Origin of the sequence: Pseudomonas sp. NFIX28 (assembly GCF_900107395.1) — a bacterium.
In the GTDB taxonomy this organism is placed as follows: domain Bacteria; phylum Pseudomonadota; class Gammaproteobacteria; order Pseudomonadales; family Pseudomonadaceae; genus Aquipseudomonas.
On record NZ_FNPW01000021.1, the window covers coordinates 1 to 57,671 of the forward strand.

Sequence of the window (57,671 nt, forward strand, 5' to 3'; positions counted from 1 at the left end):
GACTGATCGTAGAGGCTGCTCGCCCTAGCAGCGCGGCCATGGAACGGATCGAGTTACCTGCCACCACTGCACGCGAAATCTCTTCGCGCTCAGCCAACGTCAGCGCCAATCTGGACCTGCGGCGTACAGCGGGTCTGATACCGCCTGTTTCCGCCAAGATGCGCTGTATCGATGAATGGTTTCGATCAAATAGTTGGGCTATGTGCTGGAGAGAGTCGCCTTTCTGCCAGTGATCCCACATCAGTTTTTTCTGGCTTTCGGTGTAATAGATCCGAGGTCTCTGCTTCATCTGCAACACTCCTTCTGCTTACACAGAATTTAGTTGTGTTGCATCGACCGGTTGAATCCACAGCCAATAGCGGTCAGTCGCAGCTGAGAGCGTTCGATCAATAGCTACCGGTAGTAATCGACGGAAATCGACCCACTGCTGGCAGTGGCGACGGGCTAAAGCCGGTCAAAAGCATCTATGTGGACCAGCTTAGCCGAGAATTTTTAGCAATCTAACGCCCCACTTTTAGGTTCTTTACTAGAAGATGTTTTGCAGCAGCATCGGCTGGCTTTGATCGTAGAGGAGCTTATTTCAGTCAGCCGGTATGCGGCAGACACACTTGCTTTGAATGACTACACCACGCCTAGCGGAATCTGTCGACTCTGTATCACGACTTCTCTATGATCGTGGTAATTGGACTCACTCGATGGTTAACTTAGTCCACTAAGACCTGCAATTGCCATTAGAAGCGTCAACGTGCATTGCCCATTAAAAATTACCTCAGGGGTGATTAGAATGTCGGACGCTAAAGACAGCGAAAAAAAGATAAAAAATCAATTTGAAGTTCTTAAGCGAATCGATAGCTATATAGGCACCACAAATACTAAGTGCACTATTATTATGTCATATTGTGCAGCGGCCACTGCATTCATATTTACACTTTTGGCCAGGCTTGAACCAGCTAAGGCCAGCATGCAACTTATGGTCGAGATAGGCGTTTTTTCTTGCTTAGCTCTGGGTCTCGCTCTCGTGTGTATGGTATTAGCTACGCTCACCATATTCCCCATTACATTCAGCAAGCCGGGTTCTCCTAAGGGGCAATCGCTTATATTTTACGGTGACATTGCCTCTTTTGGCGAAGGCGTGAACTATTCGAGAAAAGTATTAAAGACCTCTGAAGAAGAGTTCTTAGATGATTTAAATGGTCAGGTATATACGCTTGCATCCATTGCCTCGAATAAATTTGATCGTATAAAATTAGTGGCATTAATTCTGATGATTCACTTCGGATGCATGGCTGCTGTTTTGATTGGTGCAGTCATCTACTATCTTTCCTTTTAACTCGGTAGGTGTGGCTATGTCTTCGCTAAAGGACGTGTACAAGTCTTTTGATCGTGTCTTCGATCGCTCTATTCAGAAAAGTATGGGGGCGCCGGGTTACGGACTGAAGTCACTCAGCGGGAATGTGCAGCGGCGCGCAATGGATAGCAGTGAGATGCTTGCCAGTTCAAATGTCGCCGAGGCGGAATTCGGAATCCAAGAAGCCATTCGTGGACTATTTGGCAAAAAGCGAACAAACGCTCATAGCATCGGAGGGCATCCAGACTTCCAGCATCTAGATACTCCGGGAATGACTGACTACGGCTTCAATGTGTCCCTGTTTCTGGATATCAAAGGTTCGACTAAATTAGGATTAGTTTATAGCCCTGAAGAAGTTTTCTTTATTAAGAATACAATTATACGCTGTGCTATCGAAACTATTCGAGCTTTCGATGGTCACGTTCACCGTATCATGGGAGATGCTATTCTGGCTTTCTTTCGATCCGATGGTATATCCGCTCGCGATGCTGCTATTGATGCAATAAACTGCGGCTGCTATCTCGTCGAATTCATGCGGCAGCTCGTAGCGCCAAAACTGCGAGATAATAACGTCGCTGAGGATGTTGGGATTCGAGTTGGCGTAGACTATGGGCAACATAATGACGTCCTTTGGGGGATGTATGGTTTTCAGGGATCCTCGGAGGTCACAGCGACCTCGTATTTCGTTGATGTTGCAGCAAAGCTACAGCAGAGCGCTCCTCGTAATCGGGTCATGATCGGCGAGTCTATTCGGTCGCTCTTAGATATCCACGATGGGATGACCGAGCTGAAGCGAATCAATAGCGGTGAAGCAGTTGAGCAGTACGTCATGCCAAACTATACCGGCGCCGATGGCAAACCTGTAAACTATAAGAAATATGTTCTAAAGCAGGAGAAGTACTTCGCATTGCTACCGAAGCCCGAATGGAATGATGCACCAATCAAAGTTACAGCATTGCTCAAGGCTAAAAACAATGTGATCTATCAAGATCCAGAAGTTTACCATGCATGCTCTCGTGCGTTATCTAAAGGTGTTGGGATAGATTTTAAAGCTAAGTTTTTCCTTCCTTACACAACTGAAAAAGTGCAAGTGCGTTTTAGAGTAAAGAACCATGGGCAAGAGGCCGGTGACGATCTCGGGTATGAGGTGGACGTCGATGCTCAATATAATCGTGAGCGCGGAGAATATTGGGCGAGTTACTGGAGGAATACAGCTTATACTGGCCTCCATTACATGGTCGTATCTGTATTAGTCAATGGGCGAACTGAGTATAAGGGGCAAGAGTTCGGCGTTTATGTAGGCGCACCGTCCTAACTACCTTGGCCTCTCCCCGTGGACACGATCGAAACTGCGTTGCGTCGCTTGGCAGTTCGGTCGTTCCTGCGCTTGTGTCGCCGTATTTCGGCCTAAAATTCATGGGGGTAGGAAGCGAATTTGAATCCTTACGCTCAACTCGACTAGATAGGGGAGGAGTAACGATACACTCCTCCCATAACCCAATAGTTAGCTTTCCTCTAACGGTGGAGTACTTTCATCTTCGGATGAAAGTTTGTTCGCTTGAGCAGTCAGCTTATTAACGATTTTTCCTGTGTCAGGGTGGGAAAACAGCTCTCGAAGGGCCTCCTCCAAACCCAGCTTGTCATAGCACGTGATCGACTTTCCAGAAAATGAAAGCGATATAGGATATCCTGTTTTAGAAATCTCATAGAATGAAATGTCGTGTAGCGTTTCTTCACCGTCCAATTTTATACATAGGCAATCCTTTTTTATTTTTTTTCTTAAAGCCTTGAAGGTGCTACCTATAATGCTGCTAAAAGGATCATATGTCGAATCATCATCCAGCACTAAATCTTTAGTGCCACGAATCAGCGTTAACTTTCCTCCGCTAAAACTTTCTAGTTGCGCTCCCAGCTCTGAGAAAACCCCATAGATTTCACTTGTGTTGGCTGCCGCATCATTTGCAGCTTTGACACCCGACTCAAAAGCTTTAAAAAAATCGCTCATGGCTAGATTGCTCTCTCAATGGTTGCGTAGATTGGCATATGGTCGAACTTGCTCTTGGCACTTCGAATTAGTTTGCGCAGATCGTGCATGTCCGGCACCATGTGGCTTTGATGCGATAGTTTCCATGAGTCTCCTTTGAGTAACGAGGATGTTACAAAGATTTGATCGAATGCCAACCATTTTGCGAAGACGCCTCCAGAGTAGTAGTAGGTTCCTTTAAGCCCCCTAGGGTCTTCAACTAATAAACTCCATGTAGGGTTGTAGAACATATTTTCTCTTTTGGTTGCGAGTTCGCGGTGCCTGCTTGTAAAGAGATGTTCCTGCATATGCTTATCATAGGGCTCAGCGTTGTAATCACCCATCATTATAGATTTTATTAAGTTTTCAGAGCCGTCTTTCGTTTTCAAAACCCAGTCCCGGAGAGTGCTCGCGAGGTGGTGGCGACGGTAGTCATCCGGCGCAACATTAAGAAGGCTAGGCCAATGAGAAGCAAAAATACAAATCGGTTCGCCAGTTATTTTTTCAATGAAGGTTAATCTTTGAGCTACCTTTGCCGAACCAATGTAATCATTGCTGGTTATATCGAAAGCATCCAGTAGCTCGAAGACTTCAGATTTGAATAAGTAGCATAAGTCGAAAATTGGTCCGCCGACATCACTCTGATTGGCGAAAAATATCCATCCATCAAGAGCTAGCTCTTTTCTGATATGCTCGAACTCATTAACAGTGATTTCGCACAGGGCTATAAAGTCCGCCTTGATATCGGTTATTAAAGATCTAATTACGCTTGCTATAGTCTTCCTATGTTCAGTCATGTCGATGCCACGACCTTTTCCTGCGGGAACTAAAGCTGTATTCCACCATGCAAAAGTTAGCGCAATGGTAGTGATTTGCTCTGCAGTAGGATTGTTCATGCACACCGTCTCAGACCATCATTAACTTGGGTAGGGAGAGTTTTATTTCCCTATGCTATAGCTATAAGCCCGCTTTTTTTAGTTTTTATATAGGTTGGAAATTTTAGCTTATATTGAGACGGGGAAGCTAATTTCGCATGCAGCTAAACAGTATTTGATCAACCTAGGTTCATTGATCGCGATCAGTCACTCTGGCAAGCGGACACCTGCGGTCAGCTTAAACAAACTGGAATGGAGAGCAACTCTAGCCCGGCGAGGTCGCTTAAAAACGTCCGCTTATGGCCGGAATATGCCTCTCTCAAACGTCCGCTTTTGGCCGTAAGCTGCCCATCTTGAACGACCGCTATGGGTTGAAAACCGTTACTCACGTGCGTCCGCTTCTGGCCGATAGCAGCCTGTCTCAAAGGACTGCAATGCCCCAAAGAGACTGGATTAGCTCTCAGCGGAAGTGATTGGTTCCTGAACACCTTCAGCAGCCAGCTTCAACCGCTCGGCTTTACTAATGTATTTAGGTTTTTTCGGTGCCAGTTTGGCACTGGCCTTTTTGGCTTTGGCCTTGAACAACTGCTGCAGCTTTTTTTGGCGATTCATATTTTCTACTCGATTTGTAAATTCTTGATTGATGCGGAGAGTTGCGCTCATGGCCTAGGGGTGATTCACCAGGGCAGTGCCTAGGTTGATGAGTTCGCGATACCAACGAAGCCTGCTTCTGGCCGAAAACTGTCTCATCACACGTTTAAAAAACGTCGCTGATCGTCCAAGGATAAGCGACGTTTTACAGGGGACACATCATAAAGCTTTAACTCAAAATCAACTCGCTTCCCCCAACCCCAAACAAACATCATCAATCACCGCCTTCCCCATCTCCGCCAAAAAGTGCGAAGCCCAGGCGTAGCGCTCGCCCTGCTCTTCCATGGCCGCATCCAGAGCAAGCTTCTTGGCGTAGTACAGCAAGGTCGAGGCTTGTTCCAATGCTTGCTGCAAGGGCACATCGGCGTTGACGCGGAACAGGGTCTGCTCGGGATCGGCGCAACTGCCGAAGGTGACGAAGCCCAGTGTTTTGACAGAGGTTGGAGTGCTCATAGGTCACCTCCTGCGACAGCCAGGAAGCGGGTGTTATCGAGCAGAGAAACACGAGATGAAAAACAGCGAAGTCCAGACAGATTACGGGCGTGCATGATTGGAACTCCCATATCGAAGTGAGAGCTGCCGTATTCGTTCTCAGGCGAATGGGTGGCAGCTGTGCGCAGGCTGAGAAACCGGAGATACGGGAGTCCGGCAGACCCGAAGGTCTCCCACGCACAGCCGCCATGACACGAGTTGGCGGGCACAAAAAATGCGCCTGCAATCGTGGGCGGGCGCTTGTGCGCCTGCATCTTACCGGGTTCTCAGGCCCGGCCGCTGATTGTGCAGCGACAGGCAGAGACTAGATTTGCAGCCGCATAGGAACAACCGCCAAACCGTCGCCGTTTATGTCCATGCCCTTCCCTTCAAACGCCCTCGCTCTTCTCCTGCCAACATCGGTACGCCCTCTAAGCCCGCATCCGCTGCACCGTGCCCTTTTCACCCAGGCAAAAAAACGCCTCCCCGCAGGAAGGCGTTTCAGCTTTTGCAGAAACATCGAGTGGCAACTTGCTTGTTATTTGTCGTCCTTCTTCGTTGACGACTGCGCGCCATAATCCCTGTCCTCTTCGGCATTGGGCGCTTCGGGCAGGCTGCCTGGAGTGAACATATGGGTCAGCAGGTCGCTGGCATCGATGTCGACAACGCCCTGCACTCCACGGGTCACATGGACGGCCTCCTCACACTGTTTATGGGTGTTGAGCCGACCGCTCAAGGCGACCCTGCCCGCATGGGTCTTGACGCCGATATTCAGGCCGCGGGTCGGCTCGGCAAAAGCCAGGGCCGATTTCACCTTGGTGGTAATCCACGCGTCGTGCATGGCCATTTCCAACCCATGGGAATAATGCTGGAAGGAACGAAATTTCATAACGGACCCTCTCGCGTAAGCAGTTGGACATTGCGTCCCTGGAGGCGTCGGCAGGTGCGGCGCTATTCGCCGGGCAAACAGGAGGCACCCAATAATTATAGTTCGGCCATGGCCCGCCCCCTGTTTTTTCAGCCAGCAATGCCCCCGCCCCCCGGCCTGAACAATCAGGTCGAGGGGTGGGTGCCGCAGGACTTCAGCGCAGATCGAACCGATCCAGATTCATCACCTTGACCCAGGCCGCGACAAAGTCCTTCACGAACTGCTCTTGCGCATCCGCGCTGGCATAGAACTCGGCCAGGGCCCGCAGTTGCGCGTTGGAGCCGAAGACCAGGTCGACGCGGGTGCCGGTCCATTTGACTTGGCCAGTCTTGCGGTCGCGGGCTTCGAACTCTTGTTGGGCGTCGGAGACAGGTTTCCATTCCACGCCCATGTCCAGCAGGTTGACGAAGAAGTCGTTGGTCAGCGCGCCCGGCCGTGTGGTGAAGACGCCGTGCGGGGTGTGGCCGACGTTGATGTCGAGCACGCGCAGGCCGCCGATCAGCACCGTCATTTGGGGGGCGGTGAGGGTCAGCAGTTGCGCCTTGTCGATCAGCAGCGCTTCGGCCGGTACCGCGTAGCGGGTCTTGAGGTAGTTGCGAAAGCCATCGGCGATGGGCTCGAGGTAGCCGAACGACTCGACGTCCGTCTGCTCCTGGCTGGCGTCCATGCGCCCAGGGGAGAACGGCACGCTGATATTGAGGCCGGCGTTTTTCGCGGCCTGTTCGATGCCGGCGCTACCGCCGAGCACGATCAGGTCGGCCAGGGAGATTCTCTTGCCGCCGGTTTGCGTGTCGTTGAACGCTTGCTGGACGCCTTCGAGGGTCGAAAGCACCTTGGCCAGTTGCTCCGGCTGGTTGACTGGCCAGTCTTTTTGCGGGGCCAGGCGCAGGCGCCCGCCGTTGGCGCCGCCGCGTTTGTCGGAGCCACGGAAGCTGAACGCCGCCGCCCAGGCGGTGGACACCAGTTGCGACACCGACAGGCCCGAATCCAGCAATTTGGCCTTGAGCGCGGCGATGTCGCTGTCGTTGACCAGGGCATGGTCCACCGGCGGGATCGGGTCTTGCCACAGCAGTTCTTCGTGGGGCAGTTCCGGGCCGAGGTAGCGCGAGAGCGGCCCCATGTCGCGGTGGATCAGCTTGAACCAGGCGCGGGCGAAGGCGTCGGCCAGCTGGTCGGGGTTCTCCAGGAAGCGCCGCGAGATCGGCTCGTAGATTGGGTCGAAACGCAGCGCCAGGTCGGTGGTGAGCATGGTCGGGTTGCGCCGCTTGGACGGGTCGTGGGCGTCCGGGATGATGCCGGCGCCGGCGCCACCCTTCGGCGTCCACTGGTGCGCGCCTGCCGGGCTCTTGGTCAGTTCCCACTCGAAGCCGAACAGGTTTTCCAGGTAGTTGTTGCTCCAGCGGGTGGGCGTGGTGGTCCAGGTCACTTCCAGGCCGCTGGTGATGGTGTCGGCGCCCATGCCGGTGCCGAAGGTGCTCTTCCAGCCCAGGCCCTGCTGCTCCAGGCCGGCGGCTTCGGGCTCGGCGCCGACATTGTCGGCGGGGCCGGCGCCGTGGGTCTTGCCGAAGGCGTGGCCGCCGGCGATCAGGGCCACGGTTTCTTCGTCGTTCATCGCCATGCGGCCGAAGGTTTCACGGATATCCACCCCGGCCGCCAGGGGGTCCGGGTTGCCCTCGGGGCCCTCGGGGTTCACATAGATCAGGCCCATCTGCACCGCGGCCAGGGGGTTTTCCAGGTTGCGTCCCTGGTCGGTGCGGCTTTCTTCATTGCCAGGCTCGGCCACCAGCTGGCCTTCGCCGGGTTCCTGCATGGCGGCTTTATCCGGTTTGCTGTAGCGGGTGTCGCCGCCCAGCCATTTGTTTTCCGAGCCCCAATAGACGTCTTCGTCCGGCTCCCAGGCGTCCGGGCGACCGCCGGAAAAACCGAAGGTCTTGAAGCCCATGGACTCCAGCGCGACGTTGCCGGTGAGCACGATCAGGTCGGCCCAGGAGATGTTGCGACCGTACTTCTGCTTGATCGGCCACAGCAGCCGGCGCGCCTTGTCCAGGCTGACGTTGTCCGGCCAGCTGTTGAGCGGGGCGAAACGCTGCTGGCCGGAACCGGCGCCGCCGCGGCCGTCACCGACGCGGTAGGTGCCGGCGCTGTGCCAGGCCATGCGGATAAACAGTGGCCCGTAGTGACCGAAGTCGGCGGGCCACCAGTCCTGCGAATCAGTCATCAACGCCTGCAGGTCTTGTTTCAGGGCCTGGAAGTCCAGGCTCTTGAAGGCTTCGGCGTAGTTGAAGCCCTCGCCCATGGGGTTGGACAGGGGCGAATGCTGGTGCAGGATCTTCAGGTTCAGTTGGTTTGGCCACCAGTCGCGGTTGGTCGTGCCACCGCCAGCGGCGTGGTTGAACGGGCACTTCGATTCATTTGCCATGAGGAGCTACCTTTGGTCGTATTCATCCAGCTATCCGCCCCGGTTGGGCGCGAAATAGCGACAGGCGAAAGCAATGACATAGGTTGCGGGGCTCACAGTTCGCTCAACTGATGGGTGTGGCCACAGGGCATGCTGCAGAGCGGCAAGCGAGTTGCCAGGACGGTGGCCCACGGTAAGCCCAGTACGCTTCTGACTCGTTGTTCGTTATCTCTCGATCAGGTCTCATCCGGCCGGCTCGCGCCAGCGCTGAATTAAGGCTAGACCCTCTGTGGCGGATCGCTAATAGCCGGACTATTGGTTGTTGATAGGGACAAACTTTTATCCGGCTCCAGGGCCCGGGCCGATGCTAGAAACAGCGCCCGCGGGGGGCGCCACAGGCAGTTCCACTCACGCCCCGCACCCCGCCCCAGGCCTGCAGGGCACGGGAGAAGACCATGACCCAGCGTCGGCGTTGCACGGCCATCCACGAAGCCGGCCATGCCCTGGCCTTTTGGTGGAACGGCCAACCGATCACCCGGGTCACGGTGCGCACCCAGGCTGAAGCCGGCGCCGGCCCGATGCTCGATCTGCACGGTAACCCGCACTATGTAGAAGGCCTGGTGGAGGCCGATTACCTGGTCCCGCGCCCCGCCTTCGATGCCCCGGGCATTGCCGAATACCTGCCGTCGATGGTCGAGTCCATCGAGCGCGACCTGCTGCATTGCTTCGCCGGCTCGGTGGCCGAAGCGATCTACCGCCACGGCCGGTCCGCCAGGCTGATACAAGGCAGCGGCCGCGGCGACCTGAGCCGGGGGCATGAGCTGATCAGTCTGTTGCCACCGCGCAAGCTGCTCGATGCCGAAGCCCGCGCCATGGCCCGCGCCAGTTGCCTGGTGCATCGCTATTGGCTGGCGCTCGTCGCGGTGGCCGATTTGCTGCAGGAGCACGGCACGGTCGAGGGGCAAACCATCACCGCGCTGCTGTGCTCCATCAGCGGCGAGTCGCCGACGCCGCTCGGTAACGATCTGGCGAGCCTCGACCCGTAACGGCCGCACCGTCAGATTGCCGGGCCGTCGGCGGCTTGCGCGCGCCCTGAAGTCAGCCAGACTTCTTCAACCGCCCGCCTGGCCCGGGCTGTTGTTACTCTGCATGTCCTTTGTACTGACCCCACGAGACCGCCATGTCGCACCACCCAGGCGTCGATGCCGAAGGTTTTATCCAGTCCCTGCCCGGGCAGCCGTTGCAGCCTGCCTTCAGCCATCTGGTGGATGAGTTGTGCGCGCTGCTCGCCCGGCGCTTTGCCACGCTGCTCGATGGCCTGTACCTGTACGGCAGCGTGGCCCGTGGCGATGCGCGGCCTGGCACCTCCGACCTGGATGTGACCCTGGTCCTGGCCCGGGCGCCGAGCCCCGAGGAGCGGCAGCGGCTGGAGCAGACTCGACGGGAGCTGGAGGCACGGCACCCGGAGGTGTCGAAGATCGATTTCGACATCGGCGTGCTCAGCGAGGTGCTGGCGCCGGAGCATCGCAACCGCTGGGGGTTCTGGCTCAAGCATCAGTGCCGCTGCATCTGGGGCAACGATTTGGGGCTGCGTTTCGAGCCCTTCCGCCCGAGCCGGAGCATTGCCCTGGCACTGAATGGCGATTTCGCGCAGGTGCTCGAAGGCTACGCGCAGCAACTGGAACAAACCCGCGCCCCGTTGCAGCACCAACGCCTGCAACGGGCCGCGGCGCGCAAGGCGCTACGCTCGGCCAACATCCTGCGCGGCGAACAGGAACGCGGCTGGCCGTGCAGCCTGGAGGAGCATGCGCAGCTGCTATCGGCCGCCGAACCGGGCATGGCCGAATACGCCGCGTTCTTCCTCAAACAGGCCTATGTGCCCCAAGGCCCGGTGACTGAATTTGTGCTGCGGCTGCGGACCTACAGTGCGTTGCTGGCGGGAGAAAGCGCGGAGTGATTGGTGGCGACGCCCTTGCCTGCGTCGAACCTTGCCCGCGATGGGGCCATTACCGACAACCCACCTTCTGCGTCGAGCCTGAATACGCTTTCGCTGTAGGAGCGAGGCTTGCCCGCGATGAGGCCATTACCGACAACCCACCTCCTGCGTCGAGCCTGAATACGCTTTCGCGGGCAAGCCTCGCTCCTACGGGGATGTTCGGCTTGGTTGTTGCGCCCGCCATCGATTCTGCTGGCTGAACAACGCCACCAACAGCGCCATGACCACCAGGCCCGAGGCCAGGGCAAAGGTGTAGCCCATGCCGCTGGCCACGGCCTCGGCGCTTGCCGTGGCGGGGTCGCCGGCGGCCGTGGCGAACACCGCGCCCATCAGCGAGGCGCCGGTAATCAGCCCGAGGTTGCGCGACAGGTTGAGCAAACCGGAGATCACCCCGCGCTGTGGCGCGTCCACCTCGCTCATCACCGCGGTGTTGTTGGCGGTCTGAAAGGTCGCGTAACCCAGGGTGATGACGACCATGGCCGCCAGATAACCGCCAATGCCCAGGCTCGCTGGCAGCCACGCCAGCAGCAGGCAACCGAGCGCCAGGGTGCCGAGGCCGGCGAGAATCATTGGCCGCGCGCCAAGCCGATCGGCGATGCGCCCGGCCGGCACGCCGCTCAACGCGGTGGCACAGGGTCCGAGCGACATCGCCAGGCCCACCCCGAGCGCGTCCAGCCCAAGCCCGTGGGCCAGGTAAAAAGGCCCGACCACCAGCGTCGCCATCATCACCGTCGAGACCAGCGCGCTCATGGCCAGGCTGCCGCTCAAGGCCAGATCGCGAAACAATGCCAGGCGCAGCAGCGGCGCGGCCACCCGCGCCTGCGCCCAGACAAACAGCCCGGCCGTCAGCAGCGCCGCCAACAACAGCGCGCCGTTGAGCAAGCCGAAATGGCCGCGCCCCAGGGTCATGGCCAGCCCATAGGCCAGCAGCGTGAGGGCCAGCAACAGGCTGCCCAGCGGATCGAACGCGCCTCGGCCAAGGGCCCGCCCCGGGGCCGCGGCCGGCAGGCAGCGATACGCCAGCGCCCAAGTCAGCCCGCCCAACGGCACACAAGCCAGGAACAGCGCCTGCCAGCCGAAGCCGGCGAGCAGCACCCCGCCCAGCGACGGGCCAAGAGCAGTGCCGATCGCCGACATGCTGCCCAGCAGGCCCATGGCGCTGCCGGTGCGGGCCTGGCTGACGGTCTCGCCGACCAGGGCCAGGGTCAGCGCCATCATGATTGCCGCGCCAAGGCCCTGCAGCGCCCGGGCGGCGATCAGCGCGCCCAGGGTCGGGGCGATGGCGCACAGCAAGGAGGCCAGGGTGAACAGCAGGATGCCGGCCAGCAGCAGGCGCCGCCGCCCCAGCAGGTCGCCGAGCCGGCCGGCGCTGACGCTCAGCGCGGTCAGCGCCAGCAGGTAGGCCAGGACCACCCATTGCACCTGCTGGAAACTTGCCCCGAACGCCTGCACCAGGGTCGGCAGGCCCACATTGGCGATGCTGGTGCCCAGCGCCGCCAGCAGCATCGACAGCGACAGGCTGGCCAATGCCCAGCCGCTGGAGACAACGTGGGGTTCTGTCGTGGCCCTGACTGGTTTCAATCTGCTGCACCTCCCTTGACCGCGCGAAATGGCGCTGTCGCCAATCTAGCCCGCGGTCTAACATGGCGGAAGACGCAGCCTTTGCAGGTTATTCGTGCATCTGACGCCATTCCAAATTTGTGCCAGACGGGGCCCGCTCCATGTCCACACCCGATCTCAATCTGCTGATTACCCTCGACGTGCTGCTCGCCGAAGGCAGCGTGGCGCGTGCCGCCCAACGTCTGCGGCTGAGCCCCTCGGCAATGAGCCGGGCCCTGGCGCGCCTGCGCGAAACCACGGGCGACCCGCTGCTGGTACGCGCCGGCCGCGGCCTGGTACCGACACCGCGCGCCCTGGAACTGCGCGAGCGGGTCGGCCTCCTGGTGCAGGACGCCGAAGCCATGCTGCGCCCCGCCGAACGGCTCGACCTGCAGCGCCTGGCGCGCACTTTCACCCTGCGCAGCAGCGACGGTTTCGTCGAGAACTTCGGCCCGGCCCTGCTCGCCCGCCTGCGTGCCGAGGCCCCGGGGGTGCGCCTGCATTTCATGCAAAAGACCAGCAAGGACAGCGCGCCCCTGCGCGACGGCACGGTCGACCTCGACACCGGCGTGGTAGACGCCAGCGCCAGCCCGGAGATCCACACCCGCGCGCTGTTCCGCGACCGTTTTATCGGCGTGGTGCGCACTGGCCATCCGCTGAGCAGTGGCCCGCTCAGCGCCGCCCGTTATGCCGCTGGCGAACATGTGTTGGTGTCGCGCCAGGGCCTTGACCGCGGGCTGGTGGACGATGCGTTGCAAGCCGTCGGCCTGGCACGCGACATCGCCGCCGTCGTGGGCGGTTTCTCCGCCGCGCTGGCGCTGGTCCGCGCTTCGGACCTGATCGCCGCCGTCCCCGAGCGCCACACCCACAACCTGCGCCATGGCCTGCACAGCTTCGCCCTGCCGGTGAGCACGCCGGAAATCACCGTGTCCATGCTCTGGCACCCGCGCCTGAACAGCGACCCGGCGCATCGCTGGTTGCGTGGATGTGTGCGGGAGGTGTGCGCGGGGTGATCGGGACAACCCCGGGCAGTCACATGCCGCCACTCCCCTTGCCCGGCACGGGAAGTGGCCGCTGCTCGCCGAACCGCCCTGTCACGCCTCGGGCATAACTGCCGGCGCAGGCTGCTGGCGCAGCGCACGCAAGCTGGCGCGCAGCTCGGCCGGGCGGACCGGCTTGGACAGGATAGCGATATTGCGGTCATGCAACGCCGCCTGGATCTTCTCCACCTCATGCCCGGTGAGGATCAGCGCCGGCACCGCCCAGCCCCGTTGCTGGCGCAGGCGGTCGATGCACTCGATGCCGGTGGTGTGGTTGCCCAGGTCATAGTCGGCGACGATGATGTCGCAGTCGCTGTCCAGGTCCCTGCCGCAAAGCTCGGCCTGGACCACGCAACCCCAGCGCTCCAGCAAGGCCGAAGTGGCCAGCAACACGTTGCGGTCATCCTCCACCAGGCACACCTTCAAGCCGGTCAGCAGGCCGGCCTGGCGCGCCTCGTCGCGGCTGTCCGCTTGCAACTGCGGCGCCGCCAGCGGCAGCCCGTACAGACTCACGGCGGTGCCATGCTCGAGCCGCGAGCGGATCGCCACCTCGAGCCCCATCAATAGCCCCAGGCGCTTGACGATCGACAAGCCCAGGCCCACGCCTTCGACGTCCTTGTCCCGTAGCTGGCGCACCCGATAGAACTCTTCGAACAGGTTCGGCAGGTGTTCCTCGGCGATGCCCCGGCCCTGGTCATAAATGACGATGGCCAACCCCGCGCCGCGCTTGCGCACGCCGATCAGCACCGGGCGCTGCGCCGCGTATTTGAAGCAGTTGGACAATACGTTCTGCACCATGGTCGCAAGCAGCGCCGGGTCCGCCCGAACCCAATGGGGACAGGGCCGCAGGCGCAGCTCGACCCCGGCCCAGCGCGCGGCTTCGGCATTCTGCCGTATCTGCTCGGCAAGGAATTCGCCCAGGTGCAGGGTCTGGAAGCTGGGTTGCACCCGCCCGTTGTCGAGGGTGTAGAGGTCGAGAATCGAGCGGAACAGCTGCGAGACGTTGAGCAGCGAACGGTCGATATTGTCCACCAGGCGCCGCTCCACATCGCCCAGGTGCGCCTCGCGCAGGCAGGCGGTGAACAGGCCGATGGAATGGATCGGCTGGCGCAGATCATGGCTGGCCTGGGCGAGAAAACGCGACTTTTCCAGGTTGGCGGCAATCGCCTCTTCCGAGGCCTTGCGCGTGCGCTCCAGCAAAATGTGGGCGTAGACCGGGATCACCGTGCTGGTGATCAACAGCATCAGCACCATGAAGGGTTGCGCCTGCCACAGCGGCGTCAGCCGATAGACCGCCAGCAGCGCCACCAAGGCCAGGGCCGTGGCAATCGCCAGGTAACGCGAGCCGTAGCGCATGCCGTTGCCCAGGTTGACCCAGACCATCACCGCGTACAGCGGCAAGGCCGCCTCCCCGCCGACCACCAGGCCGAACGAGGTGCCGGTGTAGTCGTGGACCATGCTCAGGATCCGTCGCGCCGGATAGTGGCCGGGCCAATGCACGATGGCCTGGCGCAGGACGATCGACAGCAGCAGGAACAGCACGATATAGATCACGATCGGCAGGTAGGTATCGACCCGCTGCCCGGGCAGGAAGCCGAGCACGCCGATATAGGCCACGGCGCAGGAACCGACAATAATGCGCAGGTTGGCCTGGTCGAGCTCGGTGTTTTTCTCGAATTTCATGGGGAACATCCTTGTGCGGCCGTCGTCATACCCAGCACGAATCACAGGCAGTTACCTGGCCCGATGCTAAAGTGGCATGCCTCAAGGAAAGCTTGGCCCAAGGAGGGTCATCCCATGGCATGCCGGATCATCATAGCCGACGATCACCCGCTGTTTCGCGAGGGGATGTTGCGCACCGTCCAGCGCCTGTTGCCGGATGCGCTGATCGAACAGGCCGGCGACCTGGAAACGGTGCTCGCCCTGACCCAGGCCGGCGACGAGCTGGACACGCTGATCCTCGACTTGCGTTTTCCAGGCCTGACCTGCGTCAGCCAACTGGCCGGACTGCGCCAGCAATTGCCGCGCACCACGCTGATCGTGGTGTCGATGGTCGATGACCAGGCGCTGATCGGCGAGGTCATGGCCGTAGGCATCGACGGGTTTATCGGCAAGAACATCGCCCCGGACGAAATCGGCCAGGCGGTCCTGGCCATCCGCGAGGGCGAAGTGCTGGTCAAGTTCGCGCCTTCCGGGCTGCTGCCGCTGGGCACCGGCGCCACCCTGACCGCACGCCAGCGCGACGTGCTGCGGCTGATCGCCCAGGGCAAGACCAACAAGGAAATCGCCCGCGAGCTGGATATCTCGCCCTTCACCGTGCGCATCCATGTGTCGTCGCTGCTGCGCATCCTCAACGTGCCTTCGCGGGCGGCGGCAGCGGTGAAGTACTCGGCGGGCCTGTAGCCGGCTCGTCGCCTGCCTGCGCAAGGTCGCCCGGGCCGGCCGATAATGCCTGGGCGGGGCGGTTTGCACGCCCAGCTTGCGCGAGGAACGGAGCATGCCGCTGACCCTGTATTTCCATCCCCTGTCGTCGTTCTGCCACAAGGTGCTGATCGCCTTGTACGAACAGGGTGTCGCGTTTGAAAAAAGGATCATCGACCTGGCCAACGACGCCGACCGGGCCGAGCTGCAAAGCCTGTGGCCGCTGGGCAAGTTCCCGGTCATCCGCGATCACGCCCGGCAGCGCGATGTGCCGGAATCGAGTGTGATCATCGAATACCTGGAGCGCTTTTATGGCGGCGCGCCGCCGTTGATCCCCCAGGATTGGGACAGCGCGCTGGAGGTGCGGCTGTGGGACCGTTTTTTCGACAACTACGTCCAGGGGCCGATGCAGCAGATCGTCGCCGACCGCCTGTACGGCACCAACGGCGACCTGAGCCAGCAGCGCAGCAACCTGCTGACCGCCTACGCCATGCTCGAACGGCGCATGGCCTCGAGGATCTGGGCCGCCAGCCCGGACTTCAGCCTGGCCGATTGCGCCGCCGCGCCGGCATTGTTCTATGCCCGCACGCTCGTGGCGTTCCCCGAAGACCATCGCCACCTGAGCGCCTATTTCGAACGGCTGGTACAACGACCGTCGTTCCGGCGGGTCATCGACGAAGCCAGGCCCTATTTTGTCTATTACCCCTTTGCCGAGGCCATCGAGCAGCGCTTTCGCTGATCGCCAGGTGCTTGAACAGGCGCACGGAGCCGCGACCCTGTCTTGGGGAAGGCGCTGGATAAAGAAAACGAGAAAGCTGCTTGTTACAGCAGAGGATGGAGCGGATGTTCCGGGAGAACCGCATCCTCGCCTCGCGCCTGGTGGCTGAGACATACCGGGATGGGTAGGAAAATGGCAGGGGCGGCTGGATTCGAACCAACGCATGGCAGGATCAAAACCTGCTGCCTTACCGCTTGGCGACGCCCCTATAAAACGAATGTTGCTTGCTTTCGTTGCAAGCCCCGAGGGGGCCTTGGCAAGAACGCGCGGAAATTTATCAACTTTTTTGCCATCTGTGAAGCCAAAGATGCATAAATTTGTTTTTAAAACAGCTACTTACTTTTTAGCCCGGGACTGAGGTAAAAACGCCCGACCCGGCCAGTACCCCACAGGGGCGCTGGCTGCCGTTCAACAGCCGGCCGCCAGCCATCCACCATGACGGCGCAACGTTTAGCGATTCCCGCGCCGGCAACTTGATGCAAAATACCCCGTTCAGGTTGTAGCCCAGCCCAGTCGCGTCGTGCCGCGCAACGAGAACCGATATGAACAGCCATTTTGAGATAAGCGATGTGCCCCAGCCGTCCCACCCCCAGCGCCAGCGTGATGGCCACTTTCATTCCATCTCCCACCTGCAGCGGGCGGTAACAGCATGATCGAAGTCACCGAGGTTTCCATCGCCGAACTGCGCGCCGCGCTCGAATCTGGCCGGACCACGGCGGTCGAGCTGGTCCAGGCCTACCTCGCCCGGATCGATGCCTACGACGGCCCCGACACCCCCACCGCGCTCAACGCCGTGGTGGTGCGCAACCCCAACGCCCTCGAGGAAGCCCGGGCCGCCGATGCCCGCCGGGCCAGGGGCGAAACCCTGGGCCCGCTCGATGGCATTCCCTACACCGCCAAGGACAGCTACCTGGTCAAGGGCCTCACCGCGGCCTCCGGCAGCCCGGCCTTCGCCAAGCTGATCGCCTATCGCGATGCGTTCACCATCGAGCGGCTGCGCGCCGCCGGGGCGATCTGCCTGGGCAAGACCAATATGCCGCCCATGGCCAACGGCGGCATGCAACGCGGGGTCTATGGCCGCGCCGAAAGCCCGTACAACGCCGCCTACCTCACCGCGCCCTTCGCCTCGGGCTCGTCGAACGGTGCCGGTACCGCCACCGCCGCCAGCTTCGCCGCCTTCGGCCTGGCGGAAGAAACCTGGTCCAGCGGCCGCGGCCCGGCCTCGAACAATGGCTTGTGTGCCTACACCCCGTCGCGCGGGGTGATTTCGGTGCGCGGCAACTGGCCGCTGACCCCGACCATGGACGTGGTGGTGCCCTATGCCCGGACCATGGCCGACCTGCTCGAAGTGCTCGATGTAGTGGTCGCCGAAGACCCGGACACCCGCGGCGACCTGTGGCGCCTGCAACCCTGGGTGCCGATCCCCCGCGTAGCCTCGGTGCGCCCGGCCTCCTACCAGGAACTGGCCGTCACCAGCAGCGCCCTGGCCGGCAAGCGTTTCGGCGTGCCGCGCATGTACATCAACGCCGACCCGCAAGCCGGCACCAGCGAAGCGCCGGGGATCGGTGGCCCGACCGGGCAACGCATCAACACCCGCCCTTCGGTGATCGGCCTCTGGCAACAGGCGCGCCAGGCGCTCGAAGCCGCCGGCGCCGAAGTGCTCGAAGTGGATTTCCCCCTGGTGTCCAATTGCGAAGGCGACCGCCCCGGCGCGCCGACGGTGTTCAACCGCGGCCTGGTGTCCAAGGAGTTCCTCCACCACGAGTTGTGGGACCTGACCGCCTGGGCCTTCGATGACTTCCTGCGGGCCAACGGCGACCCGCAGCTCAATCGCCTGGTGGACGTCGACGGCCCGCTGATTTTCCCTCACGACCCGGGCACCCTGCCCAATCGCGAGGGCGACCTGGCCGCCGGCATGGACGAATACGTGAAGATGGCCGAGCGCGGCATCACCCCCTGGGACCAGATCCCTACCCTGCCCGACGGCCTGCGCGGACTGGAGAAAACCCGCAAGCTCGACCTCGAGGACTGGATGGACCGTCTCGGCCTCGATGCGGTGATCTTCCCGACCGTGGCCGACGTCGGCCCGGCCAATGCCGATGTCGACCCGGCGTCCGCGGACATCGCCTGGAGCAATGGCGTCTGGGTGGCCAACGGCAACCTCGCCATCCGCCACCTGGGCGTGCCCACGGTCACCGTGCCGATGGGCGTCATGCCCGACATCGGCATGCCTGTCGGCCTGACCTTTGCCGGCCGCGCCTACGACGACTCGAACCTGCTGCGCCTGGCCTCGGCCTACGAGTCCACTGGCAGCAAGCGCCTGGTGCCGCCGCGCACGCCGCCGTTGGTGGCGGGCCAGTAATCAACCGTTAAGCCCGAGCGGCGGGATGGGAGCAGCGCAAGCTCCGATCCCGCCCGCCAAGCGCAAGCCTGGGCGACCGCCAGGGCGCCTTCGCTCTACCCCTCCAGCGTTTCCACGCGCCGCACAACTTTCTACAGCCCTGGCGCACAAGGGACTACCCGAGCCTGGGCGGCTGACGCCGACCATGGCCCGCATCGCCCGCCGGCAGCGGATCTTCAGCCCTTTTGCACCGTCCCCAGCAACCATTCCTTGAACGCCAGCATCGCCGGGCTCTGCGCCCGCGATTGCAGGCGGGTCAGCCAATAGCTGCCGGTGCTGATGCCCACCGCGAACGGCTGGACGATGCTGCCGGCGTGCAACTGCCGGGCGAACATCAACGGCGGCGCCAGGGCCACGCCTACGCCCTGCTGCGCGGCCTCCATCATGCCCAGGGAGGAGTCGAAGACGATGCTGCGCGACGGCAGGGTGCTGGCTGGCAAGCCGGCGGCGCTGAACCATTCCGGCCATTCGTCGGTGCGGTAGGAGCGCAGCAGGGTCTGGCCGAGCAAGTCGGCGAGGCTGCGCAGTTGCCGCGCCAGTTCCGGCACGCAGAGCACCGAGAGCGGCGCTTGCAGCAACTCGATGGCCTCGGTGCCGTGCCAGGCACCGCTGCCGAAACGAATGGCGTAGTCCAGGCCTTCGGCGGCGACATCCACCCGGTTGTTGTGGGTCGACAGGCGCAGGTCGATAAACGGATGGCGGGCCTGGAAGTCCTCCAGGCGCGGCAGCAACCAGCCCACGGCGAAGGTGCCGACCGCACCCACGCTGAGCACTTCGCGGTAGTGCCCGCCTTCGAAGCGGCCGAGGGTTTCGGCGATGCGGTCGAAGCATTCGCACAGCACCGGCAGCAGGGTTTCGCCCTCGCTGGTGAGCATCAGCCCACGGGGCAGGCGCTTGAACAACGTGACGTTGAGCTGCGCCTCGAGGCTTTTCACCTGATGACTGACCGCGGCCTGGGTGACGCACAATTCAATGGCGGCGCGGGTGAAACTCAAATGCCGCGCCGAGGCCTCGAAGGCGCGCAGGGCGTTGAGCGGCAGATGGGGCCTGATCATGAGCATTCCTTAGTTTTTCTAATGGCTCCTGCGAAATATCGTCGTTTGTCGATCTTTCGCCAGCCGCCTACATTGAACCGGCTCGCAGCGCCCTGCCCTCAGCACCCAGAGGCAGGCGCTGGCAAAAGCCGCTCGGAGTGTAGCGGCCATCACCCTGCAAAATCATGGAATGTCAGTCCATCATGCACAACAAAAACCTCGCAATCTCTGGATTTTTCGCCGCTTCCCTGCTGCTGTCGGGCACCAGCGCCTGCCTGGCCGCCAGCCAGCCGGACAGCCCGCTCAAGCCCCTGGTCGATGCCGCCATCCGCCCCTTGATGCAACAGCAAGACATCGCCGGCATGGCGGTGGCGATCACCATCAAGGGCCAGCCGCATTACTTTAACTACGGCCTGGCCGTCAAAGAGCAACAAAAACCGGTCACTGCCGACACGCTGTTCGAAGTCGGCTCGGTGAGCAAACTTTTCACCGCGACCCTGGGGGCCTATGCCCAGGCCAGCGGCAAGCTGTCGTTCGACGAGCCGGCCAGCCGCTACCTGCCGGCATTGAAAGGCAGCGCCTTCGAGCGCATCAGCCTGTTGCAGCTGGGCACCTACAGCGCCGGCGGCCTGCCGTTGCAGTTCCCCGAGCAATGGGACAGCCAGGACAAGATGCTCGGCTATTACCAGGGCTGGAAACCGACGTATGCCCCCGGCGCCCAGCGCCTGTACTCGAACCCGAGCATCGGCCTGTTCGGCTACCTGGCCGCGCAGAGCCTGGGGCAGCCCTACCCTCAGTTGATGGAGCAGAAGCTGTTCCCGCAGCTGGGCCTGCAGCACAGCTATATCCGCGTACCGGACGCGCAGATGGGCAATTACGCCCAGGGCTACGGCAAGGACGGCAAGCCGGTGCGGCTGAGCCCCGGCGCCATGGATGCCGAGGCCTACGGGGTGAAGACCAGCGCCGCCGACCTGCTGCGTTTCCTTGAGGCCAACCTCAAGCCCGAGTCGCTGCCGCAGCCGTGGCAGCAGGCTATCGCCACCACCCACACCGGCTATTACCAGGTCGAGGGCATGACCCAGGGCCTGGGCTGGGAGATGTACCCCTACCCGCTCAGCCTCGACGCCCTGCTGGCCGGCAACTCGTCGCAGATGGCCTTCGAACCGCACCCGACTCGCTGGCTCACCCCGCCCCAGGCCCCGCAGGCCAATACCCTGCTGAACAAGACCGGCTCCACCAGCGGTTTTGGCGCCTATGTGCTGTTCATACCCGGCAAGGACATCGGCCTGGTGCTGCTGGCGAACAAGAACTATCCCAACGCCGAACGGGTCAAGGTCGCCCATGCCCTGCTCGATGCCCTGGATGACGCGCAACCCTGAGAACGACAGCGACCGGGCCGGTTAACGGGCCGGTCGCTGGAGCGACCAGGAGCGCGTCGCAGCTATGACAACGCGCTCCACGACGATGATCGGCGCTGGATAAAAGCCGCGGAACGCGCCATCCTCCGCGTCTTTTTCCGCGCCGCCCCAGGGGCGCGCGTTTTCCAAGGAAGCCGCCCATGCAAAACCAGCCGCTCAGCCCCGCCGAGTTCGAATTCATCGAAGACACCCTACTCAAGTACGGCGACGACCACTCCGTGCTCAACCTGGCCGAGCTCGATGGCTTCTGCACCGCGCTGGTGTCCGGCCCGGCCCAGGTGGACATCGCCGAATGGTTCCCGGCCATCTGGGGCGGGCAGAACCCGGACTGGCAGGCCCCCGAGGAGTGCAAGCGCTTCATCGAGCTGGCCGTGCGCCACTTGAATACCCTGGCCACGACGCTGGCGAGCGACTCGGCGAGCTTCCAGCCGCGCTTCGAACAGACCGAGCATCAGGACCAGCCGCTGACGCTGGCCGAAGAGTGGTGTTTTGGCTACATCCGCGCGCTGGCCGTGAGCAACTGGCCCGAGCTGCCAGCCGCCCAGGCCGCGCAGCTGCAAGCCATCATCACCTGCGCCGAACAGGACAACTTCGAACTGCCGGCCGACCTCGACCTGGCGCAGCACCGCCAGACTGTGGCCAGCGTCGAACAGGCGGCGCGGGCGCTGCACGATTACTGGTTGGCGCAACGCTGAGAGAGGCCTGGGGGCGGGTCACTCGCCAGCCCTCAGGTTCCAGGCCGGCGAGCCAGGCTCCATCGTAAATAGTGCGGACTAGTTTCTTATTATCGTCATCGCTATGTACTCCAGGCCCAGGCTCGCCAGCAGCCCGCCCATAATCCAATGCGAAATAATCAGTTTTCTTTTAAGAGGCTGAGGAAAGTTGTTTATCTCATCAGCATCCAACAGTCCCCTTCTAATGAAGAAGCCGGGGCATGCCAGATAACCCGCTACCACCCCCACCATCATCATCCGCCCCCAGGCCCCCATATACAGATAGAACCTGTTACCGGTGATCATCTGGCAGTTTTTGACATACCCGAGCATCTCGTCCATGCGGGTATACCCCCAATACAGGTAGACCCCCAGCATGGTGAACATGCCGAGAAAAGTTATCCCGATAAAAATACCAAGTACGATATGTGCGGTAGTGATTACCATACGTTCCTTCCTTCATATATCAGCTCTCCCAAAAACTCTCCGGCTGACTCTCCACCTTCACTGGCAAAATAGCTCCCACCACCGGCCACCACCAAACCACAGACCACGCTGCCAACTCCCCCCGTAGGGACACCCATAGCGACACAGATACTTCCCGCCATCGATGATGTTAAAAATACCCCGGCTACCGCCCCACCACCGACCCCACCCGAGAAGCTTCCTGCCTCCGTAAACTTCACTTTCTCACACGCCTCCCTGTTTCCTGCCGAACAAACATCCTGCACCTTCACATAAGAGGCCCCACCGCCTAGAGCAACCCCAATCCAACCACCCCACTTAAGTACCTTGGACGCCCTGGAAACACCTTCAATATGCGTCGCGTATCCCGGTATCTGCCCCACTGCGCCCGCCTGGGTCCAGCGATGCACCAGACTACGGCTGGAAATCCCCAAGGCACTTTTAAGGCTGGGGTGATCGGGAAAGGCAATGCTCATTTTTGTAATGGACAGCAGGCTAGCGTCCAACTGTGCGAACAGTTTTCTTCTTTCGCTAAAGAACTCAACACTGCGCAAATGCCCATCCCGCAGAAAGAACTTCTGATGAAGCGCCTCGATATCCAGCAAGGTTCTTTTCAGGCCATCCATATGATTACCCGCGGCCGCCGCTCCCACGTTTAATGCCGTTGAGCCATAGGACAGTATCGATTCAACCTGCGCCCGGTACTTGAGCATAAAGGCCGCTTCTTCATCGCTCATGGATGCCAATGCCGCGCTGACCTTTTCCGCCGCTTCCATCAGCAGCGCTTCTTCGCGAGTGCATTGGTAGTTGTCGGGATGACTGAGGACGACGAGTTGCCCAGGTTTGGCATCGTTGGAGAGTTGAGGATTGAGCCGGCGAAATTTCTCCAGCACAGCTTCATCGGCTTGGCCGAACAGCACCGTCTCCAGTGCCGCTCGGCTCATGGGCGTTTGCACGATATGAAACCCCGGCTCGACCAGATGCTGCGTGTCCTGCACGGACAACGGCGGTGAAACGATATCGCCGTGAGCAACACTCAGGCCGCGCACCTGATCCCGCGGCACCGCATCGGCAAATTCGTTTTGCGGATAGCCCTTATGAATGGCGTCGGCCCAGCGCTGGGTATTGAGCACCGCGGGCCCGATGCAATCGCTGTCGAGCGGGATGGTCGGCTGGTTCCCGGAGCAGACCGTCCACTGAGTGGCGATAAGCCGATTGGCCCCGCTCGGGCAGCCGCATCGCACCAAGCCGCCTTCCACCGCCGTGGCTTGCTGGTCATCCACCCAGGTGTGATGGCCCTCGGCGATAAAACCTACCGTCTGGCATACCGGGCACCAGACCGGGTCGGCAATGCGGGCCACTCGTTGATTCACGACAAAGGTGGTGCCCGAGCCGGCGATGACCTTGCCGCCGGTTGTAGTGGGGTCGCCTTCCCTGATGACAAAAGCCATGGCCTACGTTCCTGGTGAGGAATGGCCCTCGAACGTAACGGCGGGTATCAGGCTGCTGAATCAGGCGATCCTGAAAGAGCCGGTCAATCAGTGAGGCAGCACCACAAAAACACAAAAGCCTCCCGCGGGAGGCTCTTGCTTCGCCCGCCAGCGCGGGGTCAGAACGCCAGTTTGTAGCCGATGGAAAACAGCATGACCGCCAGGAACGGCCGTAGCAGCTCGTCCGAGACGCGGCCGGTCATGTGGCTGCCGAGCCAGATGCCCGGCAGCGAGCCCATCAGCAAGAAGCCCAGCAGCTGCCAGTCCATGTTGCCCATGCTCGCGTGCCCCAGGCCTGCGACCAGGGTCAGCGGCACGGCGTGGGCGATTTCTGTTCCGACCAGACGCTTGGTGGCCAGGAACGGGTAAAGGATGAACAGCGCCACGGTGCCCAGGGCGCCGGCGCCGATGGAAGTCAGGGCGACCATGGTGCCGAGGATCACGCCAGTAACCACTGTCAGCGCGTTGAGGCTGGAATCCTTCAGGTGGTAATGGTCGCCGGCATGCTTCTGGGCGAAGGCCAGGAGTTTTTTCTTGAACAGGATGGCCAGCGCGGTGAGCAGCAATACAACGCCCAGTGCCTGCTTGATCACGCTGTTCAGCGCTTGCGGGTCGGTGTCCAGGCTCTTGAGGAACCACAGGGTGGCCAGTACCGCGGGCACGCTGCCCAAGGTCAGCCAGCCGGTGATCTTCCAGTCGATATTGCGGTTTTTCTGATGGACCAGCACACCACCGGACTTGGTGATGGCGGCATACAGCAGGTCGGTGCCCACGGCAGTCGCCGGGTTGATGCCAAACCACAACAGGATCGGGGTCATCAGCGAACCGCCGCCCACACCCGTCATGCCTACGATAAAACCCACCAACAGGCCGGCGATTACAAAACCAAAGTTACCCACATCCATCAATAAGCCCTACGCATCAACCGCGGCCAGGTAAAAATCTGGCGGCAGCATAGCGCTAATGCTTATGTCCATTTATATAAATAAAATCTAACGTTATAACTCTTTGCCGTTTTGCCCGGCCCCCGTGCAGGCTGCATGTACCGGGCACAGGGCGAAGCCGGTTCGAAGGCCGCCCGGGAAAACCTCCAGGCCAGCCTTTTCCAGCTTATTTGGGCAGCGGGATCCGCTTCACCGCCTCGATCCAGGCCGGGTCCAAACGATTCTGCTCGGTGTCCATGGCCAGGGCCTCCATGCGCTCCTTGTGCCGGTCGATTTCATGCACCACCTGGCTCAACGCGCTGGAGTTGGCATCCAGCTGGTGCATCTGGGTCAGGCCCAGGTGATAGAAGCGCAGCAGCTTCATCGCCGTCGGGTCTTCGGCCTCGACGCCGGCGGTGACATGGTGCATGACGTTGGTCACGCTCATCAGGCTGCGCTTGAGCTGCCAGCCGTAGACCGCCGCGGCCATCCACGGCTGCGACCAGAAGCGCATGCGCATCAGCACGATGCTCAGCACCAGGCCGGCCAGCACGCCGGCGACGTTGAGGCGGAAGTTGTCGCCACCCGGCGTACCGAACAGCAGCACCGCGGCGCTCGACAGCAGCATGGCCAGCGACAGGAAAATCAGGGCGATATACAGGGTGCTGCGGCGGGTTTGCTGACGAAAAGCCTCGGGGTTCTGCGGCTGGATCTCGAACATGGCGACGGTGCGCTCGCATGGTGGACGGGCCGGCATTATCACCCTGCCAGCGCCGGATGAAGGGAATAAATCCACGCTGCGACAATCCACCTCGGCCTGGGTGGCACGCCGTCGAGACAAAGCGGAGCGCGATGCGGATGCGCTGCCGGGCGCCGACAGGCACGCCCGCAGCGACAATGGGCCGGCCCCGGGCGGGCCGGCCGGTGCGGCTCAGGCCACCTGGCCCTTGGCCTGCTGTTCCAGGTGCAATTGCAGTTCGGGCGTGATTTGCAGCGCCGCTGCCAGCTCGTCCAGGTAGCTGCGTTCGGCATCTTGCTGATCGTCCACCAGCATCACGCTGGCCAGGTACATCTCCGCCGCCATGCCCGGCTCGCCCGCGGCCGACTGGGCCACGTCGGCGGCATCCAGGGGACGGGCGACTTCGTCGTCGAGCCATTGCTGCAATTGCGGATCGTCGGTGTGACGGCCGATCTCGGCGCTGATCAGTTGTTTTTCCTGCTCATCGATGCGGCCATCGGCCTTGGCCGCGGCGATCAGCGCGCGCAGGATCGCGTGGCTGTGTTCTTCGGCTTCCGGGCCGGCCAATTGGTCGACAGTGCGCAACGCCTGTTGCGGAGCCGCCGATTGCTGCTGTTGCTGCCAGGCCTGATAAGCCTGGAACGCCATCATCCCCAGGGACGCCAGCGCCGCGTAGTTCATGCCGCCGCCGGTGCGACCCTGAGTCCCGCCACCAGACGCCGCGCCGCCGGACATCGCGCCGCCCAATCCGGAACCGCCCAGCAGCCCACCGAGCAAGCCGCCCAGGCCGCCCGGGGCACCGCCGCCGCTGTTGCCGCCCAACAGGCCGCCGAGCAAGCCACCCAGGCCTCCCAGGCCGCCCTGCGGTGCCGAGGCCCCGCCACCTTGCTGCTTCATCGAGGCCTGGCCGGCGCGCAGCAACTGTTCAAGCAAATCACTGGTGTTCATGGCATCGCTCTCTTCGGGCAGTTATTCAGATTGCCAACAATAGTCGTCGCCACGCGTTGCGCCAACTACTGGCACCTGTGCCTTGCCCGATGCCGGCGCGACGACCCGTGCCGCGACGCCGTGGGCCAGCGCTGTTGAGCCCGGAGATCAGGCCTGGGGCATTTTGCGGAAACCCACGGCCAGGCGGTTCCAGCTGTTGATGGTGGCGATCGCCAGGCTCAGGTCGACTTGCTCGCTGGGGCTGAACTGGCTGCTCAGCAGTTCGTAGTCGGCATCCGGCGCGTGGGTTTCGCTGACCCGGGTCAGGGACTCGGTCCAGGCCAGGGCGGCCCGTTCGCGATCGCTGAAGAACGGCGCTTCGCGCCAGACCGAGACCGCGTACAGGCGGCGTTCAGTCTCCCCGCCCTTGCGCGCATCGGCGGTGTGCATGTCGACGCAGAAGGCGCAGCCGTTGATCTGCGACGCGCGCAGCTTCACCAGCTCGATCAGCGACTTTTCCAGGGGCAGTTTCGAGACGGCGGTTTCCAGCGCGATCATGGCTTTGAGGGCGTCGGGCGAGGCGGTGTAGAAGTCGATACGCGGTTGCATGGGTGGCTCCAGGTCCAATGAATGTGGCGCCACGTTAAGCCTGGGCCCGGTCCAGACCAATAACCAATTCCGCCAAAGACCAGGTGACCAATCGCCACCCACCGCCGCCGCTGCCGCCTACGGGGATTGCCATTTACTGCGTTGTGGCTTGCCGCTCTTCGTAGGAGCGCAGCTTGCGCGCGAAGGCGCCCGCCCGGGCACCGCGGTGAATGGCCGCTGCGCGGATCGCGAGCAAGCTTTGCTCCTACGGGGGTTGCCACTTACCGCGTTGTGGCTTGCCGCTCTTCGTAGGAGCGCAGCTTGCGCGCGAAGGCGTCCGCCCGGGTACCGCGGTGAATGGCCGCTGCGCGGATCGCGAGCAAGCTTCGCTCCTACGGGGTTTTCGTTTATTGGGTTGCGCGGCGGCGCAGCCATTGCATGAAACTTCTTTTCACCGCCGGCCGTGGGGCTTCCTGGGTCAGGGTCTGGGCGATGTGCTGGCGGAAATCCAGGAGGTTTTTCATGGCCTCGCTGATATCGCGCCGCGCGTCCAGGCATGGCTTGAGGTATTCGTTTTCGATGCGGTACAGGGTGCAGAAAGTCTTGGCCGAGAAGTCCGCCGCGGTCGCCTGATCGGCGATGCCCGCCTCGCCGATCACTTCGCCCGGGCCCATGCGCCCGGCCTCGAAGGGTTTGCCGTCGCGGATCAGGCTCACCGAAACCACGCCCGACTCGATGATCAGCAAATGATCGCTGACCTCGCCCGCCGGCAGGATGGTCTCGCCGGCGCGGAAGGTTTGCAGGGTCATGTTCTGGCTGAAGGTTTCCTTCTCTTCCTGGCGCAGGGTGGAGAAGATGCTCGAGCTGTCCAGCAGCGCGCGCGGGCGCGAGAGGTTGGTCGCCGTGCTGCTTTCACCGCTGGACAACAGGCTGACGCCGGACGCCTGCAAATGCCGGAAAGCCAGGTCGAACAGCTGGTTGCGCACTTCGCGCTTCTTGCCCATGGAGGCTACGAAGCCGCTGATCTCGTATTCCACCCCGGCGCTGCCGGAGCTTTTCAAGGCCACGCTGGGGGCTGGCGTGGCGAGCAGGAAACGGCACCCGAGCATGGCCCGCTCCAGCGCCTCGATCACCGTTTGCGGCCGCGCATGGGGGCTGACCTGGAGGCTGATGGAAAGCCCGTGCATATCGGCGGGACGGCTGAAGTTGATGATCTTGGCCTTGGCCGCCATGGAGTTGGGGATTACCGCCATGCTGCCCTGGGAGGTCTGCAACCGGGTGGCGCGCCAGTCGATATCGGTGACCCGGCCTTCGGTGCCGTCAATGGAAATCCAGTCGTCGAGCTGATACGGCTTGGTGGTGTTGAGCACGATGCCGGAGAACACGTCGCTGAGGGTGCTTTGCAACGCCAGGCCGACGATGATCGCCACCGCGCCGGAGGTGGCCAGCACGCCCTTGACCGGCAGTTCCAGCACGTAGGCCATGGCCGCGATGATGGCGATCAGGAAAATCACCGCCCCCATCAGGTCCTGCAGCAGCCGCCCGGTGTGCCCGACCCGTTGCATCATCAGGGTGCCGAGCAGCACCGTCAGGGTCCGCGCGCCGAACAGCCACCAACCGATCTGCAACCCCGTGGCGGCCAGGTGCATCGGCACATCCTCCGGCCAGGGCGCCGCCTGCATCGGGTTCAGGCCCTGGTTGAACAGCAGCACGCTGTACAGGGTAAAGATCAGCACCCGCACCAGCAGCTTCCAGTAACCGCCCCGCGCGCCGATCAGGCGCCACAGCAGCATGTCCAGCAGGATCAGGATCAGCGCGGCGAATAGCGGGTGGTCGGCGAACAGGTTCGGCATCAAGCAACTCCAGCACGGTCAGAGGCGCGACAATCTCACACAAGCGACCTTGCAGGTATAGCCGGAGAAACAAAAACAGGGGCCTCATGGGAGGCCCCTGCCTGCAACGATGTCGCTCACTCTGTAGCCGCTGCCGAGCCCGCGAGGCTGCGATCGCCCCCGCAGGGGGGCGCAGGATCTTGAGATCGCTTAAGGACCTTCGGTCCTATCGCAGCCTGCGGCAGCGGCTACAGGGGTTGTGACCTACCGATCGGCGCTAACCCTGTAGCCGCTGCCGAGCTTGCGAGGCTGCGATCGACTGCGCAGCAGGCGCAGGGTCTTGAAACCGCTGGAGGACCTTCGGTCCTATCGCAGCCTGCGGCAGCGGCTACAGGGAATCGCGACACCTCCGATAACCCGGTCGTGCTCGCTGCCTTGTGTAGCCGCCGCTGGCAGGTCACTTGCCCTGGGTCAGGGTGGTGTAGCTGGTGATCAGGTTGCGGTAGTCCGGAATGTGGTTGGAGAACAAGGTGCCCAGGCCCTCGATGTCGTTGCGCCAGTCGCGGTGCAGCTCGCAGGCCAGGCCGAACCAGGTCATCAGCTGCGCGCCGGCGGTGGACATGCGGTTCCATGCCGAATCGCGGGTCAGGGCGTTGAAGGTGCCGGAGGCGTCGGTCACCACGAACACCTCGAAGCCTTCCTCCAGGGCCGAGAGTGCCGGGAACGCCACGCAGACTTCAGTCACCACGCCGGCGATGATCAGCTGCTTCTTGCCGGTGGCCTTGATCGCCTTGACGAAGTCCTCGTTGTCCCAGGCGTTGATCTGGCCCGGACGGGCAATGTACGGCGCGTCCGGGAACAGCGCCTTGAGCTCGGGCACCAGCGGGCCGTTGGGGCCGGTTTCGAAGCTGGTGGTGAGGATGGTCGGCAACTTGAAGTACTTGGCCAGGTCGGCCAGGGCCAGCACGTTGTTCTTGAACTTGTCCGGGTCGATGTCGCGGACCAGGGACAGCAGGCCGGCCTGGTGATCCACCAGCAGGACGGCGGCGTTGTCTTTGTCCAGACGCTTGTAGGCGGTAGTCATGGGGTAATCCTCGCTTTTTGTCGATGCCGAATGGAATCGGCGTGGTGGGTGCTCGTTCAGCGCTGGGAGTCCAGCACTTCGTGCTCGTTCGCCACTTGCTGGGCCTTGATGTAGCTCTCGATCAGCAACTGGTAATGCGGCATGGCCTGGGCATAGACCGCGGCCCACTGCTCGGCATCCGGGCGATTCCACGAACCCTGCAGCTCAGAAAGCGTAGCCATGATGTCGATCGGCACCACCCCGGCCTGGGCCAGGCGGGCGATCGTCAGGTCGGTGGCCAGGCGGGAATGGTTGCCCGAGGCGTCGACCACGGCGAACACCTTGTAGCCCTCGTGTACCGCGGCAATCGAAGGGAATGCCAGGCAGACGCTGGTCAGGGTGCCGGCGATCACCAGGGTTTTCTTGCCGGTGGCCTCTACCGCCGCGCGGAACTCGGGGTTGTCCCAGGCGTTGATTTCACCTTTGCGGGCCACGTACCGGGCATGGGGCGCCTCCTGATGGATTTCCGGGATCAGCGGGCCGTTGGGGCCTTGGGGCACCGAGGCCGTGGTGATCACCGGCATGTTCAGCAAGGTCGCGGCTTTCGCCAGGGCGATGGCATTGGCGCGCAGTTGCGGCACGTCCATGTCCTTGACGATCTGGAACAGCCCGCTCTGGTGGTCGATCAGCAACATCGCCGCGTCGTTGGGGTCGATGGTCGGTTTGGCGCCATTGAAGTTGGCAGCATTGACGTTGTTCATGTGCAGTTCCTCTTTCGTTTGGGGCATTTATTGAAGGCAACAGCCATCCCTGGCCCTGAAACCGGTCTGCACGTCCTGCGCAGGTCGGTAAACGCTCAGCCGGGCATCTGGCCGAAACGGCCGGACTGGAAATCGACAAAGGCCTGGTGGATCTCGGCCTCGCTGTTCATCACGAACGGGCCGTGGCCGACGATGGGCTCGTCGATCGGTTCGCCGCTGAGCAGCAGCACCACCGCGTCGTTGCTGGCCTCCAGGCCGAGCTGGTCGCCTTCGCGTCCGAACAGCACCAGCTGGCCTTCGCGCACCAGCTCCTGGCCATTGACCTGGACCGTGCCGCGCAGCAGCACCAGCGCGGTGTTGCGCCCTTCGTGCAGGTCGAGGACCAGGGGCTTGCCGGCATTCAGGCGGATGTCCCAGACGTCGATCGGGGTGAAGGTACGGGCCGGGCCCTTGACGCCGTCGTATTCGCCGGCGATCAGCCGCAGGGTGCCGGCCTTGTCTTTCAGGGCGATGGCCGGAATGTCGCTATCGAGGATGGTCTGGTAACCGGGCGCGGCCATCTTGTCCCGCGCCGGCAGGTTGACCCACAGCTGGACCATGTCCAGGGTGCCGCCGGACCGAGCGAACGCGGCGGAGTGGAATTCCTCGTGGAGAATCCCCGAGGCCGCGGTCATCCATTGCACGTCGCCAGGGCCGATCTTGCCGCCGCTGCCGGTGGAGTCGCGGTGCTCCACCTCGCCCTTGTAAACGATAGTCACGGTTTCGAAACCGCGATGGGGATGCTGGCCCACGCCGCGCCGCGCCTGGGTCGGGGTGAATTCGACCGGCCCTGCATGGTCGAGCAGCAGGAACGGGCTGATGTGCTTGCCCAGGCTGTCGTAGGAAAACAGGGTGCGCACCGGGAACCCGTCGCCCACCCAATGAGACCGTGGGCTGGTGTAGATGCCGAGGATGTTTTTCATGGGAGTGCCTCCGAAATGGGTGAGTTATTTCGTGGGATACACCTTAAAACCCATACCTTTGATGCACTAGACTGCAAAAATCGCCCTTAGCGTTCTATTTGGAGAACGATGGTGGAAGACCTCAACACCCTTTATTACTTCACCCAGGTCGTCGAGCATCAGGGTTTCGCCGCTGCCGGGCGGGCCCTGGACATGCCCAAGTCGAAGCTCAGCCGGCGTATTGCCCAGCTCGAGGAGCGCCTCGGCGTGCGCCTGATACACCGCACCAGCCGCCACTGCTCGCTCACCGAGATCGGCCACGAGTATTACCAGCGCTGCCTGGCCATGCGCGTGGAGGCCGAAAGCGCCGCCGAGGTCATCGAGCGCAACCGCTCCGAGCCCCAGGGCCTGGTGCGCCTGAGTTGCCCGACCGCGCTGCTCAACTCCTGGGTCGGGCCGATGCTGACCCGCTACATGCTCAAGTACCCGCTGGTGGAGTTGTTCATCGAAAGCACCAACCGCCGGGTCGACCTGATCCACGAAGGGTATGACATCGCCCTGCGGGTGCGCTTCCCGCCGCTGGAAAGCAGCGACCTGGTGATGAAGGTGCTGGGCAACAGCACCCAATGCCTGGTCGGCCACCCGGACTTTCTCGCGCGCCTGTCGACCCCCGCCTCGCCCGCCGACCTCAGCGGCCTGCCCAGCCTGCATTGGGGCTCGGCGCAGCGTGAATACCAATGGGAGCTGTTCGGCCCGGACGACACCCTGGCGCAGATTCGCCACAAGCCGCGAATGGTCACCGACGACCTGATCGCCCTGCGCCACGCGGCGCTGGCAGGCATCGGCATCGCCCACTTGCCCAGCGTGGTGGTGCGCGACGACCTGGCCGCCGGGCGCCTGGTGCAGCTGGTCCCGGACTGGGCGCCCAAGTGCGGGATCGTCCACGCGATCTTCCCGTCGCGCCGGGGCCTGCTGCCGTCGGTGCGCACGCTGATCGATTTTCTTGGCGAGGAGTTCAGCCACAGCGACATGGTCTGAGGCCGGCGCGGGGCTGACCGGATGTTCCGACCTGTGGCGGTTTTGGCACTGGCCGAAATAATATTTCGAGCATAATATTTTGCTCGTCATCTTATTCCGCCAGCGAGGAAACGCCCATGCAAAGCCCATCACGCGAGGCCACCCTGGCCCAGTGGATTGCCCAGGAACAGGCCATGCGCGAGCGCCTCGCCAGCCCGGGCAGCCTGTCCCTGGCCGAAGTCAGCGCCCTCTCCCCTGCCGAATTCTTCGACGGCATCGGCAACGGCGAACTGCCCTCGCCGCCCATCGGCACGCTGCTGGATTTCATCCCCATCGAATGGTCCGCTGGGCATTTCGTGTTCCAGGGCACGCCGGATTCCCGGCATTACAACCCGCTGGGCAGCGTGCACGGCGGTTATGCCGCGACCCTGCTGGACTCCTGCATGGGCTGCGCGATCCACACCCGGCTGAACAAGGGCCAGGGCTAAACCACCCTGGACCTGCGCATCAGCTATGTACGCGCCCTGACCGGCAGCAGCGGGCCGATCCGCGCCGAAGGCAAGATCGTCCACCTGGGCCGCTCCACCGCGCTGGCCGAAGGGCGGATCTACGACGTCGACGGCCGCCTGTATGCCACCGGCTCCACCACCTGCATGATCCTCGAACCGCGCGGCTGAAGTTCCTGCTGCGTCTGTAGCGATGCTTGTCCGTGAAAAAAAGCTGCGCTCGCCAGGGAAGATGCCCGGCGAGCAAGGAACCGTGCATTCGTGATTCGCGGTAAAGATTGCTTTGCCTGCCCAGCGGTTTTTCTCAAGGGTACGGACCGGGATACTCGTGGCCTTCCCACTGCCATCTGGAGTCATTCATGCCTGTACCTGCTTTCGGCCTCGGCACCTTTCGCCTGCAAGGCCAGGTCGTCATCGACTCGGTCAGCACCGCGCTCGAGCTCGGCTACCGAGCGATCGACACCGCACAGATCTACGACAACGAAGCCGAGGTCGGCCAGGCCATCGCCGACAGCGGTATTGGCCGTGACGAGCTGTTCGTCACCAGCAAGATCTGGGTTGCCAACTTTGCCCGCGACAAGCTGATCCCCAGCCTCAAGGACAGCCTGCGCAAATTGCGCACCGACTACCTGGACCTGACCCTGATTCACTGGCCGTCACCGGAAAACCAGGTACCGGTCGAAGAATTCATGGCCGCGCTGCTGGAAGCCAAAGAACTGGGGCTGACCCGGCAGATCGGGGTTTCCAACTTCACCATCGACCTGATGGGGCAAGCCATCGCCGCGGTCGGCGCAGACAACATCGCCACCAACCAGATCGAACTGCACCCTTATCTGCAGAACCGCAAGGTCGTGGAATTCGCGCAAAGCCAGGGGATTCACATCACTTCGTACATGACGCTGGCCTACGGCGCGGTGCTCGATGACCCGGTCATCCAGCAGATCGCCGAGCAGCACCGGGCGACGCCGGCCCAGGTGACCCTGGCCTGGGCCATGCAATCGGGTCATGCGGTGATTCCTTCCTCGACCAGGCGCGCGAACCTGGAAAGCAACCTCAAGGCTTGTGCCCTGACCCTGAGCGAGGAGGACCTGCAACGCATCGCCAGCCTGGAACGCGGCCATCGCCTGACCAGCCCTGCCGGCATTGCCCCGGCGTGGGACTGAAACCTCAGCGCAACGCCGCGCTCAGCAGCATGCCATTGGGCAGGATCTCTTCCTCGTTGGAACTGCTGAGCAGCATGCCGGCCGCCGGGGCCTTGCCCCGGCCGCCGGTGTCGATCGCCCGCATCAGGCAGCTGATGGTCTCGTAGTCCGGCAGCGCCAGGCTGCTGATATACATCTTGCGCTGCGGACCGAGCGGCATGCTGGGCACGGTGAGCAAGTCGGAGCCATACACCAGGACATGGCGGATCTGCGGGTTGTCCATGCAGAACGCCATGATGTCGAGCCGAGCCTGCAACCCCAGGGAAGCGTCGATGATCACCAGGTCCATTGGTTCACTGCCATATTCGACGACGTTCAACACTTCGACGAGTCGATGCATCGGCGCAATCCGGTAATAGCCCAGCTGGTTCAACATCCGCTCGATCTTCATTCGATGAAAATGCTGCTCATCGGCAATCAGGATTCGTAACGTTTTATTCGGCATTTTTTCGTGGCCATGAAAAAGTCTTGGGTGAGAGGCTCCACGCCTACGAATGAAGGCTAGGGGAGCAGCCGAGAGTTTTCTGTAAGGTTTTTCTGAAAAGACCTGCTTCGTGTTACTAAATTGGTTTTTGCGCCCGTTTCCGCGGCAAAAAAGCGCCGTTTCCTGGAAATTCGGCGGTATCAGCAACGCGTTCGGGTATCGCTCGGCAGCCTGGGACGCTGTTCGCACTGCACGGTGGGCGATGACCGCCGCCACCTTCGGGCATCTGCCAGCCCGGAGCAATCCGCTTCCGGCAACCCCGCGCGCAGGTGCTGCCCGTTCAGCCGCCAAGGGCTATTTGCGCTGGTCAGAAGCCGCGTTTTTTGTGCAACGAGCCGGAAGGGTTGATGTGGGCAATGAAGCGCAGGAAGGTTTCCGGCGTTGCGCTGCGCACCCAGAGAATTTCCTGCTGCAAGGAAGCGCGCAGGACCATCGGCAACGCCTGCTCGGTGCGGCCACCGTAGATCACGGCATGGCGGATCTGCGGGTTATCCAGGCAGAACGCGCCGGCGTCCACCCCGGCGGCAAACGCCAGCTCGCCGCTGAGCAGCAACAAGTCGAAGTTCTCGAAGGGCTCGTAGGAATAGTGGGTCAGGGTTACCAATTCGCGAAAAGACGCCACCGTCGCGACACGAAAATACCCCTGGCCACTCAACAGCCGCTCGATGCGGCCGCCTTGTTCCGGGGACGCATCGGCAATCAGGATTCTCAAACGTTTGTCAGGCATGAACGGGGCAACTGTCGAGTGAATACCAAGGGCCGAGAGCCTATCCGATGGACCTTGGCCGACTCTGTAAGACAATTCCCAAAACGTGCGGGTAAACCGGAGTTTTTTTCGCTGAACTGGCTGGTTGCGAGGTAGGAACGCCGACCGGCCGGATCTATTCGGTGGTGCTGGGGCTCCAGAACGCCTGCTCCACCAGGGCCGAGGTGGACAGGCGCGCCACCAGGGCATCGAGCTCGTCGCCGTCCACCGAGGTGGTGGCCAGGGTGGCTTCGATCTCCACGTCATCGCTGCCAAAGGCGTGGACATCGATGTCGCTGGCCGGGTAGTTGCTGCGCTCCAGTTCCGCCTCGAGCAGGGCGAACACGGCTTTCTGCTTGGAACGGTGGGCGATGACATAGACGATGTTGGTGACCTCGGCGGAAATCACATCCAGCGGCTGGCGGTTGATGTTGTTGACGATCGGCCGCAGCAGGGTATTGGCCGCGAGCACGAACAGCGTGCCGAGAAAGGCCTCGAGGATCAGGTCGGCGCCGGCGCAGGCCCCCACCCCCGCCGAGGCCCAGAGGGTGGCCGCGGTGTTCAGGCCACGGACATTGCCCTCCTCGCGCATGATGACCCCGGCACCGAGAAAACCGATGCCCGACACCACATAGGCCACCACCCGCACCGCGCCCTCGGCGCCGCCGAGGCGGTTGGCCATGTCGACGAAAATCGCCGCGCCCACCGCCACCAGCACGTTGGTGCGCAGCCCCGCGGTGCGTTGCCGATACTGACGCTCGAAGCCGATCAGGCCGCCGAGAATAAAGGCCGCGCTGAGGCTGACCAGGGTGTCGACCAGGGAACTCAGGTTGATGTTGTGCAGTGCTTGCATGAAAGGCGTCCTTGAATACGCGGCGGGCGGCGGCCGTTAAAGGATAGGCGCACTTGGCCGGAACGAACGGGCGAATCCCGCGACCAGGCCGACCGGCGCTGCCGGCCATTTTGCGACACCACGGTTACCAACAAATGTTGGCCCGCACCGCCCGCCCCCGGCATCACCGCCCGCCCCGAAATACTGCGCGTCCGCCCGCTCCTGCATAAACGGCCGGCGCCGCACACACGCTCCCGCACCAATGGCCGACACCGCCCGCACGATCCCGCACCAATGGCCGACTCGCCCCTGTAGCCGCTGCCGCAGGCTGCGATCGGCCGGCACGGCCGTGGCGTTCGGGCCATCACTGAAGGTCCTGCGGACCTTATCGCAGCCTTCGGCAGCGGCTACAGAAACCGCCATCGTCAGCTGAACCCGTGGCAGCCGAACCCGCAGCCCTTCACCGCCTGGCGGGAATGCTGCGCCAACCACCCACTCCTGCATCAACGACCCGCACCGCCCGTCCTTGGACCAATGGCCGACGTCGCACACCCGCTCCTGCACCAATGGCCGGCGTCGCCTGCTCGCTCCTGCACCAACGGCCGACACCGCCCGCACGATCCCGCACCAACGTCCGACTCGCCCCTGTAGCCGCTGCCGCAGGCTGCGATCGGCCGGCACGGCCGCGGCGTTCGGACCGTCGCTGAAGGTCCTGCGGACCTTATCGCAGCCTTCGGCAGCGGCTACAAAAACCGCTATCGTCAGTTGAACCCGTGGCCACAAAAAACCATGGCAGCCGAACCCGCAGCCCTTCACCGCCTGGCGGGGATGCTGCACCAACCACCCACTCCTGCATCAACGACCCGCACCGCCCGTCCTTGGACCAACGACCGACGCCGCACACACGCTCCCGCACAATGGCCCGCGTCGCCTGCTCGCTCCTGCATCAACGGCCGACACCGCCCGCACGCTCCTGCACCAATGGCCGACTCGCCCCTGTAGCCGCTGCCGCAGGCTGCGATCGGCCGGCACGGCCGTGGTGTTCGGGCCATCGCTGAAGGTCCTGCGGACCTTATCGCAGCCTTCGGCAGCGGCTACAGAAATCGCCATTGTCAGGATCTGCGGGTGGATCCGGCAGGGGGACGGCTGCGCCGTCGATCGCGGGTAAGCCTCGTTCCTGCGGCGTAGGAGCGAGGCTTGCCCGCGATAGGGCCCGGATGTTCGGCGGGGAGCGCTCGGGCCTGAAGGCGCTGCGTCAGCTAGCGGTGGCCAGCAGCAGGTCGCGCACCGAACGGCTGTGGCGGCCTTTGTCGTGTTCGTACAGCGAGGCGGCGATTTCCTCGGCGCGAATCGGCAACACCGACAGCAGCGTGTCGCTCAGGCCGTGGCTGGCCTGGCTGAAGCCCTGGGTGTAGATGCCGGCCTTGCAACGCTCGTCGGTGATGACCCGGTAATTGCGGTCCACCTCGAAGTCGCCCAGGTAGGCTTCCAGCGGCGCCAGCAATGCACGGTGGGTCTGGCGCTCGTAACCGGTGGCCAGGATCACCGCGTCGTAATGGCGGGTGCTCAGCTCGCCGGTGGAGGCGTTGCGCAGCACCAGCTCGACGCCTTGCGCGGTGGCGCTGGCCTTCTCCACAGAGGTCAGGGTGCGGAAGGCATGGCGCGCGATGCCCGAGACTTTCTGCCGGTAGAGAATCCCGTAGATGCGTTCGATCAGGTCGACATCCACCACCGAATAGTTGGTGTTCTGGTATTCGTGGACCAGGCGCTCGCGCTCGCCGCTCGGCTGCTGGAACACCAGGTCGGTGAAGGCCGGCGAGAACACTTCGTTGACGAACGGGCTGTCGTCCGCCGGCTTCAACGCCGAACCGCGAACCAGCATGTCCACCTGCACCGAAGGGAAACTGTCGTTGAGGTCGATGAAGGCCTCCGCCGCGCTCTGCCCGCCACCGATGATCGCCACGTTCATCGGCTGGCCGCTGGTGCACGGCTGGCTGGCCATGCGCTCCAGGTAATGCGCGTGGTGGAACACCCGGCCGTCATCCTTGAGCGCCTTGAAGGTCTCCGGGATCAGCGGTGTGCCCCCGGCGCTGACCACCACCGAACGGCTGGTGCGCACGAACTCCTGGCCCTGGCTGTCGCGGGAAATCACCCGCAGCGCCTCGACCTGCTGGTTGTGCAGCACCGGCTCGATGCCCAGCACTTCTTCGCCGTAGCGGCTCTGCTCCTGGAAATGCCCGGCGACCCAGCGCAGGTAATCGTTGAACTCCATGCGGCACGGATAGAAGGTGCCCAGGTTGATGAAGTCCACCAGGCGGCCGTGGTGCCTGAGGTAATTGACGAAGGAATACGGGCTGGTCGGGTTGCGCAGGGTCACCAGGTCCTTGAGAAAGGAAATCTGCAGGTCGCTCTGCGCCACCAGGGTGTTGCCGTGCCAGCGGTAATCGGCCTGCTTGTCGAGAAACAGCGCGTCCAGTGGCCCCTGGACCTGCCCACGTTCTTCCAGCGCGATAGCCAGCGCCAGGTTCGAGGGGCCGAAACCGATACCGATCAGGTCGTGAACGATGGTCGATGCAATTGCCTGTGTCATTTCCAGTGTCCTCTGGATAAATCCCTCAACGCGGGGAGAAATCGACGGTGACCTGATCGGCCCTTAGCGAGGCAGCAGGTCGTCTGTTGAGTAGGAACGAGGACAGTGAAAAAAAATTTAACCAGGAAGGATCAAAGGTTGTCCCATTGCCGGACCCGGACCCGGCAATGTTTCATCGCGTTGACGATGTGCTTTTCCACCAGGCTGCGGGAAATCCCCAGGCGCTCGGCGATCTCGGAGTGGGACAGGCCTTCGAGCTTGCGCAGCAGGAAGCTTTCCCGGCACAACGACGGCAGCTCGGCCAGCGCCCGTTGCAGCATGTCCAGGCGCTGACCGTGGTCGATGCTGGTTTGCGGCGACGGGCTGAAGAAGCGCTCTTCGATGTCGAGCACATCCAGCGATTCGACCTGGCGCAAGGCATTGCGCCGATGGCCGTCGATCACCAGGTTCAACGCCGTGCGATAGAGAAAGGCCCGCGGTTGCTCGATCGGCGTGTCGCTGGAACGCTCCAGCACCCGTACATAGGCGTCATGCACCACATCTTCGGCCACCTGCAGGTTGCCCAGCTTGGCGTTGAGGAAACACACCAGCTCGCGATAGTAGTTTTCCAACACGACTCCCGACCGCGCCATGCGGCTTTGTCCTTGAGCCCAACGGCAACCCGCCCGTGGGCAGGCGATTCGATGATGGCAGTTTAGAAGTGACATAATTTATAGTAATTCTCATATAGATTTAAAGTACCGCGTCGATTCGCCCGCTTTATTTTCCTCGGCTAGCCTGTACCCCCCCGCACCTGTAACGCCATGTGTCGCGGCTTAAATTCCCTCCGGCGCTTCTCGTCTACCTGACAGCTCCCCGTATCTGTCGCTCTACCGACAGCCTCCTGCCCTGCCCACGCCTTGGGCCGGGCCGGTCGACGGGCCGACTTCCAATGGCCGGAACCCTGCATGAAACGTCCCCGTCACACCCGACGCGCCCTGCTTGTCACCCTGTGTCTGCTTCCCATCGTCGCCCTCGCCGCCTGGCAGATCCTGCCGCCGGGGCGCGACCAGTTCGCCACTGTGCAAGTCAGCCGCGGCACTATCGAAAGCAGCGTCACCGCCCTGGGCACCTTGCAACCGCGGCGCTATGTCGACGTCGGCGCCCAGGCGTCCGGGCAGATCCGCAAGATCCACGTCGAAGCCGGCGACCCGGTCAAGGAAGGCCAACTGCTGGTGGAGATCGACCCCGCCACCCAGCAGGCCAAGCTCGACGCCAGCCGCTTCTCCATCGAGAACCTGCAAGCCCAGTTGCAAGAGCAGCGCGCGCAGAACGAACTGGCCCGGCAGAAGTACCAGCGCCAGCAGAACCTCGCCGCCGGCGGCGCCACCCGCGACGAAGACGTGCAGACCGCCCGCGCCGAACTCAAGGCCACCCAGGCGCGCATCGACATGTTCCAGGCGCAGATCCGCCAGGCCCAGGCCAGCCTGCGCAGCGACCAGGCCGAGCTGGGCTATACGCGGATCTACGCGCCGATGTCCGGCACCGTGGTCGCGGTGGACGCCCGCGAAGGCCAGACCCTCAACGCCCAGCAACAGACGCCGCTGATCCTGCGCATCGCCCGGCTGTCGCCCATGACCGTCTGGGCCGAAGTCTCCGAGGCCGACATCGGCCACGTCAAACCGGGCATGACCGCCTACTTCACCACCCTGAGCGGCGGCACCCGGCGCTGGACCAGCACCGTGCGGCAGATCCTGCCGATCCCGCCCAAGCCGCTCAACGAAAGCAGCCAGGGCAGCGGCAGCCCCAACAGTTCGAGCAAGAGCGGCAGCGGCCGGGTGGTGCTCTACACCGTGCTGCTGGATGTCGACAACGCCGACAACAGGCTGATGGCCGAGATGACCGCCCAGGTGTTTTTTGTCGCCGAGCGCGCGCAGGACGTGCTCACCGCACCGATCGCCGCCCTGCAGGGCAGCGCCGATCCCCAGGTCCAGGTGGCCCGGGTGGTGGCGAAAAACGGCGCCATCGAGGACCGCAAGGTGCGGGTCGGCATCAGCGACCGCTTGCGCATCCAGGTCCTGGAAGGCCTCGACGAAGGCGATCACCTGCTGATCGGCCCCGCGCAAAGCAGCGGAGGCTGAATGCAGACCCCGCTGATCGACCTCAAGGACATCCGCAAATCCTATGGCGGCGGCGATGCGCCGCAGGTGGACGTGCTGCGTGGCATCGACCTGGCGATCCACGCCGGCGAGTTCGTCGCCATCGTCGGCGCCTCCGGCTCCGGCAAGTCGACGCTGATGAACATCCTCGGCTGCCTCGACCGCCCGACGTCGGGCGAATACCTGTTCGCCGGGGAAAACGTCGCCCGGCTGGGCAGCGACGAACTGGCCTGGCTGCGTCGCGAGGCCTTCGGCTTCGTGTTCCAGGGCTACCACCTGATTCCCTCTGGCTCGGCCCAGGAAAACGTCGAGATGCCGGCGATCTATGCCGGCACCCCGGCGGCCGAGCGCCACGCCCGCGCCGCCGCCCTGCTCGAGCGCCTGGGCCTGGCCAGCCGCACTGGCAACCGCCCGCACCAGTTGTCCGGCGGCCAGCAGCAGCGGGTGTCGATCGCCCGCGCGCTGATGAACGGCGGCCATATCATTCTTGCCGACGAACCCACCGGCGCCCTCGACAGCCACAGCGGCGCCGAGGTCATGGCGTTGCTCGACGAACTGGCCAGCCAGGGCCACGTGGTAATCCTCATCACCCACGACCGCGAAGTCGCGGCGCGGGCCAAGCGCATCATCGAAATCCGCGACGGCGAGATCATCAGCGACACCGCCGACGCGCACCCCGAAGTCCAGGCCAGCACCAACAGCGGCGCCCTGCAGGCGGTGGACCTGCGCCAGCGCCTGGCCGAGGGCAGCGCAGCCAACGGCGCCTGGAAAGGCGAACTGGCGGAGGCCGTGCAAGCCGCCTGGCGGGTGATGTGGATCAACCGCTTCCGCACCGCCCTGACCCTGCTGGGGATCATCATCGGCGTCGCCTCGGTGGTGGTGATGCTGGCGGTGGGCGAAGGCAGCAAGCGCCAGGTCATGGCGCAGATGGGCGCCTTCGGCTCGAACATCATTTACTTGAGCGGCCACACGCCCAACCCGCGTACTCCGCCGGGCATCGTCACCCTCGACGACGTCGCCGCGGTCGCCGCCCTGCCCCAGGTGAAAAGAATCATGCCGGTGAACGGCTCGCGGGCCGGCGTGCGTTTTGGCAACGCCGACCACATGAGCTACGTCGGCGGCAACGACACCAATTTCCCGGCGATCTTCAACTGGCCGGTGGTCGAGGGCAGCTACTTCACCCAGGCCGACGAAGACGCGGCGGCGGCGGTGGCGGTGATCGGCAAGAAGGTCCGCGACAAGCTGCTCAAGGACGTGGCCAACCCCATCGGCCAATACATCCTGATCGAGAACGTGCCCTTCCAGGTGGTCGGCATACTCGAGGAAAAAGGCGCCAGCTCCGGCGACCAGGACAGCGACGACCGCATCGCCGTGCCCTACTCCGCCGCCAGCATCCGCCTGTTCGGCACGCAGAACCCGGAATACGTGGCGATAGCCGCCAGCGACGCGAACAAGGTCAAGGAAACCGAGCAGGCCATCGACCAGCTGATGCTGCGCATGCACGGCGGCAAGCGCGATTTCGAGCTGACCAACAACGCGGCGATGATCCAGGCCGAGGCCCGCACCCAGAACACCCTGTCGCTGATGCTCGGCTCCATCGCCGCGATCTCGCTGCTGGTGGGCGGCATCGGCGTGATGAACATCATGCTCATGACCGTGCGCGAGCGTACCCGCGAGATCGGCATCCGCATGGCCACCGGCGCGCGCCAGCAAGACATCCTGCGCCAGTTCCTCACCGAGGCGGTGATGCTCACCGTGGTCGGCGGCCTGGCCGGCATCGTCCTGGCCCTGCTGATCGGCACCGGGCTGATGCTGAGCAAGGTCGCGGTGGCCTTCTCCCTCGACGCCGCGCTGGGCGCCTTCCTCTGCGCCCTGGTCACCGGCGTCGTCTTCGGCTTCATGCCGGCCCGCAAGGCCGCCCGCCTCGACCCGGTCGCGGCCCTCACCAGCGTATGACTAGCGAACCCCTTATGAAACCGCACCTAAGCCTGTTGACTGCCTGCCTGCTCCTGGGGGCCTGCGCCCGCGACTTGCCGCCACCGCAGAGCGATATCCTGCCGCCCGCCGCCTGGCAGGCGCCGACGCAAGGCATCCAGGCCAGCCTTGACCCCTGGTGGCGGCAGTTCGGCAGCCCGCAGCTGGCGCGGCTCGTCGAACAGGCCCGGCTTGGCAGCTACGACGTCGCCGCCGCCATGGCCCGCGTGCGCCAGGCCCAGGCCCAGGTGACGATTGCCGGCGGCCCGCTGCTGCCGGAGCTCAAGGGCAACTTCACCGCCAGCCGTGAACAGTTGCTGCGCAACAACGGCTACAGCCAGCTGAGCGCCGACTCGAGCAACAAGGCCGTGGACTCGTTCAACGCCACCTTGACCGCCAGCTACGAGGTCGACTTCTGGGGCGCCAGGGCCGCCGCCCGCGACAGCGCCGAACACAGCCTGCGCGCCAGCCGGTTCGACCAGGCGAACGTCGAGCTGACCCTGCTCGGCAACGTCGCCAACAGCTACCTGGACGTGCTGGCGCTGCGCGAACAAGAGGCCATCGCCCGGCTCAACCTGGCCAACGCGCAGCAAGTGCTGGGGCTGGTGCAAACGCGCTACGACTCGGGCTCGGCGAACGCCCAGGAGCTCGCGCAGCAAAAGGGCCTGGTGGCCGCCCAGCAGCGCCAGCTGCCGCTGTTCCGGCAACAGACCCAGGACGCCCTGGTGACCCTGGCGACGCTGCTGGGGCAGCCGGTGCAGAACCTTGCGCTGGACCCGCAGCCGTTCCAGCAGGTCACCTGGCCGCCAATCGACAGCGGCCTGCCCAGCCAGCTGCTCAGCCGCCGCCCGGATATCGCCACCGCCGAGGCTCGGCTGGCCGCCGCCCAGGCCGATGTGCAGGTGGCCCGCGCCGCCATGCTGCCGACCCTGACCCTGACGGCCAACCTGGGCTCGGGCGCCAATCGTTTTCCGGATGTGCTGCGCAACCCGTTCTACAACGTCGGTGCCGGCCTGGTCGGCCCGATATTCAACAACGGCCGCCTCGGCGCCGAGCGCGACAAGGCCAGCGCGGTGCAGGAAGAACTGCTGCAAACCTACCGCGGCGCGATCATCGCGGCCTTCGGCGATGTGGAAAAAGCCCTCAATGGCATCGACGGGCTCGACCAGCAGCGGCGCTGGCAGAACGATGAACTGGAACAGGCGCAAATCGCCTTCCGGATCGCCGAGAATCGGTATCGCGCGGGCGCCCAGGACCTGCTCAGCGTCCTCGACACCCAGCGCACGCTGTATCAGGCCCAGGACCAGGACGTGCAGTTGCGCTTGTCGCGCCTCAAGGCCAGCGTCGCCCTGTACAAGGCCCTCGGAGGTGGCTGGCAGGTGCGCTGAAACCTCTCGCCACGGCTGTTTTGCAGCGGCAAAAAAAGGCGGCATCCATGAGCGGATGCCGCCTTTTTTGTCGGCCGCCGCCTCAGAGCTTCAGGTGCTGGGCGTACCAGGGCCGCTGCGGCGCGCGCTTGAGCAAGTCCGGCACCTCCTGGTCGCGGCTCAGGGCGATGCGCAGGGCCAGCTTCATCACCTCCATGTCCATTTCCAGCGACATCTCGCCCGGGGCATTGCCCAGCGGCCCGCAGCCGTGGGTCGAGGCCCCGAGCCAGGGGTCCTCGACCTCCACCCAGCGTCCGGGCGCGAACCAGGGCACGCCGTTGACTTCGCGGCGCAGCACCGCGCCGGGGTGGTAGCGCTCGTGGGCGCGAAACCAGTCCTCGATGCGATCGTCGATCCAGCCGTGGAATTTCCAGAACACCGGGTGCACATGGGACGAGAATGGATCGCCGAGAAAGTCGTTTTCGGCCACGTACCAGCGCCCGGAAAAGTCCGACGAGGTGCGCGCGGCCGTGACCGGCATATCGTTGGACGGGTCGCGCGCGACATCCGCCCAGCGCATGTGCAGCCAGTCGTGCAGGCCCAGCTCGACCTCGGAACCGAACTCGCCCAGGGTCAGGCGGCTGAGATATTCAGGGTCCTGGTATTGCGACTCCCAGACCTGGAAGTTGCCATAGAACGCCTCGTCGCTCTTCAAGCCATGCAGCCACTGGCTGAACTCGGCATCGCCGGCGGCCACCCAGGCCGGCGGCACCGAACAGCCGTCATGGTTGTCGTAGTAGCGCAGGAAGCCCTGCCGGTCATGCTCCAGGCGGCTGGGCGGCAAGGGCATCTGTTGCCAGGACAGCAGGTCCGGCTGCAGCGCGCGGGCGTGGCGCAACATGTGCCGATGCATGAACAAGAAGTCGATGCCCGAGCCGTTGCGATGCTTGCGCCGCCCACGGGCGCCCCGCTCGTGCCGCACCGGCCCCGGTTGCCAGCCCAGGCCGCGCAGGCTGTTGCGCTTTTCCTTGGGCAGCGAATGCCAGCGGTCCCGCGAGGCATGCCAGAGCTGGTGGAACAGGCGGTGCTCCGGCGAGACCAACCAGGCCAGCAAGGCCGGGGCCAGTGCGCAGCGCTCGCGGGACTGGGGAAAGCGCCGTTTACGCGCGACAAACTCCAGGGTCTGCGCGGGCAACAGCGCCGAGCGGTCCAGGGCCTGCACGTGGCCGCTGAGGGTGCCGCTGCCGGCATTGCCCCAGACCGCCCAGACCTCGTCGAGCACCACCTGGCATTCGTGGCTCGGCGGGCCGTTGACCTTGCCGCCGGGAAACAGCCGCCAGCGCAGCTTGGCGCCATCGGCCGTCGCCAGGTCGCCCTGCACGAAAAATTCCGCCGGGCCGTCACCGCGCAGGCTCTGCGGACGCCCCAGGTAGCCACGCACGCCACGACCGGTGGCGCCGATATCCAGGAGCAATTCGCAACCGCTGCGCGGCAGCCCGCCGAACCCCTGGGGGTCGAGAAACTCAACGTCCCAGATGCCGCGCAAGTGGTCGGCCAGCCGCACCCCGGGCTGGCGGGCAACCTCGAGGCTGGCTTCGCCGGGGGTGATTTCCTGTTCTTCCCGCTGGCGAACGTCCCGGCGCACCAATTGCTGCTGTGTGTAGAGCGCCACGGGGATGGCTGCCCCCGTTACCGCCAGCCCGGTCAAAAATCCTCTTCTAGAAAACCTCATCGCTCTACCTATTTCCCAGTGGCGTCTCACGCATCTAGCTAGAACGTTGGATTTACGAGGAAATTTACCGGGGCGCGGCGATCGGCCCGCTAAATTTGCCGAGCGCCAGCTCGTTTATCGCGGATAGAAGTCCACGAAAGGGTCGGCCCGGGAAGCACTGCGAACCCCCTGCCCGGCCCCGTCATCAGCCCGCCTGCGACTGGGATAGCAATGATCAAATTATCTGGTAAGAAACCCCTCTATCTGAGCCTGCTGCTACTGGTCATCCTCGCGCTCGGCGTCGGGGCCGGGGCCGCCTGGCACTTTTACTGGAAGGACCGCGTGTCTTACCCGGACAAGATCGTCAAGCACGCCAACGACCTGCAGGAACGGATCATTTCGTTCGACAGCCACATCACCGTCCCGCTGGACTTCGGCACCGAAGGCACCGAGGCGGACAAGGACGGCCGGCGCCAGTTCGACCTGGTCAAGGCGGCCCGCGGGCGGATGTCCGGCGCGGCCCTGAGCATCCTCGCCTGGCCGGAAATCTGGAACGGCCCGAACGCCCCGCATCGCCCCTCCGCCGGCTTTGTCGAGGAAGCGCGCCACCAGCAGGAAACGCGCTACCGGATCATCCAGGGCATGGTCCGCGACTTCCCCAACCAGGCGGCCATTGCCTATAGCCCCGAGGACTTTCGGCGCATCGCCTCGCAAGGCAAGCTCGCGGTGGTCATCAGCCTGCTCAACGCCTACCCCATGGGCGACGACCTCGACCAGCTGGACCACTGGGCCGCGCGCGGCATGCGCCTGTTCGGCTTCAGCTACGTGGGCAACAACGCCTGGGCCGATTCCTCGCGCCCGCTGCCGTTCTTCAACGACACCCGCGACGCCCTTGGCGGCCTTTCCGCCATCGGCAAGCAGGCGGTGCAGCGGCTCAACGACCTGGGCGTGGTGATCGATGTCTCGCAGATGTCGCAACAAGCCCTCGACGACGTCGCCGCGCTCACCCGGGCACCGGTGGTGGCCTCTCATTCCGCGCCGCGGGCGCAGGTGGATATCGCGCGCAACCTCAGCGACAAGGACCTGCAGACCATCAAGGCCACCGGCGGGGTGATCCAGGTGGTGGGCTTCTCCACCTACCTGCGCCCCCTCGGCCAGCCGACCCTGGACAAGCTCGAAGCCCTGCGCAAGGACTTCGACCTGCCACCGCTGCAAGGCCTGGATAACGCGCTGATGCCGGGCGACGCGATCATCGCCGCCTGGCCGGAAAAACGCTTCGGCGAATACGCCAGCTCGCTCTACGCGATCCTCGACCAGGAACCCAAGGCCGGCCTCAAGGAATACGTCGACGCCATCGACTACACGGTGAAAAAGGTCGGCATCGACCATGTCGGCATCAGCTCCGACTTCAATGAAGGCGGCGGCATCACCGGCTGGATGAACGTGGGCGAGAACCGCAACGTCACCGCCGAACTGATCCAGCGCGGCTACTCGGACGTCGAGATCGCCAAGCTCTGGGGCGAGAACTATCTGCGCGTCTGGGAACAGGTGCAGAAGCTGGCCAAGCCGGCCAGCAAAGCCCCTCAACCCGCCATCGCCGGCTGACCCATGACAGCGAGATTTCCAGTGACCGACCGCCGCACCTTCCTCAAGCACGCCAGCCTGCTCGCCGCCGCCCTGCCCTTTGGCAGCGCCGCCCTCGCCCAGGCGGCGCCGCCAACTCCCGCCGCCGCGCCCAGCGCCGATCAATGGAGCGAGCTGCGCCGGCTGTTCGAGCTCGACCCCGATTATGTGCACCTGGCCAACTTCCTCATCACCTCGCACCCGCGGCCGGTGCGCGAGGCCATCGACGGCTATCGCCGGCAACTGGACCGTAACCCGGCGGCGGCCATGGACTACGACAGCCAGTTCACCTGGCAACGCGAGGCCCATGTGCGCGAGCGCGTGGGCCGCTACCTGGACATCAAGCCGGCCCAGGTCGCGCTGATCGGCAGCACCACCGAGGGCCTGGCCATGCTCTATGGCGGGATCCACGTGCTGCCCCACCAGGAAATCCTGACCACCGTGCACGAACACTATTCGACCCGCAGCGCCTTGAAATACCGCACCCAGCGCGAAGGCACCCAGGTGCGCAAAATCGAGCTGTTCAAGTCGGCCCGGCAAATGTCCAGCGACGAGGTGCTGGGCAATATCGCCCGCAATATCCGCCCCAACACCCGGGTGCTGGGCATGACCTGGGTGCATTCGGGCAGTGGCGTGAAGTTGCCCATCGGCGAAATCGGCCAGCTGGTCGCCGAACACAACCGCAACCGCGACGAACGGGACCGCCTCCTCTACTGCGTGGACGGCGTGCATGGGCTGGGGGTCGAGGACGTGACCTTCGCCGACCTCAACTGCGACTTCTTCGTCGCCGGCACCCACAAATGGATGTTCGGCCCGCGCGGCACCGGGATCCTCTGCTCACGCTCGGAAAAACTCAAGCACCTGACGCCGCTGGTGGCGACCTTCTCCCAGGACGCGGACTTCGCCACCACCATGACCCCCGGCGGCTACCACAGCTTCGAGCACCGCTGGGCCGTGGACGAAGCCTTCGACCTGCACATGCGGCTGGGCAAGGCCAACGTGCAGTCGCGCATCCACGCGCTCAACAGCTACCTCAAGCAACGCCTGCAGGAACACCCGGGCATTGAACTGGTCACGCCGCAGAGCCCGGAACATTCCGCCGGCTTCACCTTCTTTCGCGGCAAGGACCTGAACACCGACGCCACGGCCGCCTGGCTGATCGAGAACCGCATCCTGGTCGACGCGGTGTACCGCGACGCCGGCCCGGTGGTGCGCATGGCCCCAAGCCTGCTCAACAGCGAGGCGGACATCGATCGCGCCATGGACTTGCTGGGCAAGCGCCCGCGCAGCGGGGCCGCGAGCTGAGTGCCCGGCGCCCCGACCACCGTCCCTCACCCTTCCCACTACAAGGTCATTTACCGATGAAACCCCTCGCTTATTCCTCCCTCGCCGCCATGCTCGGCTGCCTGGTCGCCCTGAGCGCCCACGCCGTCGAGCCGCCCAAGCCCGGCAGCGTCTTCAAGGACTGCAAGAATTGCCCGGAAATGGTCGTGCTGCCGGCGGGCAGTTTTCTCATGGGCACCCCCGAAGGCGAAGTCGGCAAGGAACCGGATGAAAGCCCGCAGCACACCGTCACCTTCAAGAAAGCCTTCGCCATGAGCCGCTTCCATGTCACCGCCGCCGAGCTGGACGCCTACATTCGCGAAACCGGGACGGTAATCAAGGACGGCGACACGCGCCCCGGGCGCCTGTGCCAGGCCAGCAAGCCACGCTATGAGCAGGGCCCGCGGCAGCCGGCGGTGTGCATCGACTATTACGAAGTCCAGGCCTACGCCCAGTGGCTGTCGAAAAAGACCGGCAAGCAATACCGGATGATCAGCGAGGCCGAGCGCGAATACGCCGCGCGCGCCGGCTCCAGCGGCCCGTTCCCCTTCCCTTTCGACGAGGAAGGCCAATACCAGATCAACAAGCACGCCAACACCTACGGCCCCAAGGATGGCTACAGCTTCAGCTCGCCCGTGGGCAGCTACCCGCCGAACGCCTTCGGCATGTACGACATGCACGGCAATGTGTACGAGTGGACCGCCGACTGCTGGCACCCCAACTACGAAGGCGCGCCGAGCGATGGCAGCGCCTGGATGACCGGCGGGGTCTGCGCCGATGCGCAGATGCGCGGCAATGACTGGGGAGAGGCGCCGGTGTTTTCGCGTTCGGGCAACCGCAACAGCCGCAAGCGCGAAGTTCGCGGCGACTTCCTGGGCTTTCGCGTAGCCCGTGAACTCTGAAGCAGGAAAACCGCCGGGGACCCGGCCCCAGCCTGTGAGCGGTCGATCGCAGCAGCCCCGGGCTGCCGCGATCGACCGTCATTCATTCACGCCACGACCGGAGCGTGCTCACCGGTAGCTGCACTCTCCTCGCGCCGCAACCCCGCCATGTGCATCAAGCCTTCATGCAAGGCCGGGAACAGGCTGTGGTTAAAGTTGTTCCAGCGCAGCTCGAGGATGGTGTCGTCCGGCGCGATCTCGGTGTTCAGCACGTCGACTATTACCTCGCCGGAATCGATCCCGTTATCCACATAGTGGAAGGACGCCCCGGTCATGGGCACCACCGGCACGGAACGGGTTTCCAGGGTCTGCCAGTCGACCACCTTCTGCCCCCGCGCGCCGTACAGCGCATCCAGGGTGGCGTAGGCGCCACGGCGCTCGTAAGGCGATTCCAGGCGGGTGATGCCCGGGTGAATGTTGACGATCCGGCGATAAAACGGCCGGCCCGGACGCACCAGCTGGTCGAGGATCACCAGCAAGCCGTCCAGCACCACCAGTTCCACGCCCAGCGCTTGCAGCTTGTGCAGCAGGCGCTGCTCGAAATCGTGCTTGCCCGCGACCCGCTCCGGCGCGTCCAGCGCCAGCCGCCGGTAGGTCGAAGGCACCGCGTGCAGCAAATCGTTGAGCGCTCGCCCCTGCACCGACAGCTGCGGCGGATAGAACCACTGATGGCCCGGCCGGAAGGAAAAACCGTAGTCGCGGACTTTCTCGCGGTCGCTCGGCGAGTCGGCGTCATCGTCGTAGATCATCGCCTCGAGCGAATAGAGATCGCCCAGGGGCGATTGATCCAGCGCCTCGGCCAGGTATTCCAGGGGCGACTTCATGTAGCGCTCTTCGCCCTTGTACTGGACGTACTGCCCGGCCTTGTCGGCGGCGGCGTTTCTCAGGGACCAGATGTAGGCAATCTTTGTCTTCGTCATGGTTTCACAATCAAGGAAGGGATCGGGACCTGGGCGGCCCGCGCTGGATCGCCGCTCGGCATCCAGTCATGGCGCTGGCCCAGGGTGCTCCCTTGTTAAACGAACGGTTACCCCGTGGATTTATCCCCGCGCGCCCGCGCCGTCCTGGCGCGCTAAATCCCCACCCGGCTGCTTCGTCTAATCATTCAGAGGCAATGGGCCGTTACCGCCCGTTGCGCTTGCCGCGAACGCTGCCCGGCGTACGCCACGGGCCTGCCGCGCAGTACCGCGGCGGCGTCCCCACAAGCACCGCCCCCCAGACCACCGCTCGAAACAGGAAATCCTAATGACCAACCCGGCACGCGGCGCTACCCGCGAACTCTTGGGCCTGCTACGGCCTTTCTGGTTCACCGTGACCTTTTCCATCGTGCTGGGGGTCATCGCCGGCTTGAGCGTCACCAGCCTGCTGGCGACCATCAACACCGCCCTGCACGCGCCGACCGGCATGAGCCGCGACGTCGCGGCGCTGTTCGCCGGCCTCTGCCTGCTGGCCATGGCCAGCTCGATCTTTTCCGATATCGCCAGCAACTACGTGGGCCAGCACATCATCGCCAAGCTGCGCAAGGAACTGGGCGGCAAGGTGCTGTCGGCGCCCATCGAGCAGCTCGAGCGCTTTCGCAGCCATCGGCTGATCCCGGTGCTCACCCACGACGTCGACACCATCAGCGACTTCGCCTTCGCCTTCGCCTCGCTGGCCATTTCCCTGTCGATCACCCTGGGCTGCCTGACGTACCTGGCGACCTTGTCGCTGCCGATCTTCCTGATCGTGATGGTCGCCATCGTGATCGGCGTGCCCGTGCAGTACTTCGCCAGCTCTCGCGGCATCAAGGGTTTCTACGCGGCCCGGGATGAAGAAGACGTGCTGCAAAAGCACTACAGCGCAATCGCCGACGGCGCCAAGGAACTGCGCATCCATCGGCCGCGCCGCCAGAGCATGCTGGTGGACAAGATCCAGGCCACCGCCGACCGGATCTGCGCCATCCAGATCAAGTCGGTCAATATCTTCATCCTCGCCAAGACATTCGGCTCGATGCTGTTTTTCGTGGTCATCGGCCTGGCCATTACCCTGCAAGCCATCTGGCCCAGCGCCGACAAGGCGGCGATGAGCGGCTTCGTGCTGGTGCTGCTGTACATGAAGGGCCCCCTGGAACACCTGCTGCTGACGATGCCCACGGTCAACCGGGCGCGGATCGCCTTCCGCCGCATCATGCAGCTCTCGGAACAGTTTTCATCGCCCGAGCCGCATCTGCTGACCCAGGTGGGCGAGGTCAAGCAGCAGTCCGTGCAGAGCCTGGAACTGCGCAATGTGCGCTACGACTACCCGAGCGTGGAGGGCGCGGCCGCCTTCAGCCTGGGGCCGGTGAACCTGAAGATCGAACAAGGCGACATCGTGTTCATCGTCGGTGAAAACGGCTGCGGCAAGACCACCCTGATCAAGCTGCTGCTGGGCCTCTACACCCCGCAGTCGGGCGAAGTGCGGCTCAACGGCGAAGCGGTCAAGGCCCAGACCCTGGACGACTACCGCCAGCTGTTCACCACGGTATTCGCCGACTACCACCTGTTCGACGAACTGCTGCAGGGCAGCCCGACCCTGCCCGAGGATGTCGGCCAGTACCTGGAGCGCCTGGAAATCGCCCACAAGGTCAGCATCCGCGACGGCGCCTTCACCACCACCGACCTTTCCACCGGCCAACGCAAGCGGCTGGCGCTGGTCAACGCCTGGCTCGAGGGGCGCCCGCTGCTGGTCTTCGACGAATGGGCCGCCGACCAGGACCCGACGTTCCGGCGGATTTTCTACACACAGCTGTTGCCCGACCTCAAGCGCCTGGGCAAGACCATCATTGTCATCAGCCATGACGATCGCTATTTCGACGTCGCGGACCAGCTGGTCCGCATGGAGGCCGGCAAGGTCATCACTCAACTGCAACCGGCGTGATTTTTTCCGGTTTATGACAGGTCGTGCGTCATACAGATAGCATTGAGAATTAATAGCATTAACACTCCAACCTTGCCGTCACATAAGAGCATATGAGCATGCCTGCACAACATCGACTCAACCTCCTGACGAAAGCGCTGCTACGCCACGCGTTCTCGCCCAAACTGACCGCCCGTGCACTGGGGCTGGCACTTGCGCTGCCGTTGATGGGGCAAGTGCAGGCACAGGAGGTCGCGTTCAACATCCCGGCGCAACCGCTGGCCGCCGCGCTGCAAGCGTTCGGCCAGCAGGCGAACCTGCAAGTGCTCTACAGCCCGGACGACATCCAGGGCAAACGCAGCAACCGCTTGAGCGGCAAGCAGGACCCCGCCCGCGCAATCGCCGAACTGCTCAAGGGCACCGGCGTCGCCTACAGCCTGCAAGACAGCTCGGTGACCATTCTCAGCCCGGGCGCGGCCGGTGCCCTGGAGCTGGGCGCGACCACCATCAGCGGCAAGGGCCTGGGCAGCACCACGGAAAACACCGGGTCCTACACCACCGGCCCGATGCAGACGGCGACCAAGCTGGCGCTGTCCAACCGCGAGACGCCGCAGTCGGTGACGGTCATCACCCGCAAGCGCATGGACGACCAGAACATGAAGAGCCTGGAGGACGTGCTCAAGAACACGCCGGGCATTTCCATGACCAAGGACGGCCCACAGCGCACGACCTACTACGCCCGTGGCTTCGCAGTCGAAAACCTGATGACCGACGGCCTGTCCAACGACCTGTCGCACTACCTCAGCCGGGACATGAACTCCTCGCCGGACATGGCGATCTTCGACCGGGTCGAAGTGGTGCGTGGCGCCACCGGCATGATGCAGGGCTCGGGCAACCCGTCGGCGGCCATCAACATGGTGCGCAAGCGCCCGACCGCGACCCCGCAGGTCAACATCACCGCCAGCGCGGGCAGCTGGGACAACTATCGCACCGAGTTCGACGCCTCCAACGCGCTCAACGAAAGCGGCACCCTGCGCGGTCGCGTGGTCACCGCCTACCAGACCAAGGACAGCTTCCAGGACTACACCAGTTCCGAGCGCTCGGTGTTCTACGGCATCACCGAAGCCGACCTCAACGAAGACACCACCTTCACCTTCGGCGTGTCCAATCAGAACGCCAATAACAACAGCGCCTGGGGCGGCCTGCCGACCGCCAAGGACGGCAGCGACCTGAACCTGAGCCGCTCGACCTACCTGGGCAACGACTGGGAATACTGGGACCAGGACAACACCACCGCCTTCAGCCGCCTGGAATACCGTTTCGCCGAGAACTGGAAGCTGCTGGTGGCCGCGAGCAAATCCTGGTCCGACCTCGACATGTTCGGCACCATGCCCCAGCGTATGGGCGCCAACTACGACCAGTTCGGCCAGTACAACGGCAAATACAAGTACGAAGACCAGCAAAACAGCTACGACGCTTATGTCACCGGGCCGTTCTCGCTGTTCGGGCGCACCCATGAGCTGGTGGTCGGGGCCAGCCAGCGCGAGCTGACCTTCAAGGGCAAGGGCAACTACAGCAGCATCAACACCAACACCGACCTCGGCTCGCCAGGCAACAACCCCAAGCCCGACCTGAGCAACACCCCTTGGCGGCAAAACCGCGAGTCCGAACAGAAAGGCACCTACCTCACCACCCGCCTGAACATGACCGACTCGCTGAAAGTCATCCTCGGTGGCCGCCTCGACTGGTACGACTACGACGTGGAAACCAGCTGGAACGGCGTCAAGTACTCCAGCAGCCTGCCGAACAAGGTCACCCGCCACCTGACCCGTTACGCCGGGGTGATCTACGACCTCGACCAGCACCACTCCGTGTATGCCAGCTACACCGATATTTTCCGTCCGCAGACCGAGCTCGACTCGCAGAACAACGCGCTGGAACCGATCGAAGGCAAGAACTACGAGATCGGTATCAAGGGCGAATACTTCGACGGCGCGCTGAATGCCAGCGCCGCGATCTTCCGCATCGACCAGGAAAACCGCGCCAAGCAGCTGGACATGAACCAGTGCTCGGCGGGCACCAGCTCCTGCTACGAAGCCGCGGGCGAAGTGCGCAGCCAAGGTATCGAACTGGAAATCAACGGTGCCCTGGCGCCGGGCTGGGAACTGGGCGCGGGCTACACCTTCGCCGAGGTCAAATACATCAAGGATGCCAACGAGGCCAACGAAGGCCGGCTGTTCGACACCGACATCCCGCGCCATATGTTCAAGGCCTTCACCACCTACCAGTTGCCTGGCGACCTCAATCGCTGGACCGTCGGTGGCGGTATCTATCGCCAGAACACCATCTACAACCAGGGCAGCAACTTCTACGCCCCGTCGACCAACTACCGTATCGAACAGGAGGCCTACACCCTGGTCGACCTGATGACCAGCTACAAGGCCACGGAAAATGTCGATATCCGCCTGAACATCAATAACGTCTTCGACAAGAAGTACTACCAGAGCATCGGCACCAACACCCTCTACGGCATCAACCAATATGGCGATCCGCGCAATGCCATGGTGACGGTACGCTGGTCGCTTTGAACCCCGCCTGAAGCGCCCTGCCGGTCTGACCGAGCAGGGCTCCAGCCTGGGATCGCCTCGCCGATCCCGGGTTGCCCCGCCCCCGCCCCGCCTTTCTTTCCCACCTCTTGAGCCCGAAGTCCGCGCGCCTGTGCGGCAACCTGCCGAGCGCCTTTTCGCCTCTCGCTGGCAACAGCGCAATGCCGCGGGTTATTGCCGCGGACGACGGGCACAGCGCATCCGGCCGGCGCTCGAAACAGCAGCCATGCCTGGCGCAAGGAATCGCCCCATCGCCCCATCGCCCCGGCGACGACCCTCGAGCGCCCTGCCAACGGCGAGCCCGGGCCGGCGCCCGGCACTAAAAAAACCATCCGGCGCAGCATAAAAAAGGCCCGGGTCATCGCTGACCCGGGCCTTTGGCGTGGCACTTAACGCTGAGCCAGGAAGCGCTCCCCGAGGCCGTCCAGCAAGCTTGGCGAAACGATCATCTGCTCATGGCCAGCCGCAACCCTGGCCGAGCTGGCCGGTCGCTGGCCGCCCGCCAGGGCGCCGATGGCCTGCTCCAACTCCACGATCTGGGCCTCGCTGTAGTCCGCCGACCACCACAGGTGCGGGCTGGCCCGCAGCGGCCGGTAGCTGTAGCCGGCAAACAGGCGGCGCAGGTCGTTGAACACCGCATTCACCAACGAGCTGTCGAACTCGGCCTTGAACAGCGTCACCGCCCGGTCCAGTTCCGCGCGCGGCAGGTCGGTATGGGCGACCATCCAGGCAAAGATGCTGTCCCAGGACAGCTGCGCCTCGGCTTGCAAGCGGCTGCCGATCAGCCCGGCCTGCGCCGGGTAGAGCAGGCACAGCTTGTCGATCACCGCGCGCCATTCCGACTCGGCGGCCAGCTCTGCCGCGGGCACCTGCAACGCCACCGGGCGATGCGCGGCAGTCGCGGGCGGGGTCGGGTCGAACAGCCCGAGGAAGCTGACCTCCTCGCCCATGGCCTCCAGCTCGCTGGCGGCGTCCATGGCGATCGACCCGCCCAGCGACCAACCGAGCAACCGGTAGGGGCCGTGCGGCTGGACCTTCCTGATATTGCCGACATAGCGCTGCACCATGGCCGACCATGAGGTTTCGCTCCAGCCTGCCTGCAGGTAGGCCTCGTTCAGCACCCCGTAGACCGCATGACGGTCCTTGAGCCGCGCCGCCAGCGAGAGGTAGCAATAGACAGTGCCGCCCGCCGGGTGGAAACAGAAGACCGGCTGCCCGGTGCCGCCCAGCGCGACGATATTGTCGGCCTTGGGCGCCTGGCGCGTGGTCGCCAACCGGGCCATTTGCTGCACATCCGGCGAGGTGAAGACGGTGTTGAGGCTCAACTCCAGCCCCAGGGCCTGCTTGATCTCGCTGACCAGCCGCAACGCATCCAGCGAGTGGCCGCCCAGTTCGAAGAAGTTATCGGTCAGGCCGACCTTCTCCAGCTTCAGCACATTGGCCCAGATCGCGGCAAGCTGCTGTTCCAGCTCGGTTTGCGGAGCGACATAGGCCTGCTGCATCTGGCTGGCCTCGGCTTTCGGCAGGGCCTTGCGATCCAGCTTGCCGTTCGGCGTCAGCGGCAGCGTTTCCAGGAACAGCAGATAGGTCGGCACCATGTAATCCGGCAGGCTCGCCTTGAGTTGCGCCTTGATCGCTTCGCGCAGAGGGGCCTGCAACTCGGCATTACCGGCCACCTCAATATCAGCCGGGACGATGTAGGCCACCAGTTGCTGGCCGCCCTCGCCGTCCTGCGCGAGGACAAAGGCTTCGCGCACCGCCTCCTGCTGCACCAACCGCGCTTCGATTTCCCCCAGCTCGATGCGGAAACCACGCACCTTCACCTGATGGTCGATGCGGCCGATGTATTCGATCACCCCGTCGTCGCGATAACGCGTCAGATCGCCGGTGCGGTACAGCCGGCCGCCATCGGTGG

48 protein-coding genes, 1 tRNA gene and 1 pseudogene (1 of these 50 running past the window's edge) are annotated in these 57,671 nt (G+C 63.5%); 21 read left to right on the forward strand and 29 right to left on the reverse strand.

Annotated features, from left to right (window positions below):
- Positions 1-289 (reverse strand): helix-turn-helix domain-containing protein (locus BLV20_RS28200; protein ID WP_139192755.1); only part of this gene is annotated, 289 nt, incomplete at its 3' end.
- 495 nt (positions 290-784) lie between these two features.
- Here BLV20_RS28200 and BLV20_RS28205 point away from each other — a divergent pair.
- Positions 785-1,330, forward strand: coding sequence for a Pycsar system effector family protein (locus BLV20_RS28205; protein WP_092305650.1), 546 nt, complete (start codon positions 785-787; stop codon positions 1,328-1,330).
- Positions 1,331-1,346: 16 nt separating this feature from the next.
- Positions 1,347-2,663 (forward strand): adenylate/guanylate cyclase domain-containing protein, encoded by a 1,317-nt coding sequence (locus BLV20_RS28210; protein WP_256577901.1) that lies wholly within the window; start codon positions 1,347-1,349, stop codon positions 2,661-2,663.
- A 189-nt stretch (positions 2,664-2,852) separates the two neighbouring features.
- Here the strand turns inward: BLV20_RS28210 and BLV20_RS31200 are convergent, their stop codons facing one another.
- The 6 genes from BLV20_RS31200 to katG all read right to left on the reverse strand — a co-directional run bounded on the left by BLV20_RS31200 (position 2,853) and on the right by katG (position 8,715).
- A complete protein-coding gene (locus BLV20_RS31200; protein WP_139192756.1) occupies positions 2,853-3,353 on the reverse strand; it encodes a hypothetical protein in 501 nt (166 codons plus the stop codon).
- 2 nt (positions 3,354-3,355) lie between these two features.
- Positions 3,356-4,267 (reverse strand): endonuclease/exonuclease/phosphatase family protein, encoded by a 912-nt coding sequence (locus tag BLV20_RS28215; protein ID WP_139192757.1) that lies wholly within the window; start codon positions 4,265-4,267, stop codon positions 3,356-3,358.
- A 432-nt stretch (positions 4,268-4,699) separates the two neighbouring features.
- Entirely contained in the window at positions 4,700-4,858 is a 159-nt protein-coding gene (locus tag BLV20_RS28220) for a DUF2986 domain-containing protein (RefSeq protein WP_092305652.1), read from the reverse strand.
- Positions 4,859-5,077: 219 nt separating this feature from the next.
- On the reverse strand, positions 5,078-5,350 hold the full coding sequence (locus tag BLV20_RS28225) for a DUF3077 domain-containing protein (RefSeq protein WP_092305653.1): 273 nt from the start codon (positions 5,348-5,350) through the stop codon (positions 5,078-5,080).
- Positions 5,351-5,906: 556 nt separating this feature from the next.
- The gene (locus BLV20_RS28230) at positions 5,907-6,257 is read right to left on the reverse strand and encodes a BON domain-containing protein (RefSeq protein ID WP_092305654.1); all 351 of its coding nucleotides are present in this window, start codon (positions 6,255-6,257) and stop codon (positions 5,907-5,909) included.
- A 193-nt stretch (positions 6,258-6,450) separates the two neighbouring features.
- Positions 6,451-8,715, reverse strand: a complete 2,265-nt coding sequence (gene katG, locus BLV20_RS28235; RefSeq protein WP_092305655.1) for a catalase/peroxidase HPI — start codon at positions 8,713-8,715, stop codon at positions 6,451-6,453.
- Between the two features lie 434 nt (positions 8,716-9,149).
- On the opposite strand from katG, the gene BLV20_RS28240 reads away from it, so the two are divergent.
- Together BLV20_RS28240 and BLV20_RS28245 are read left to right on the forward strand one after the other, a co-directional pair.
- A complete protein-coding gene (locus tag BLV20_RS28240) occupies positions 9,150-9,740 on the forward strand; it encodes a hypothetical protein (protein ID WP_092305656.1) in 591 nt (196 codons plus the stop codon).
- Positions 9,741-9,874: 134 nt separating this feature from the next.
- Positions 9,875-10,651 (forward strand): nucleotidyltransferase domain-containing protein, encoded by a 777-nt coding sequence (locus tag BLV20_RS28245; protein ID WP_092305657.1) that lies wholly within the window; start codon positions 9,875-9,877, stop codon positions 10,649-10,651.
- Between the two features lie 186 nt (positions 10,652-10,837).
- On the opposite strand, the gene BLV20_RS28250 is transcribed toward BLV20_RS28245, so the two are convergent.
- Complete coding sequence (locus tag BLV20_RS28250) at positions 10,838-12,271, reverse strand: MFS transporter (protein ID WP_256577903.1); 1,434 nt, start codon at positions 12,269-12,271, stop codon at positions 10,838-10,840.
- 140 nt (positions 12,272-12,411) lie between these two features.
- On the opposite strand from BLV20_RS28250, the gene BLV20_RS28255 reads away from it, so the two are divergent.
- Entirely contained in the window at positions 12,412-13,302 is an 891-nt protein-coding gene (locus tag BLV20_RS28255; protein WP_092305658.1) for a LysR family transcriptional regulator, read from the forward strand.
- Between the two features lie 81 nt (positions 13,303-13,383).
- On the opposite strand, the gene BLV20_RS28260 is transcribed toward BLV20_RS28255, so the two are convergent.
- A complete protein-coding gene (locus BLV20_RS28260; RefSeq protein WP_092305659.1) occupies positions 13,384-15,012 on the reverse strand; it encodes a hybrid sensor histidine kinase/response regulator in 1,629 nt (542 codons plus the stop codon).
- Between the two features lie 114 nt (positions 15,013-15,126).
- Between BLV20_RS28260 and BLV20_RS28265 the strand changes: the two genes are divergently transcribed.
- Together BLV20_RS28265 and BLV20_RS28270 are read left to right on the forward strand one after the other, a co-directional pair.
- On the forward strand, positions 15,127-15,732 hold the full coding sequence (locus BLV20_RS28265; RefSeq protein ID WP_092305660.1) for a LuxR C-terminal-related transcriptional regulator: 606 nt from the start codon (positions 15,127-15,129) through the stop codon (positions 15,730-15,732).
- A gap of 94 nt (positions 15,733-15,826) precedes the next feature.
- Positions 15,827-16,489: a glutathione S-transferase family protein gene (locus BLV20_RS28270; RefSeq protein ID WP_092305661.1), complete on the forward strand. Its 663-nt coding sequence runs from the start codon at positions 15,827-15,829 to the stop codon at positions 16,487-16,489.
- Positions 16,490-16,661: 172 nt separating this feature from the next.
- On the opposite strand, the gene BLV20_RS28275 is transcribed toward BLV20_RS28270, so the two are convergent.
- Positions 16,662-16,736, reverse strand: a tRNA-Gln gene (locus BLV20_RS28275).
- A 441-nt stretch (positions 16,737-17,177) separates the two neighbouring features.
- On the opposite strand from BLV20_RS28275, the gene BLV20_RS28280 reads away from it, so the two are divergent.
- Complete coding sequence (locus tag BLV20_RS28280; RefSeq protein WP_092305662.1) at positions 17,178-18,890, forward strand: amidase; 1,713 nt, start codon at positions 17,178-17,180, stop codon at positions 18,888-18,890.
- A gap of 215 nt (positions 18,891-19,105) precedes the next feature.
- Here the strand turns inward: BLV20_RS28280 and BLV20_RS28285 are convergent, their stop codons facing one another.
- Entirely contained in the window at positions 19,106-19,984 is an 879-nt protein-coding gene (locus BLV20_RS28285) for a LysR family transcriptional regulator (RefSeq protein WP_092305663.1), read from the reverse strand.
- 182 nt (positions 19,985-20,166) lie between these two features.
- On the opposite strand from BLV20_RS28285, the gene ampC reads away from it, so the two are divergent.
- Together ampC and BLV20_RS28295 are read left to right on the forward strand one after the other, a co-directional pair.
- A complete protein-coding gene (ampC, locus tag BLV20_RS28290; protein ID WP_092305664.1) occupies positions 20,167-21,342 on the forward strand; it encodes a class C beta-lactamase in 1,176 nt (391 codons plus the stop codon).
- A 179-nt stretch (positions 21,343-21,521) separates the two neighbouring features.
- Positions 21,522-22,076, forward strand: coding sequence for a UPF0149 family protein (locus tag BLV20_RS28295; RefSeq protein ID WP_092305665.1), 555 nt, complete (start codon positions 21,522-21,524; stop codon positions 22,074-22,076).
- A 78-nt stretch (positions 22,077-22,154) separates the two neighbouring features.
- On the opposite strand, the gene BLV20_RS28300 is transcribed toward BLV20_RS28295, so the two are convergent.
- From BLV20_RS28300 to BLV20_RS28345, 10 genes are all read right to left on the reverse strand, one after another.
- A complete protein-coding gene (locus tag BLV20_RS28300) occupies positions 22,155-22,541 on the reverse strand; it encodes a hypothetical protein (protein ID WP_092305666.1) in 387 nt (128 codons plus the stop codon).
- Entirely contained in the window at positions 22,535-24,010 is a 1,476-nt protein-coding gene (locus tag BLV20_RS28305; protein WP_092305667.1) for a PAAR domain-containing protein, read from the reverse strand. Before BLV20_RS28305 ends, BLV20_RS28300 begins: the two co-directional genes overlap by 7 nt.
- A 158-nt stretch (positions 24,011-24,168) precedes the next feature.
- The gene (locus tag BLV20_RS28310; protein WP_092305668.1) at positions 24,169-24,954 is read right to left on the reverse strand and encodes a sulfite exporter TauE/SafE family protein; all 786 of its coding nucleotides are present in this window, start codon (positions 24,952-24,954) and stop codon (positions 24,169-24,171) included.
- 205 nt (positions 24,955-25,159) lie between these two features.
- Positions 25,160-25,693 (reverse strand): DUF3087 domain-containing protein, encoded by a 534-nt coding sequence (locus tag BLV20_RS28315; RefSeq protein WP_092305703.1) that lies wholly within the window; start codon positions 25,691-25,693, stop codon positions 25,160-25,162.
- 210 nt (positions 25,694-25,903) lie between these two features.
- The gene (locus BLV20_RS28320) at positions 25,904-26,659 is read right to left on the reverse strand and encodes a DUF533 domain-containing protein (RefSeq protein WP_092305669.1); all 756 of its coding nucleotides are present in this window, start codon (positions 26,657-26,659) and stop codon (positions 25,904-25,906) included.
- A gap of 147 nt (positions 26,660-26,806) precedes the next feature.
- Complete coding sequence (locus tag BLV20_RS28325; RefSeq protein ID WP_092305670.1) at positions 26,807-27,247, reverse strand: carboxymuconolactone decarboxylase family protein; 441 nt, start codon at positions 27,245-27,247, stop codon at positions 26,807-26,809.
- A gap of 386 nt (positions 27,248-27,633) precedes the next feature.
- A complete protein-coding gene (locus tag BLV20_RS28330; protein WP_092305671.1) occupies positions 27,634-29,079 on the reverse strand; it encodes a mechanosensitive ion channel family protein in 1,446 nt (481 codons plus the stop codon).
- 436 nt (positions 29,080-29,515) lie between these two features.
- Positions 29,516-30,142, reverse strand: coding sequence for an isochorismate family cysteine hydrolase YcaC (gene ycaC, locus BLV20_RS28335; RefSeq protein ID WP_007927871.1), 627 nt, complete (start codon positions 30,140-30,142; stop codon positions 29,516-29,518).
- A gap of 56 nt (positions 30,143-30,198) precedes the next feature.
- Positions 30,199-30,882: an isochorismatase family protein gene (locus tag BLV20_RS28340; protein ID WP_092305672.1), complete on the reverse strand. Its 684-nt coding sequence runs from the start codon at positions 30,880-30,882 to the stop codon at positions 30,199-30,201.
- A gap of 95 nt (positions 30,883-30,977) precedes the next feature.
- Complete coding sequence (locus BLV20_RS28345) at positions 30,978-31,844, reverse strand: pirin family protein (RefSeq protein WP_092305673.1); 867 nt, start codon at positions 31,842-31,844, stop codon at positions 30,978-30,980.
- Positions 31,845-31,952: 108 nt separating this feature from the next.
- Between BLV20_RS28345 and BLV20_RS28350 the strand changes: the two genes are divergently transcribed.
- The 3 genes and pseudogenes from BLV20_RS28350 to dkgB all read left to right on the forward strand — a co-directional run bounded on the left by BLV20_RS28350 (position 31,953) and on the right by dkgB (position 34,509).
- Positions 31,953-32,861 carry a LysR family transcriptional regulator gene (locus BLV20_RS28350; RefSeq protein ID WP_092305674.1) on the forward strand — a complete coding sequence of 303 codons (909 nt, stop codon included), beginning with the start codon at positions 31,953-31,955 and terminating at the stop codon, positions 32,859-32,861.
- A 116-nt stretch (positions 32,862-32,977) separates the two neighbouring features.
- A pseudogene (locus tag BLV20_RS28355) lies at positions 32,978-33,517 on the forward strand (PaaI family thioesterase).
- Positions 33,518-33,705: 188 nt separating this feature from the next.
- Positions 33,706-34,509 (forward strand): 2,5-didehydrogluconate reductase DkgB, encoded by an 804-nt coding sequence (gene dkgB / locus BLV20_RS28360; protein ID WP_092305675.1) that lies wholly within the window; start codon positions 33,706-33,708, stop codon positions 34,507-34,509.
- 4 nt (positions 34,510-34,513) lie between these two features.
- Here dkgB and BLV20_RS28365 read toward each other — a convergent pair whose 3' ends face one another.
- The 5 genes from BLV20_RS28365 to BLV20_RS28390 form a co-directional block, all read right to left on the reverse strand.
- Positions 34,514-34,993, reverse strand: a complete 480-nt coding sequence (locus tag BLV20_RS28365) for an ANTAR domain-containing protein (RefSeq protein ID WP_092305676.1) — start codon at positions 34,991-34,993, stop codon at positions 34,514-34,516.
- 346 nt (positions 34,994-35,339) lie between these two features.
- On the reverse strand, positions 35,340-35,759 hold the full coding sequence (locus BLV20_RS28370; protein WP_092305677.1) for an ANTAR domain-containing protein: 420 nt from the start codon (positions 35,757-35,759) through the stop codon (positions 35,340-35,342).
- A 154-nt stretch (positions 35,760-35,913) separates the two neighbouring features.
- The gene (locus BLV20_RS28375; RefSeq protein WP_092305678.1) at positions 35,914-36,630 is read right to left on the reverse strand and encodes an MgtC/SapB family protein; all 717 of its coding nucleotides are present in this window, start codon (positions 36,628-36,630) and stop codon (positions 35,914-35,916) included.
- A gap of 1,234 nt (positions 36,631-37,864) precedes the next feature.
- Positions 37,865-39,199, reverse strand: coding sequence for a lysine N(6)-hydroxylase/L-ornithine N(5)-oxygenase family protein (locus BLV20_RS28385; protein WP_092305680.1), 1,335 nt, complete (start codon positions 39,197-39,199; stop codon positions 37,865-37,867).
- Between the two features lie 131 nt (positions 39,200-39,330).
- Positions 39,331-39,813, reverse strand: a complete 483-nt coding sequence (locus BLV20_RS28390; protein ID WP_092305704.1) for a sigma-70 family RNA polymerase sigma factor — start codon at positions 39,811-39,813, stop codon at positions 39,331-39,333.
- A 333-nt stretch (positions 39,814-40,146) separates the two neighbouring features.
- Here BLV20_RS28390 and BLV20_RS28395 point away from each other — a divergent pair, with 333 nt between their 5' ends.
- Genes BLV20_RS28395 through BLV20_RS28405 form a run of 3 tightly spaced genes read left to right on the forward strand, consistent with a single transcriptional unit; the run spans position 40,147 to position 44,699 of the window.
- A complete protein-coding gene (locus BLV20_RS28395) occupies positions 40,147-41,319 on the forward strand; it encodes an efflux RND transporter periplasmic adaptor subunit (RefSeq protein WP_092305681.1) in 1,173 nt (390 codons plus the stop codon).
- Complete coding sequence (locus tag BLV20_RS28400; protein ID WP_092305682.1) at positions 41,320-43,293, forward strand: MacB family efflux pump subunit; 1,974 nt, start codon at positions 41,320-41,322, stop codon at positions 43,291-43,293. It abuts the gene before it with no gap.
- Positions 43,294-43,307: 14 nt separating this feature from the next.
- Positions 43,308-44,699, forward strand: a complete 1,392-nt coding sequence (locus BLV20_RS28405; RefSeq protein WP_092305683.1) for an efflux transporter outer membrane subunit — start codon at positions 43,308-43,310, stop codon at positions 44,697-44,699.
- Between the two features lie 82 nt (positions 44,700-44,781).
- Here BLV20_RS28405 and BLV20_RS28410 read toward each other — a convergent pair whose 3' ends face one another.
- A complete protein-coding gene (locus BLV20_RS28410) occupies positions 44,782-46,410 on the reverse strand; it encodes a pyoverdine maturation tyrosinase PvdP (RefSeq protein ID WP_092305684.1) in 1,629 nt (542 codons plus the stop codon).
- Positions 46,411-46,620: 210 nt separating this feature from the next.
- On the opposite strand from BLV20_RS28410, the gene pvdM reads away from it, so the two are divergent.
- From pvdM to BLV20_RS28425, 3 genes are read left to right on the forward strand one after another with little or no spacing between them, the layout of a single operon-like run.
- Positions 46,621-47,994 (forward strand): pyoverdine-tailoring dipeptidase-like protein PvdM, encoded by a 1,374-nt coding sequence (pvdM, locus tag BLV20_RS28415; RefSeq protein WP_092305685.1) that lies wholly within the window; start codon positions 46,621-46,623, stop codon positions 47,992-47,994.
- A gap of 21 nt (positions 47,995-48,015) precedes the next feature.
- On the forward strand, positions 48,016-49,317 hold the full coding sequence (locus BLV20_RS28420) for a pyoverdine-tailoring periplasmic protein PvdN (RefSeq protein ID WP_092305686.1): 1,302 nt from the start codon (positions 48,016-48,018) through the stop codon (positions 49,315-49,317).
- Positions 49,318-49,373: 56 nt separating this feature from the next.
- Complete coding sequence (locus BLV20_RS28425) at positions 49,374-50,237, forward strand: dihydropyoverdine dehydrogenase (protein WP_092305687.1); 864 nt, start codon at positions 49,374-49,376, stop codon at positions 50,235-50,237.
- A gap of 86 nt (positions 50,238-50,323) precedes the next feature.
- On the opposite strand, the gene BLV20_RS28430 is transcribed toward BLV20_RS28425, so the two are convergent.
- The gene (locus BLV20_RS28430) at positions 50,324-51,196 is read right to left on the reverse strand and encodes a formyltransferase family protein (protein ID WP_092305688.1); all 873 of its coding nucleotides are present in this window, start codon (positions 51,194-51,196) and stop codon (positions 50,324-50,326) included.
- A gap of 325 nt (positions 51,197-51,521) precedes the next feature.
- Here BLV20_RS28430 and BLV20_RS28435 point away from each other — a divergent pair, with 325 nt between their 5' ends.
- Entirely contained in the window at positions 51,522-53,171 is a 1,650-nt protein-coding gene (locus BLV20_RS28435; RefSeq protein WP_092305689.1) for a cyclic peptide export ABC transporter, read from the forward strand.
- A 92-nt stretch (positions 53,172-53,263) separates the two neighbouring features.
- Complete coding sequence (locus BLV20_RS28440; protein WP_092305690.1) at positions 53,264-55,738, forward strand: TonB-dependent siderophore receptor; 2,475 nt, start codon at positions 53,264-53,266, stop codon at positions 55,736-55,738.
- Positions 55,739-56,145: 407 nt separating this feature from the next.
- Here the strand turns inward: BLV20_RS28440 and BLV20_RS28445 are convergent, their stop codons facing one another.
- Positions 56,146-57,671 carry the final stretch of a non-ribosomal peptide synthetase gene (locus BLV20_RS28445; RefSeq protein WP_092305691.1) on the reverse strand. The gene runs 11,641 nt beyond the window's last position, so only the last 1,526 of its 13,167 coding nucleotides appear in the window; its start codon lies off the right edge, out of view; the stop codon is at positions 56,146-56,148.

Excerpts from the sequence above, each read along its gene's own strand:
- BLV20_RS28440 (WP_092305690.1), top strand. The coding sequence starts at position 53,264 with ATGAGCATGCCTGCACAACATCGACTCAACCTCCTGACGAAAGCGCTG.
- BLV20_RS28280 (WP_092305662.1), top strand. The coding sequence starts at position 17,178 with ATGATCGAAGTCACCGAGGTTTCCATCGCCGAACTGCGCGCCGCGCTC.
- BLV20_RS28350 (WP_092305674.1), top strand. The coding sequence starts at position 31,953 with ATGGTGGAAGACCTCAACACCCTTTATTACTTCACCCAGGTCGTCGAG.
- BLV20_RS28435 (WP_092305689.1), top strand. The coding sequence starts at position 51,522 with ATGACCAACCCGGCACGCGGCGCTACCCGCGAACTCTTGGGCCTGCTA.
- BLV20_RS28210 (WP_256577901.1), top strand. The coding sequence starts at position 1,347 with ATGTCTTCGCTAAAGGACGTGTACAAGTCTTTTGATCGTGTCTTCGAT.
- BLV20_RS28230 (WP_092305654.1), bottom strand. The coding sequence starts at position 6,257 with ATGAAATTTCGTTCCTTCCAGCATTATTCCCATGGGTTGGAAATGGCC.
- BLV20_RS28205 (WP_092305650.1), top strand. The coding sequence starts at position 785 with ATGTCGGACGCTAAAGACAGCGAAAAAAAGATAAAAAATCAATTTGAA.
- BLV20_RS28365 (WP_092305676.1), bottom strand. The coding sequence starts at position 34,993 with ATGCCGAATAAAACGTTACGAATCCTGATTGCCGATGAGCAGCATTTT.
- BLV20_RS28285 (WP_092305663.1), bottom strand. The coding sequence starts at position 19,984 with ATGATCAGGCCCCATCTGCCGCTCAACGCCCTGCGCGCCTTCGAGGCC.
- BLV20_RS28260 (WP_092305659.1), bottom strand. The coding sequence starts at position 15,012 with ATGAAATTCGAGAAAAACACCGAGCTCGACCAGGCCAACCTGCGCATT.
- BLV20_RS28300 (WP_092305666.1), bottom strand. The coding sequence starts at position 22,541 with ATGGTAATCACTACCGCACATATCGTACTTGGTATTTTTATCGGGATA.
- BLV20_RS28325 (WP_092305670.1), bottom strand. The coding sequence starts at position 27,247 with ATGCAACCGCGTATCGACTTCTACACCGCCTCGCCCGACGCCCTCAAA.
- BLV20_RS31200 (WP_139192756.1), bottom strand. The coding sequence starts at position 3,353 with ATGAGCGATTTTTTTAAAGCTTTTGAGTCGGGTGTCAAAGCTGCAAAT.
- BLV20_RS28400 (WP_092305682.1), top strand. The coding sequence starts at position 41,320 with ATGCAGACCCCGCTGATCGACCTCAAGGACATCCGCAAATCCTATGGC.
- BLV20_RS28395 (WP_092305681.1), top strand. The coding sequence starts at position 40,147 with ATGAAACGTCCCCGTCACACCCGACGCGCCCTGCTTGTCACCCTGTGT.
- BLV20_RS28315 (WP_092305703.1), bottom strand. The coding sequence starts at position 25,693 with ATGTTCGAGATCCAGCCGCAGAACCCCGAGGCTTTTCGTCAGCAAACC.
- BLV20_RS28245 (WP_092305657.1), top strand. The coding sequence starts at position 9,875 with ATGTCGCACCACCCAGGCGTCGATGCCGAAGGTTTTATCCAGTCCCTG.
- BLV20_RS28370 (WP_092305677.1), bottom strand. The coding sequence starts at position 35,759 with ATGCCTGACAAACGTTTGAGAATCCTGATTGCCGATGCGTCCCCGGAA.
- dkgB (WP_092305675.1), top strand. The coding sequence starts at position 33,706 with ATGCCTGTACCTGCTTTCGGCCTCGGCACCTTTCGCCTGCAAGGCCAG.
- BLV20_RS28240 (WP_092305656.1), top strand. The coding sequence starts at position 9,150 with ATGACCCAGCGTCGGCGTTGCACGGCCATCCACGAAGCCGGCCATGCC.
- BLV20_RS28405 (WP_092305683.1), top strand. The coding sequence starts at position 43,308 with ATGAAACCGCACCTAAGCCTGTTGACTGCCTGCCTGCTCCTGGGGGCC.
- BLV20_RS28340 (WP_092305672.1), bottom strand. The coding sequence starts at position 30,882 with ATGAACAACGTCAATGCTGCCAACTTCAATGGCGCCAAACCGACCATC.
- BLV20_RS28220 (WP_092305652.1), bottom strand. The coding sequence starts at position 4,858 with ATGAATCGCCAAAAAAAGCTGCAGCAGTTGTTCAAGGCCAAAGCCAAA.
- BLV20_RS28320 (WP_092305669.1), bottom strand. The coding sequence starts at position 26,659 with ATGAACACCAGTGATTTGCTTGAACAGTTGCTGCGCGCCGGCCAGGCC.
- BLV20_RS28215 (WP_139192757.1), bottom strand. The coding sequence starts at position 4,267 with ATGAACAATCCTACTGCAGAGCAAATCACTACCATTGCGCTAACTTTT.
- BLV20_RS28425 (WP_092305687.1), top strand. The coding sequence starts at position 49,374 with ATGAAACCCCTCGCTTATTCCTCCCTCGCCGCCATGCTCGGCTGCCTG.
- ampC (WP_092305664.1), top strand. The coding sequence starts at position 20,167 with ATGCACAACAAAAACCTCGCAATCTCTGGATTTTTCGCCGCTTCCCTG.
- BLV20_RS28375 (WP_092305678.1), bottom strand. The coding sequence starts at position 36,630 with ATGCAAGCACTGCACAACATCAACCTGAGTTCCCTGGTCGACACCCTG.
- BLV20_RS28270 (WP_092305661.1), top strand. The coding sequence starts at position 15,827 with ATGCCGCTGACCCTGTATTTCCATCCCCTGTCGTCGTTCTGCCACAAG.
- BLV20_RS28330 (WP_092305671.1), bottom strand. The coding sequence starts at position 29,079 with ATGCCGAACCTGTTCGCCGACCACCCGCTATTCGCCGCGCTGATCCTG.
- BLV20_RS28265 (WP_092305660.1), top strand. The coding sequence starts at position 15,127 with ATGGCATGCCGGATCATCATAGCCGACGATCACCCGCTGTTTCGCGAG.
- BLV20_RS28305 (WP_092305667.1), bottom strand. The coding sequence starts at position 24,010 with ATGGCTTTTGTCATCAGGGAAGGCGACCCCACTACAACCGGCGGCAAG.
- BLV20_RS28295 (WP_092305665.1), top strand. The coding sequence starts at position 21,522 with ATGCAAAACCAGCCGCTCAGCCCCGCCGAGTTCGAATTCATCGAAGAC.
- BLV20_RS28430 (WP_092305688.1), bottom strand. The coding sequence starts at position 51,196 with ATGACGAAGACAAAGATTGCCTACATCTGGTCCCTGAGAAACGCCGCC.
- BLV20_RS28310 (WP_092305668.1), bottom strand. The coding sequence starts at position 24,954 with ATGGATGTGGGTAACTTTGGTTTTGTAATCGCCGGCCTGTTGGTGGGT.
- BLV20_RS28255 (WP_092305658.1), top strand. The coding sequence starts at position 12,412 with ATGTCCACACCCGATCTCAATCTGCTGATTACCCTCGACGTGCTGCTC.
- BLV20_RS28345 (WP_092305673.1), bottom strand. The coding sequence starts at position 31,844 with ATGAAAAACATCCTCGGCATCTACACCAGCCCACGGTCTCATTGGGTG.
- BLV20_RS28410 (WP_092305684.1), bottom strand. The coding sequence starts at position 46,410 with ATGAGGTTTTCTAGAAGAGGATTTTTGACCGGGCTGGCGGTAACGGGG.
- katG (WP_092305655.1), bottom strand. The coding sequence starts at position 8,715 with ATGGCAAATGAATCGAAGTGCCCGTTCAACCACGCCGCTGGCGGTGGC.
- ycaC (WP_007927871.1), bottom strand. The coding sequence starts at position 30,142 with ATGACTACCGCCTACAAGCGTCTGGACAAAGACAACGCCGCCGTCCTG.
- BLV20_RS28225 (WP_092305653.1), bottom strand. The coding sequence starts at position 5,350 with ATGAGCACTCCAACCTCTGTCAAAACACTGGGCTTCGTCACCTTCGGC.
- pvdM (WP_092305685.1), top strand. The coding sequence starts at position 46,621 with ATGATCAAATTATCTGGTAAGAAACCCCTCTATCTGAGCCTGCTGCTA.
- BLV20_RS28385 (WP_092305680.1), bottom strand. The coding sequence starts at position 39,199 with ATGACACAGGCAATTGCATCGACCATCGTTCACGACCTGATCGGTATC.